Annotated in this window: 55 protein-coding genes and 1 tRNA gene (1 of these 56 running past the window's edge); 3 read left to right on the top strand and 53 right to left on the bottom strand. The window is 69.8% G+C overall.

Going from position 1 to position 57671, the window contains the following annotated elements; all coding sequences use genetic code 11:
- From AAF430_02040 to rfaE1, 5 genes are all read right to left on the bottom strand, one after another.
- Positions 1-1846, bottom strand: partial view of a bifunctional (p)ppGpp synthetase/guanosine-3',5'-bis(diphosphate) 3'-pyrophosphohydrolase gene (locus AAF430_02040; protein ID MEM7409000.1) — the 5' portion only. 296 nt of this gene lie to the left of the window's left edge; 1846 of the gene's 2142 nt are visible here — the first part of the coding sequence; the start codon lies at positions 1844-1846; its stop codon lies off the left edge, out of view.
- Between the two features lie 87 nt (positions 1847-1933).
- Positions 1934-2569, bottom strand: a complete 636-nt coding sequence (gene gmk, locus AAF430_02035; protein MEM7408999.1) for a guanylate kinase — start codon at positions 2567-2569, stop codon at positions 1934-1936.
- The gene (locus AAF430_02030) at positions 2566-2826 is read right to left on the bottom strand and encodes a DUF370 domain-containing protein (protein ID MEM7408998.1); all 261 of its coding nucleotides are present in this window, start codon (positions 2824-2826) and stop codon (positions 2566-2568) included. The genes gmk and AAF430_02030 overlap by 4 nt, the downstream gene beginning before the upstream one ends.
- Entirely contained in the window at positions 2819-3697 is an 879-nt protein-coding gene (locus AAF430_02025) for a YicC/YloC family endoribonuclease (GenBank protein MEM7408997.1), read from the bottom strand. The genes AAF430_02030 and AAF430_02025 overlap by 8 nt, the downstream gene beginning before the upstream one ends.
- Positions 3698-3705: 8 nt before the next feature.
- Positions 3706-4716 carry a D-glycero-beta-D-manno-heptose-7-phosphate kinase gene (rfaE1, locus tag AAF430_02020; GenBank protein ID MEM7408996.1) on the bottom strand — a complete coding sequence of 337 codons (1011 nt, stop codon included), beginning with the start codon at positions 4714-4716 and terminating at the stop codon, positions 3706-3708.
- A gap of 153 nt (positions 4717-4869) precedes the next feature.
- On the opposite strand from rfaE1, the gene AAF430_02015 reads away from it, so the two are divergent.
- Together AAF430_02015 and AAF430_02010 are read left to right on the top strand one after the other, a co-directional pair.
- A complete protein-coding gene (locus AAF430_02015) occupies positions 4870-5988 on the top strand; it encodes an LptF/LptG family permease (protein MEM7408995.1) in 1119 nt (372 codons plus the stop codon).
- Entirely contained in the window at positions 5988-6842 is an 855-nt protein-coding gene (locus AAF430_02010; protein ID MEM7408994.1) for a lipopolysaccharide kinase InaA family protein, read from the top strand. Before AAF430_02015 ends, AAF430_02010 begins: the two co-directional genes overlap by 1 nt.
- A 4-nt stretch (positions 6843-6846) precedes the next feature.
- Here the strand turns inward: AAF430_02010 and lpxK are convergent, their stop codons facing one another.
- The 17 genes from lpxK to AAF430_01925 all read right to left on the bottom strand — a co-directional run bounded on the left by lpxK (position 6847) and on the right by AAF430_01925 (position 28753).
- Entirely contained in the window at positions 6847-7902 is a 1056-nt protein-coding gene (lpxK, locus tag AAF430_02005; GenBank protein MEM7408993.1) for a tetraacyldisaccharide 4'-kinase, read from the bottom strand.
- Positions 7899-9152, bottom strand: a complete 1254-nt coding sequence (locus AAF430_02000; protein ID MEM7408992.1) for a glycosyltransferase N-terminal domain-containing protein — start codon at positions 9150-9152, stop codon at positions 7899-7901. Before AAF430_02000 ends, lpxK begins: the two co-directional genes overlap by 4 nt.
- Complete coding sequence (lpxB, locus tag AAF430_01995) at positions 9133-10296, bottom strand: lipid-A-disaccharide synthase (GenBank protein ID MEM7408991.1); 1164 nt, start codon at positions 10294-10296, stop codon at positions 9133-9135. The genes AAF430_02000 and lpxB overlap by 20 nt, the downstream gene beginning before the upstream one ends.
- On the bottom strand, positions 10293-11258 hold the full coding sequence (locus tag AAF430_01990) for a Gfo/Idh/MocA family oxidoreductase (GenBank protein MEM7408990.1): 966 nt from the start codon (positions 11256-11258) through the stop codon (positions 10293-10295). Before AAF430_01990 ends, lpxB begins: the two co-directional genes overlap by 4 nt.
- Positions 11255-12088 carry a UDP-2,3-diacylglucosamine diphosphatase LpxI gene (lpxI, locus tag AAF430_01985; protein MEM7408989.1) on the bottom strand — a complete coding sequence of 278 codons (834 nt, stop codon included), beginning with the start codon at positions 12086-12088 and terminating at the stop codon, positions 11255-11257. The genes AAF430_01990 and lpxI overlap by 4 nt, the downstream gene beginning before the upstream one ends.
- A gap of 4 nt (positions 12089-12092) precedes the next feature.
- Positions 12093-12869: an acyl-ACP--UDP-N-acetylglucosamine O-acyltransferase gene (lpxA, locus tag AAF430_01980; protein MEM7408988.1), complete on the bottom strand. Its 777-nt coding sequence runs from the start codon at positions 12867-12869 to the stop codon at positions 12093-12095.
- An 8-nt stretch (positions 12870-12877) separates the two neighbouring features.
- Positions 12878-13399: an OmpH family outer membrane protein gene (locus AAF430_01975; GenBank protein ID MEM7408987.1), complete on the bottom strand. Its 522-nt coding sequence runs from the start codon at positions 13397-13399 to the stop codon at positions 12878-12880.
- 128 nt (positions 13400-13527) lie between these two features.
- A complete protein-coding gene (gene bamA, locus AAF430_01970) occupies positions 13528-16830 on the bottom strand; it encodes an outer membrane protein assembly factor BamA (protein ID MEM7408986.1) in 3303 nt (1100 codons plus the stop codon).
- A 294-nt stretch (positions 16831-17124) separates the two neighbouring features.
- Positions 17125-17814: an ABC transporter ATP-binding protein gene (locus tag AAF430_01965; GenBank protein ID MEM7408985.1), complete on the bottom strand. Its 690-nt coding sequence runs from the start codon at positions 17812-17814 to the stop codon at positions 17125-17127.
- Positions 17807-19780 carry a lipoprotein-releasing ABC transporter permease subunit gene (locus AAF430_01960; protein MEM7408984.1) on the bottom strand — a complete coding sequence of 658 codons (1974 nt, stop codon included), beginning with the start codon at positions 19778-19780 and terminating at the stop codon, positions 17807-17809. The genes AAF430_01965 and AAF430_01960 overlap by 8 nt, the downstream gene beginning before the upstream one ends.
- 73 nt (positions 19781-19853) lie before the next feature.
- Positions 19854-21353 (bottom strand): lysine--tRNA ligase, encoded by a 1500-nt coding sequence (gene lysS, locus AAF430_01955; protein MEM7408983.1) that lies wholly within the window; start codon positions 21351-21353, stop codon positions 19854-19856.
- Positions 21350-22490 (bottom strand): peptide chain release factor 2 gene (gene prfB / locus AAF430_01950; protein MEM7408982.1). Its coding sequence is split into 2 segments (ribosomal slippage): positions 21350-22405 and positions 22407-22490, totalling 1140 coding nucleotides; the frame shifts between segments, so codons are not numbered across the junction. Before prfB ends, lysS begins: the two co-directional genes overlap by 4 nt.
- A gap of 105 nt (positions 22491-22595) precedes the next feature.
- A complete protein-coding gene (gene lnt / locus AAF430_01945; protein ID MEM7408981.1) occupies positions 22596-24203 on the bottom strand; it encodes an apolipoprotein N-acyltransferase in 1608 nt (535 codons plus the stop codon).
- Positions 24182-24616, bottom strand: a complete 435-nt coding sequence (gene ybeY, locus AAF430_01940) for an rRNA maturation RNase YbeY (protein MEM7408980.1) — start codon at positions 24614-24616, stop codon at positions 24182-24184. Before ybeY ends, lnt begins: the two co-directional genes overlap by 22 nt.
- Positions 24613-25518 carry a PhoH family protein gene (locus AAF430_01935; protein ID MEM7408979.1) on the bottom strand — a complete coding sequence of 302 codons (906 nt, stop codon included), beginning with the start codon at positions 25516-25518 and terminating at the stop codon, positions 24613-24615. The genes ybeY and AAF430_01935 overlap by 4 nt, the downstream gene beginning before the upstream one ends.
- Positions 25519-25661: 143 nt before the next feature.
- A complete protein-coding gene (locus tag AAF430_01930; protein MEM7408978.1) occupies positions 25662-26798 on the bottom strand; it encodes a DUF4388 domain-containing protein in 1137 nt (378 codons plus the stop codon).
- On the bottom strand, positions 26798-28753 hold the full coding sequence (locus AAF430_01925) for a hypothetical protein (protein MEM7408977.1): 1956 nt from the start codon (positions 28751-28753) through the stop codon (positions 26798-26800). The genes AAF430_01930 and AAF430_01925 overlap by 1 nt, the downstream gene beginning before the upstream one ends.
- 169 nt (positions 28754-28922) lie before the next feature.
- Here AAF430_01925 and rpsT point away from each other — a divergent pair, with 169 nt between their 5' ends.
- Positions 28923-29189, top strand: coding sequence for a 30S ribosomal protein S20 (rpsT, locus tag AAF430_01920; GenBank protein ID MEM7408976.1), 267 nt, complete (start codon positions 28923-28925; stop codon positions 29187-29189).
- A gap of 51 nt (positions 29190-29240) precedes the next feature.
- Here the strand turns inward: rpsT and holA are convergent, their stop codons facing one another.
- The 31 genes from holA to AAF430_01765 all read right to left on the bottom strand — a co-directional run bounded on the left by holA (position 29241) and on the right by AAF430_01765 (position 57628).
- Positions 29241-30206, bottom strand: coding sequence for a DNA polymerase III subunit delta (gene holA, locus AAF430_01915; protein ID MEM7408975.1), 966 nt, complete (start codon positions 30204-30206; stop codon positions 29241-29243).
- Positions 30203-30781, bottom strand: a complete 579-nt coding sequence (lptE, locus tag AAF430_01910) for an LPS assembly lipoprotein LptE (GenBank protein ID MEM7408974.1) — start codon at positions 30779-30781, stop codon at positions 30203-30205. Before lptE ends, holA begins: the two co-directional genes overlap by 4 nt.
- Before the next feature lie 42 nt (positions 30782-30823).
- A complete protein-coding gene (locus AAF430_01905; GenBank protein ID MEM7408973.1) occupies positions 30824-31198 on the bottom strand; it encodes a response regulator in 375 nt (124 codons plus the stop codon).
- A gap of 38 nt (positions 31199-31236) precedes the next feature.
- Positions 31237-32055, bottom strand: a complete 819-nt coding sequence (locus AAF430_01900) for a GAF domain-containing protein (protein ID MEM7408972.1) — start codon at positions 32053-32055, stop codon at positions 31237-31239.
- Entirely contained in the window at positions 32042-33148 is a 1107-nt protein-coding gene (cheB, locus tag AAF430_01895) for a chemotaxis-specific protein-glutamate methyltransferase CheB (protein ID MEM7408971.1), read from the bottom strand. The genes AAF430_01900 and cheB overlap by 14 nt, the downstream gene beginning before the upstream one ends.
- Positions 33145-34059 (bottom strand): CheR family methyltransferase, encoded by a 915-nt coding sequence (locus tag AAF430_01890; GenBank protein MEM7408970.1) that lies wholly within the window; start codon positions 34057-34059, stop codon positions 33145-33147. The genes cheB and AAF430_01890 overlap by 4 nt, the downstream gene beginning before the upstream one ends.
- Before the next feature lie 3 nt (positions 34060-34062).
- The gene (locus AAF430_01885) at positions 34063-36150 is read right to left on the bottom strand and encodes a HEAT repeat domain-containing protein (protein ID MEM7408969.1); all 2088 of its coding nucleotides are present in this window, start codon (positions 36148-36150) and stop codon (positions 34063-34065) included.
- Positions 36147-37289 (bottom strand): zinc-ribbon domain-containing protein, encoded by a 1143-nt coding sequence (locus tag AAF430_01880; GenBank protein MEM7408968.1) that lies wholly within the window; start codon positions 37287-37289, stop codon positions 36147-36149. The genes AAF430_01885 and AAF430_01880 overlap by 4 nt, the downstream gene beginning before the upstream one ends.
- Before the next feature lie 33 nt (positions 37290-37322).
- Positions 37323-39863, bottom strand: coding sequence for a methyl-accepting chemotaxis protein (locus tag AAF430_01875; GenBank protein ID MEM7408967.1), 2541 nt, complete (start codon positions 39861-39863; stop codon positions 37323-37325).
- Positions 39860-40366, bottom strand: coding sequence for a chemotaxis protein CheW (locus tag AAF430_01870; protein MEM7408966.1), 507 nt, complete (start codon positions 40364-40366; stop codon positions 39860-39862). Before AAF430_01870 ends, AAF430_01875 begins: the two co-directional genes overlap by 4 nt.
- A complete protein-coding gene (locus AAF430_01865) occupies positions 40359-40874 on the bottom strand; it encodes a chemotaxis protein CheW (GenBank protein MEM7408965.1) in 516 nt (171 codons plus the stop codon). Before AAF430_01865 ends, AAF430_01870 begins: the two co-directional genes overlap by 8 nt.
- Positions 40871-42916: a chemotaxis protein CheA gene (locus AAF430_01860; GenBank protein ID MEM7408964.1), complete on the bottom strand. Its 2046-nt coding sequence runs from the start codon at positions 42914-42916 to the stop codon at positions 40871-40873. Before AAF430_01860 ends, AAF430_01865 begins: the two co-directional genes overlap by 4 nt.
- 10 nt (positions 42917-42926) lie before the next feature.
- Positions 42927-43310 carry a response regulator gene (locus AAF430_01855; protein MEM7408963.1) on the bottom strand — a complete coding sequence of 128 codons (384 nt, stop codon included), beginning with the start codon at positions 43308-43310 and terminating at the stop codon, positions 42927-42929.
- A 185-nt stretch (positions 43311-43495) separates the two neighbouring features.
- Positions 43496-44770, bottom strand: coding sequence for a DUF4388 domain-containing protein (locus tag AAF430_01850; GenBank protein MEM7408962.1), 1275 nt, complete (start codon positions 44768-44770; stop codon positions 43496-43498).
- 51 nt (positions 44771-44821) lie between these two features.
- Entirely contained in the window at positions 44822-45442 is a 621-nt protein-coding gene (locus tag AAF430_01845; GenBank protein MEM7408961.1) for a M17 family peptidase N-terminal domain-containing protein, read from the bottom strand.
- 61 nt (positions 45443-45503) lie between these two features.
- Entirely contained in the window at positions 45504-45944 is a 441-nt protein-coding gene (gene nusB, locus AAF430_01840) for a transcription antitermination factor NusB (protein MEM7408960.1), read from the bottom strand.
- The gene (ribH, locus tag AAF430_01835; protein ID MEM7408959.1) at positions 45941-46426 is read right to left on the bottom strand and encodes a 6,7-dimethyl-8-ribityllumazine synthase; all 486 of its coding nucleotides are present in this window, start codon (positions 46424-46426) and stop codon (positions 45941-45943) included. Before ribH ends, nusB begins: the two co-directional genes overlap by 4 nt.
- On the bottom strand, positions 46423-47571 hold the full coding sequence (gene ribD / locus AAF430_01830; protein MEM7408958.1) for a bifunctional diaminohydroxyphosphoribosylaminopyrimidine deaminase/5-amino-6-(5-phosphoribosylamino)uracil reductase RibD: 1149 nt from the start codon (positions 47569-47571) through the stop codon (positions 46423-46425). Before ribD ends, ribH begins: the two co-directional genes overlap by 4 nt.
- Positions 47568-48035 (bottom strand): transcriptional regulator NrdR, encoded by a 468-nt coding sequence (gene nrdR, locus AAF430_01825; protein ID MEM7408957.1) that lies wholly within the window; start codon positions 48033-48035, stop codon positions 47568-47570. Before nrdR ends, ribD begins: the two co-directional genes overlap by 4 nt.
- Before the next feature lie 16 nt (positions 48036-48051).
- Positions 48052-49755 (bottom strand): ribose 5-phosphate isomerase B, encoded by a 1704-nt coding sequence (rpiB, locus tag AAF430_01820; GenBank protein MEM7408956.1) that lies wholly within the window; start codon positions 49753-49755, stop codon positions 48052-48054.
- 171 nt (positions 49756-49926) lie between these two features.
- Entirely contained in the window at positions 49927-51177 is a 1251-nt protein-coding gene (fabF, locus tag AAF430_01815; protein ID MEM7408955.1) for a beta-ketoacyl-ACP synthase II, read from the bottom strand.
- Positions 51174-51410: an acyl carrier protein gene (acpP, locus tag AAF430_01810; GenBank protein MEM7408954.1), complete on the bottom strand. Its 237-nt coding sequence runs from the start codon at positions 51408-51410 to the stop codon at positions 51174-51176. Before acpP ends, fabF begins: the two co-directional genes overlap by 4 nt.
- A 28-nt stretch (positions 51411-51438) precedes the next feature.
- Complete coding sequence (gene fabD / locus AAF430_01805; protein ID MEM7408953.1) at positions 51439-52383, bottom strand: ACP S-malonyltransferase; 945 nt, start codon at positions 52381-52383, stop codon at positions 51439-51441.
- A gap of 6 nt (positions 52384-52389) precedes the next feature.
- Complete coding sequence (rpmF, locus tag AAF430_01800; protein MEM7408952.1) at positions 52390-52572, bottom strand: 50S ribosomal protein L32; 183 nt, start codon at positions 52570-52572, stop codon at positions 52390-52392.
- On the bottom strand, positions 52573-53157 hold the full coding sequence (locus AAF430_01795; protein ID MEM7408951.1) for a DUF177 domain-containing protein: 585 nt from the start codon (positions 53155-53157) through the stop codon (positions 52573-52575).
- A 195-nt stretch (positions 53158-53352) separates the two neighbouring features.
- Positions 53353-53426 (bottom strand) — tRNA-Gln (locus AAF430_01790).
- A 60-nt stretch (positions 53427-53486) separates the two neighbouring features.
- Complete coding sequence (locus AAF430_01785; protein ID MEM7408950.1) at positions 53487-54371, bottom strand: prepilin peptidase; 885 nt, start codon at positions 54369-54371, stop codon at positions 53487-53489.
- Positions 54372-54396: 25 nt separating this feature from the next.
- A complete protein-coding gene (locus tag AAF430_01780) occupies positions 54397-55170 on the bottom strand; it encodes an ABC transporter permease subunit (protein ID MEM7408949.1) in 774 nt (257 codons plus the stop codon).
- On the bottom strand, positions 55167-56105 hold the full coding sequence (locus AAF430_01775; protein ID MEM7408948.1) for an ABC transporter ATP-binding protein: 939 nt from the start codon (positions 56103-56105) through the stop codon (positions 55167-55169). Before AAF430_01775 ends, AAF430_01780 begins: the two co-directional genes overlap by 4 nt.
- Entirely contained in the window at positions 56102-57040 is a 939-nt protein-coding gene (locus AAF430_01770) for a hypothetical protein (protein MEM7408947.1), read from the bottom strand. Before AAF430_01770 ends, AAF430_01775 begins: the two co-directional genes overlap by 4 nt.
- Positions 57041-57073: 33 nt before the next feature.
- A complete protein-coding gene (locus tag AAF430_01765; GenBank protein MEM7408946.1) occupies positions 57074-57628 on the bottom strand; it encodes a hypothetical protein in 555 nt (184 codons plus the stop codon).
- Between the last annotated feature and the right edge of the window lie 43 nt (positions 57629-57671).

The raw sequence follows: 57671 nt of genomic DNA, 5'->3' as shown, positions 1-57671 counted from the left end.
AGATGCGCGGGCAGTCGTTCAGGTGCACGGTGACGCCGCGACCGCGGGTGACGAAGCCGGTCACCTCGTCGCCGGGCAGCGGTGCGCAGCAGCCTCCGAAGCGCACCAGCACATCGGGTTGGCCGCCCACCTGGAGGCCCCGGGTGGGGTCCTTGCGACGGGCGCGCTTCGGCTTCGTCTTCGGCGTCGGAGTGACCGCCGGCGCTTCTTCGCCCGCGAGCGCGCGAACGATCTCCTTCGCGGCGATCCGGCCGTAGCCCACGGCCGCGATCAGGTCGTCGGCGGTGCCCCGCCCGTGGCGCCGGGCCACGTCGTCGAGCCCGTCCTGCTGGAGCAGCTTCGGCAGGGAGAGGCCGGACTTGCGCAGCTCGCGCTCGAGGATTTCGCCTCCGAGCTCGCGGCTGCGCTGCTTCTCCTCGGCCCGGATCGCGTGACGGATCCGCGTGCGCGCCTTCCCCGTGATCACGAACTCGAGCCAGTCCTTGCGGGGGCGCTGGTTCGGGCGGGTCACGATCTCGACCGTGTCGCCGTCGACGAGCTGATGGCGCAGGGAGACGAGCTTCCCGTTCACCTTCGCTCCCGAACAGCTGTCGCCTACCTCGCTGTGGATGGCGTACGCGAAGTCGACGGGCGTCGCGCCCACGGGGAGACCGATCACCTCGCCCCGCGGCGTGAACACGAACACCTCGTCGGGGAAGAGGTCGACCTTGATGGTCTCGATGAACTCGTTCGGATCCGAGAGATCCTGGTGGCGCTCGATCAGCTGGCGCAGCCAGGCGAACTTGCCGTCGTCCGAGTCGGCCGAGACCTGGCCGGACTTGTACTTCCAGTGCGCGGCGATCCCGAGCTCGGCGTCGCGGTGCATCTCGCGCGTGCGAATCTGCATCTCCATCCGCTCGCCGTAGGGGCCGATCACGGTGGTGTGGAGCGACTGGTACCCGTTCGCCTTCGGCAGGGCGACGTAGTCCTTGAAGCGTCCCGGCACCGGGCGCCACACCGAGTGGACGATCCCGAGGGCCGTGTAGACGTCGGCCGTCGTGCCATCGAGGATGATGCGGAAGGCGATCACGTCGTAGATGTCGTCGAGGCTGACCGCCTCGCGCTCCATCTTCGCGTGGATCGAGGCGAGCTCCTTGAGCCGACCCGTGACTTCGACGTCGAGGGCGGCGTCGCGCAAGCGCGCCGACAGAGCGCCGATCACCTCTTCGATGTAGCGGCTGCGCGCCTCGCGCTTCGAGCGCAAGCGCCGCTCCAGATCGCCAGCGGCCTGGGGCTCGAGGGTGCGGAAGGACAGATCCTCGAGCTCGGTCTTCATCCAGTTGATGCCGAGCCGGTGCGCGAGCGGCGCGTAGATATCGCGGGTCTCCTGGGCGATGCGCCGCGAGCGATCCTCGGACACATAGTGGAGCGTGCGCATGTTGTGGAGGCGATCGGCGAGCTTGATCAACAGGATGCGGATGTCCGTCGACATCGCGACGAGCATCTTGCGGAAGCTCTCGGCCTGGCGCTCGCGCGTCGACTTGAACTCGACGTGGGCGATCTTCGTGAGGCCCTCGACCAGGAACGCCACCCGATCGCCGAACAGTCGCCGCAACTCGTCGAGGGTGGTGAGCGTGTCCTCGATCGTGTCGTGGAGGAGCCCCGCCGCGACGGTCACCTCGTCCATCCGCAGGTCGACGAGGATCGACGCGACCTCGATCGGGTGGATCAGGTAGGGCTCACCCGACAGGCGCTCCTGCCCCTCGTGGACCTTCGCGGAGAACACGTAGGCCCGTTGGAGCAGGGACAGATCGCACGAGGGATCGTATTCGAGGATCCTGTCCGCGATGTCGTTGAAGCGCAGCAACCGCCGGAAAACCCCTTGGAGATCGAGTGGTTCCAAGGAAAGTACCGGATTATCCCGGCGGCCTCCCGCCGGCCGGCGGTGGCGGCCTCAGGCGTCCAGGAGGCGGCGTACGGCCGGCTCGGGCGCGTGGGCGGCCCGCAGCGCCGCAGTACGCCCGGCCCGCTCGGCCGTCAGGATCTCCAGCACGGTGTCGACGCAGGCACCGAGGTCGTCGTTGACGACCGCGTAGTCGAACCGGGGGCCGTCTTCGAGCTCCCGGCGTGCGAGTTCGAGACGCGAGGCGATCACCTCGGGCGCATCCGTGCCCCGGCCCTCGAGCCGCCTGCGCAACTCGGCCAGGCTCGGCGGAAGGAGGAAGATGAAGCGCGCATCCTCTCGCTTCTCGCGAACCTGGCTCGCCCCCTGGACCTCGATCTCCAGCAGCACGTCGTGGCCCTCACCCAGGGGCGCGTCGATCGAGGCCCAGCTCGTGCCGTAGCGATTGCCGTTGTACTCGGCCCACTCGAGGAACGCCCCCTCGGCGTCCATCGTGACGAAGCGGTCCGCGTCGACGAAGTGGTAGTCGTGGCCGTCCTGCTCGCCGTTGCGGATCGGACGGGTCGTGTGGGAGACCGAGAAGACGATGTCCGGGTCCTGCTCGACGACGCGCCGGCACACGGTGGTCTTGCCGGTACCCGACGGCGCGGCCACGACGACCGGAAATCCGACCCGGGCTGCGCTCAAGCCTCGACCCCCTCTTCGCTCTCGACCCGAGCCGCGATCGTCTCGGGGTTGATCGCCGAGAGGATCACGTGATCGCTGTCGGTCACGATGATCGAGCGCGTGCGTCGGCCCTGGGTCGAGTCGATCAGCTTCCCGCGGCGCGAGGCTTCGTCGCGCAGCCGCTTCATGGGGGCGGTCGAAGAGGAGACGATCGCCACGACGCGCGCCGACATCACGAGGTTGCCGTAGCCGATGTTGAGGAGCGCGCGGCTACTCAACGTTCAATACCTGCTCGCGCAGCCGCTCGAGCTCATTCTTGAGCTCGACGACGACATGGGCGATCGCGGCGTCGTTGCCCTTCGAGCCCACCGTGTTCGATTCGCGACCCAGCTCCTGGAGCAGGAACTCGAGGCGACGGCCGGTGGGCTTGCCGGGCGCGCCGGCGCTCAGGAAATCGCGGAACTGGGCGACGTGGCTCTGCAGCCGGACGATCTCTTCGCTGATGTCCATCCGGTCGGCCGCGATCACGATCTCCTGGTGGAGACGCGCCTCGTCGAGCAGGCCGGTGTCGTTCTCGAGCTGCCGGGCGCGCTTGCGCAGGCGCTCGCGCACCGCCTCCTGCACCTCGCCCGAGCGCTCCTCCAGCTCCGAGGCGAGGCGCTCCACGGTCTCGAGGCGCCCGCGCAGATCGCGCTCGAGCGCCGCGCCCTCCTTCGAACGCATCTCCCCGAGCATCTCGAGGGCGTCGTCGACGGCCGTGAGGGTGCGTTCGCCGAGCAGCTCGCCCGCGATCTGGGGCTCGACGAAGCGCGAAACGCCCGGGAGCGAGAGCAGACGCGCGGCATCGAGGTCAGCGGCGATCCCTTCGTTTTCGGACAGGGTCCTCGCCGCGGCCAGATACTCGCGGGCCGCGTCGAGATCGAGTTCGAGCTTCGGTAGCGGAGCGCCACCCTCGGGAGCCGCGACGGTCAAGTCGAACTTGCCGCGATCGAAGCGCTGCTGGACCCGCGCGCGGACGTCGGCCTCGAGCCAACCGAGCATGCGCGGCAAGCGCACGCGCACATCGAGGTGGCGGTGGTTGACCGAGCGCACCTCGAGTTCGAAGGACCAGGCATCGACGCTGTACCGGGCGTTCCCGAAGCCCGTCATGCTCTGGATCATCCGCGACCCCGGGCGGCTTCCAGGAAGGCCGGCAGTGCCGCCTTCAGCTCTTCGGCGCTTGCGGTGGCCGTCCCGACCTTGCCGACCACGATGCCGGAGGCCGCGTTCGCGAGGATCGCAGCCTCCACCAGGGTGCCGCCGGCGCGCAAGGCCAGGGCCAGCGCGGCGATGGACGTGTCGCCGGCGCCGCCGACATCGAAGACTTCGCGCGGTGCGGTCCGCACGTCGACCCCGTCGCCGTCGTCTTCGAAGAGCGACATCCCGTCCGGGCCGCGCGTCACCACGACCGCACCGCCGCCGATGCGCTTGCGGAGCTTCGCGACCGCGCGGGGCAGGTCACTGCGATCGCGGATCTCGAGACCGCTCAGGAGCTCGGCCTCGCGCAGATTCGGTTTGAGCATCGACGCGCCCTTGTAGGGCGTGAGGTCCGCCTTCGGGTCGACCACCACCGGCACGTCGGCGGCGCGAAACCGCTTCATGGCGCCCGACGCCAGACGGCGCGAGAGCACCCCTTTCCCATAGTCCTCGACGATCACCCCGTTGACGCGATCGGCGCGTTCCGCCACCCGCGCGAGCAGCTCACTGGCCACCGACGGGTCGGGCGGCTCGGCGGTCTCGCGGTCGAAGCGCACGATCTGCTGGGTCTGGGCGATCACCCGGCTCTTGCGGGTCGTGGGCCGGCCGGGCACCTGCACCAGTCCGTCCGGGTCGATGCCGAGATCCTTCACCAGCTCGAGGACCCGACGCCCTGCCGGGTCGTCGCCGATGATCGAGCAACACTCCACCGCGCCGCCCAGCGCCACCACGTTCCGGGCCGCGTTCGCGGCGCCCCCCAGCATGGTCGTCTCGTCGCTCACGTGGACCACGGGCACGGGCGCTTCCGGGCTGATGCGGTCGACGTCGCCCCAGATGTACTCGTCGAGCACCAGATCGCCGAGCACCAACAGGCGCACGTTGCGGAAGTCGTCGACGAGGCGTTCGAGGCGACGGAGATCGAGTCTGGGCAAACCACCCTCAGCCAGCAACCCGGGCGTCCGGGAACCAAGTCGGCGGACACCGCCGCCAGGAGACCGGTCGAGGAGTTTAGTGGATCGCGCTCGGAGCTGCTGAGACGCGCCCGGAGCCAGGGCGGAGTGCGTCGTGCCTGATACGCTCTCGCGATGCGGTGGCCGCGCACCCTCTCCTTCTACGTGGCGCGCGAGGTGGTGCAGTACACCCTGCTCGGCCTCGCGGCGATCACGATCATCATGGTCACGCGCAGCCTGGTGCGGGTGCTCGACGAGCTGATCGGCGCGGGCTTCCTGCTCGACGACCTGCTCACCGTGGTGAGCCTGCTGGGCACGATGCTCACCATCTACGCCCTGCCCGTCTCGTTCCTGCTGGGCGTCCTGCTGGCGATCGGGCGCATGGCCGCCGACGTCGAGATCACCGCGATGCGCGCCTGCGGCGTGGGTGTGCGGGGCCTGATGCTCCCGATCGGGTTGATGGGGGTGCTCCTGTCGCTCCTCACGTTCGAGCTGACGGTCAACGTCGAGCCCGCCGCTCGTCGCGAGATGTCTTCGGCCGTGCGCCGCATGCTGGTCCGGGGGGCCTCGGTGGAGGCCGGCCGTTTCAACACGGTCGGCAACCGCACGCTCTACGTCGACGAACGCGAGTCGGCGGGACGGCTGCGCGGCATCGTGATCTCGGACCGCACCGATCCCGAGCGGCCCTTCGTCGTATTCGCGGAAGCCGGCGAGATGAAGCTCGACGACGAGGCCGGCGAGCTCTCCCTGCTCCTGGAACGTGGAGACGTGCACGTCGACCTGCGCCAGGGCGCCGAGGATCGCTACCAGCAGGTGCGCTTCGAGAAACTCGAGTATCGGATCGACATGGCGGCGGCATTGGGGCCGTCCCCTACGCCGCGACCGCGCGAGATGAGCGTCGACGATCTGCGCGCGCTGATCGCCAAGATCGACGCCGGCGAAGACCCGGGACCGCTGCGCGAAGAGCCGCAGCACTACGCCACGAACCTCGCCCAGCGCTACGCGATGCCGGCAGCGCCGGCGCTCTTTGCCTGGGTCGGCGTGCCGCTGGCCATGGGGCGCAAACGCGGCGCACGCGCCTACGGCGTGATCGTGGGGGCGATCCTCGCCTTCGGCTACTACGCCCTGCATCAGTTCGCGGAGCTCCTCGCCACCGAGCAGGGACTGTCTCCCCACGGTGTCGCCTGGGTGCCGAACCTGCTCTTCGCCCTGCTGGGAGGCGTGCTGCTCTGGCGCACGCGGCGCCTCGGCTAGTGGCGTCCGCCGTGGAAGGTCGCCCGGGCTTCGAGCGCAGCCAGGAGCCGGATCAGATCTGGCAGGTGGACGCGCGCTTCGCCGCCGCGCTCCGCGAGCAGGGATGGCCCGCGCCCGACGCGGTCGCGCGCTGCTTCGGGTCCGTTGGATCCGGAGGCGAGGGCTCCGAGGGTCGCGGCGCCACCGCCATCCTCGCGCTGCCGGGCCACTCGGAGCGCCTCCACCTGCGCCCGGTGCGCCACGGCGGACTGCTGGGGCCGCTCTGGGCCGGCTGCATCCTCGGCTTCGAACGCCCGCTGTCCGAGCTGCGGGTCACCGAGACCCTGCGCGCCGCGGGTGCACCGGTGCCGCGCGCCGTGAGCGTCGTGGCCCATCGCCGCTTCGGGCCGCTCTGGGAAGCGATCTACGCGACGGAGCACGTGGAAGACGCCGCGGACGGGCTCGCCTGGCTCGCGCGCGCGCCATCCCGGCCGGCGCGAGTCGCCGGCGCCCGCGCGGTGGGCGCGGCGATTCGTCGTTTCCACGACGCGGGCGGTCAGCACCCCGACCTCCACATCAAGAATCTGCTGCTGCGCGGCACCGAGCCCGAGGTGTGGGTGATCGATCTCGACGGTGCACGCGCCGACGCCCCGCCGACGCCCCCGCGTCGCATGCAAGAGCTGATGCGCCTGGTGCGCTCGCTGCACAAGCGCGGCGTCGCCGAACAGATCGGCGTGCGCGGACTCGCCGCCGGCTTCAGCGCCTACTGCGGCGGCGATCGGGGCCTGCGCGGCGCCCTCTGGCGCTGCCTGCCCCGCGAACAGCGGCGGATGGCCCGACACGCATGGGCGTATCGAGGCGCCTCCGCCGCGTAGCGGGTTAGCGCAACCGCGCTTCGAGCCAGTCGAGGAACGCCCCCGGCGCGTCCACTTCGAGCTCGATCGACAGCACCGCGAGATCCAGCTGCGTCGCCCAGTCCGGACGCAGCTTCACCGCGTCCTTCTCCGTCGTGATCCAGCGCGGCGCCTCCGCCTCGAGGCCGGCAAGGTCCTCGCGACGAAACGCGTGGTGGTCGGGGAAGACCCGCTCGGCCACCACCTTCGCGCCCAGCGACTCGAGGGTGCGCCGCACGCCCCGGGGCTGGGCCACACCGACGAGCATGCCCACCTCGGCGTCGGCCAGGCTGGCCGGTGCGTCGAGCGCCGTCCCGTCGAGCTGGCGCAGCGCATCGGGGGCGCGTCGGGTCGCGAAGCGAAACGCGTCGGGGGCGAAGCGCGCGAGCCGCTGCTCGTCGGCTTCGGGAAGCGGACCGTCGACGACTCCGATCGCGTCCGCGCGACGCAGGGCGCCGGCGGGCTCGCGGAGCGGGCCTCGGGGCAGCACCCGACCGTTGCCGAACCCGAGCCCGCCGTCGAAGGAGACGATGTCGACGTCGCGCGCGAGGCGGTGATGCTGAAAGCCGTCGTCGAGCACGATCACTTCGGCATCGAAGGCCGAGAGCGCGCGTAGCCCGACGAGGCCGCGGTCGCGACCGACCAGGACGGGTACGCCCGGCGCCTTCGCGGCGAGGAGCATCGGCTCGTCGCCGACGCGTTCGGCGGTCCCGCGGACGAAGCGACCGTCCGAAACCACCTCCACGGCTTCCCCGCCGCGACGTCCGTAGCCTCGACTCGCCAACACCACCCGGCGGCCGCGCCGTCGCAGACCCGCCGCGAGCCACGCTGCCAGGGGCGTCTTCGCGGTTCCACCCACGACCAGGTTGCCGACGCTGACGACCTGCGCGGCCAGCTGCCGCCGCGAGAGCCAACCCGCCTCGTGCAGTCGACGATTCCAGGCGGCCCCGACGCCGTAGCCGAGGCTGAGCAACCCGAGCGGCGCCAACCAACAGCGCTGTGCGAAGGACTCCTCGCGCGACTCGAGCCAGCGAAACCTCACCTGCGTGACCCGGCATCGAGGCAGGCTTCGACGAGATCGGCCGCGCGCGCCCCGCTCCCCCGGTGCTCGGCGAGCATGCGTCGCGCCGCTGCGCCCCGGGCGGCCGCCTCTTCGGGCTCCGCGAGCGCGCGCTCCACGGCCGTCGCCAGCGCTTCCGGCGTGGCCACGCGCTCGGCGGCGCCTCCCGCTTCCAGGAGCTGCGCTGCCTGGAGCGTGTTCTCGACGTGGGGCCCGTAGACGACCGGCACGCCTGCCATCGCGGGCTCGAGCACGTTGTGCCCGCCGACCGGCGCCAGGGTTCCGCCGACGAAGGCGAGATGCGCGCGCGCATAGACGCCCGCGAGTTCTCCGAGCGTGTCGAGGATGCCGACCTCTCCGACGGCGAGGGGCGCACCGGCCTCGCTGCGTAGGCGCGGGATGCCACCGGCCTCGCGAACCAGGGACGTCACCTCGGGCACGCGGTCGGGGTAGCGCGGGGCGAGCAGCAGGGCCGACTCGTGACCCGCGCGCTCCCAGCGCCGCCGGGCCTCCAGGAGCGCCGTCTCTTCTCCGGGATGGGTGCTCCCGCCGACGACCAGAGGCGTCTTTCCGAGCCAGTGGTCGAGATCGGGACGCAGCGCCGCCGGCGTGTCCGGAGGGTCCAGCTTCAGGTCGCCCGTGACGCTCACCCGCTCCTCGGACGCGCCGAGCGCGATGAAGCGATCGCGATCTTCCGCACTGCGAGCGCCGATGGCCGCGATGCGCGCGAGCGTCCGCGCGAGGAACGCGCCGAGCTTCTGGTAGCGCGGGAACGATCGATCCGAGATACGCCCGGAAACGAGGACGACCGGGATGCCGGCGCGTTCGCATGCCGCGATCCAGCCGGGCCACAGCTCGGTCTCGACGAGCACGAGCGCGCTCGGTCTTGCCTGCCGCAGCGCCGCGTCCACGGCCCAGGGATGGTCGATCGGCGCGAGTCGGACGGGCCAGTCGGGGTGCATCTCGCGGCCGAGCGCGCGTCCGGTGAGACTCGTGGTCGAGAGGGTCAGTCCGTGTCCGCGCCCGGCGAGCGTCGCGACCAGGCCCGCGGCGGCGCGTACCTCCCCGATGCTGGCCGCATGGACCCAGAGGCCCTCGGCAGTCGCCGCCCCCGCACCGGCCCGCTCGCGCCAGCCGGTACGCCAGGCGGGCCGAGCGACCATCGCGGCGGCCGCGATGGGAGCACCCAGCAGAGCGGTGAGCGCCGCCGCGCTATGCCGGAAGACGCCCACCGAGCATCTCTCGGGCGAGCTCTGCGGCGCGACCCGCGGCACCTCCCTGGGCCAGGGTTTCTCGCACGACGGCGAGCCGCGAACGCTGGGCTTCGCCGGCCTCGGGTTCGAGCAGCGCCAGCACCGCGTCGGCGACGACCGCCGGCTCGGCCTCTTCCTGGAGAAACTCGGGGACGATCGCCTCGCGGGCGATCAGGTTCGGCATGGTCAATGTGTCCACCTGCACCAGGCGTCGCGCCAACCAGGCCGTCAGCGGATTCGTGCGCGCGGCCACGACGATCGGGCAATCGAGCAGGGTCGCCTCGAGGGTCGACGTGCCCGGTTTCAAGAGCGCTACGTCGGCGGCGCGAAACACGGCGTGCGAATCGCCGTCGACGATCTGCAGCTCGAGCAGCTGGGGCAGCTGCGCTTCGGCGATGCCCTCGGTCAGCGTGGCCTCATCGATCGATGCCGCGCGCGGCATCACGAAGCGGATGCGGGGGTCCCGCGCATGGAGCACCCGCGCGATCTCGAGGTGCAGGGGAAGCAGGCGTCGCATCTCGCTGCCGCGGCTGCCCGGGAGGAGCGCGACCACGCGCGCGTCTTCGGGAAGCCCGAGTCGCTGCCGCGCCGCCGCGCGATCGAGGGACGCGCTGACGTCGCGCAGACGCTCGACCAGCGGATGCCCCACATATTCGACGGGAACGGCAGTACCGGCGTAGACGTCGAGTTCGAACGGGAAGATCACCGCGAGCTGGTTCACCCACCGCGCGAGCTTCCGGATGCGCCCGGTGCGCCAGGCCCAGACCTGGGGAGAGACGTAGTAGAGCGTCGGGCAACCGCGACGCCGAGCGCGTCGCGCAAAGGGGATGTTGAAGCCCGAGGAATCGACCAGGACGACGAGGTCGGGCGAGGTCTCGCGCAGCGCCGCGTTCATCTTGCGCCAGGCTGACACGATGCGGTGCAGGTCGGGCAAGAGCTCGAAGAGCCCGCTCACCGCGACGTCGCGCTGGTGGACGACCAGCTCGACACCGGCCTTCTCCATTTCGACGCCGCCCAGCCCGACGAAGCGCGTTTCGGGCGCCAAGCGCCGCAGCTCTCGGACGAAGTCGCTGGCGTAGACGTCTCCCGACGCATCGCCGACCGACATCAGGACCGTGCTCATTCCAGTGCGTCGGTATCCGGCATGGCGTCGATCACCCGCAGCGCGGTGCGGAGCGCGCCTGCCGCCTGGGCGCCGCTGACGCCGCCGAGGTTCTCCCCGCGTCCCTCGCGCAATCCGCGCACGAAGACGTCGAGCTGGGTCGCGAGCGCATCCTCGGGATCGGTCTTCAGCTCCTGCATGTCGATCCGCTTGCCGCCCTCCCCGTCGGGCAGACGCCGAAACAGCATCGCCTTCTGCTCGAGGAAGTCGATCGAGAAGTAGGCCTCGCGCTGGAACAGGCGGAACTTCCGCAGCGGCGTCGCCGAGACGCGGCTGGCGGTGAGGTTCGCGACGCAGTGCCCCGGGAAGGTGAGGCGGGCGTTGGCGATGTCGATCTGCTCGGTGATCACGGGAACGCCCACCGCGTCGACTCCCTCGGGCTCGGCGCCGAGAAGCTGCTGCAGGATCTCGATGTCGTGGATCATCAGATCGCGCACGACGTCGACATCGGTCCCCCGCTCGGGAAACGGGCCGAGGCGGTGGATCTCGCCGAAGCGCGGTCGATCGATCTGCTCGCGCACGACGCGCATCGCGGCGTTGAACCATTCCTGGTGACCCACCTGGAGCACGCGATCCCGCTCGTCGGCCAACGCGACCAGCGCGTCGGCCTGCTCGAGGGTGGCCGCGATCGGCTTCTCGACGAGTACGTCGAGACCGGCATCGATCGCGTGTCGCGCGACCTCGTAGTGGGCGACCGCGGACACCGCGACGATCGCGGCATCGGCCTCGCGGAAGAGCGAGGCGGGGTCGGTGACTCCCTGCACGCCGAGCTCGCCACCAATGGCGCGGGCCCGCTCCGGGTCCTGGTCGGCGACCCCGAGCAGCGACACATCGCCGTGGCTGCGCGCCCGCTCGGAGACCTTCCGCGCATGATGGCCACCCATCACGCCCGCGCCGATCACGGCGAGGCGCAGGGCGCTCACGCGAACTCCGCGCCGTCGACCGCGACGATCGCGATGCCCTGGGCGTCGGCGTCGCGGGCCACGACATCGCGCTCGAGCACGACCGTGGAGCCGGCCTCGAAGGCCAGCACCGCGACGCCCGCCTCGGCGAGGGTCGCCACCGTGGCGGGGCCGATCGTGGGCACGTCGAAGCGCGGGTCCTGGGAGGGCTTCGCCACCTTCACGACGCAGGTCTTCTCGGCGATGGTGCCCGCGCGACGGATGGTCGCGTCGGTGCCTTCGATCGCTTCCACCGCCATCACGGCGCGGTCGCGCACGACGACCGTCTGGCCGATGTCGAGCTCCCCCATCGTCTTCGCGATCGGGAACCCGAAGCGGATGTCGTCCCACTGCGCTTCCGTGGGTTCGGTCTTCGTGAGCACGCCCTTCCCGACCAGCAGCTCGGGCGCATGAGCGTACTGAGGCAGGAGTTCGAGACCGAGCACCTTCAGGAAGTCGGCCAGCTTTCCGAGGATGGTGTCGTCCTTGCGGTCGGTCAGTTGGCCCATCAGGTCCGACGCCTGGGCGTCGAAGCGCAGCGCGTCGGGGTCCTGGAAGAGATCGCTCTTCGTGACCTTCCCGGCCATGACGACTTCGCGAACGCCGGCCGCCTTGAAGGCCTCGAGCCCCTTGCCGACCTCGCCGGGATAGATCCAGGTGACGTCGTCGGCGGCGTCTTCGATGCGCGGGTCGGTCTGGTCGCGCAGGGCGACGCAGACGACGCGCAAGCCGCTCTGCTGAGCGCCCCGCGCCGCCTCGAGCGGGAACACTCCCTGGCCTGCGATCAAACCGAGGACGGCGTCCGCGGACATCTCGCTAGCGGACGAAGCCGCGCTCGGCGGAGCGCAGGAACTTCAGCAGGTGGGCCACGTCGGCCGAGCCGTCGCATTCCGCTTCGACCCGGGTGGTAGCCTCTTCGAAGCGGAGCTTCGACTGGAAGAGGACGTGGAAGGCGTGCTTGATCGTCGCGATGCGATCCTTGTCGAAGCCGCGCCGCTCGAGGTTGATGGTGTTGACCCCGACGAAGCGGGCGCGGTCGCCAGCGACCTTCGAGAACGGCGGCACGTCCTTGCTGACCATCGAGTTCCCGGCGGTGAATGCCGACTCGCCGATGCGCACGAACTGGTGGACGCCGGACATGGCTCCCACCACCGCGAAATCCTCCACGACGATGTGGCCGCTGAAGCCGCTCATCCCGGCGAGCACGCAGTGGTTCCCGATCCGGCAGTCGTGGGCGATGTGGAAGCCGTTCTGGATCAGGTTGCGATCGCCGAGCGAAGTGATCCCACCGTGGTCGGGCAAGCCGACGTGGATGGACACGTACTCGCGGATCTCGTTCTCCTCGCCGATCTCGAGGGTGCCGGTGCGTCCGTCGAAGCCGAGCACCTGGGGCGTCAGGCCGAGGACGGCGAACGGGTGAACGCAGGTCCCAGCCCCGATCTTCGTGCGACCGGTGACGCACACCTGGGACGCGATCTCGACGCCAGGTCCGAGCTCGACCTCGCCACCGATCGTCGAGAGCGGACCCACCGTGACGTCATCGGCCAGCTTCGCGCCCGGGTCGACCACGGCCGTGGGATGAATGTTCGGCACGCCGGCCCTCAGCTCTTCTGGTTGTACTTCTCGATGATGAGGTCGGTGATGTCGAGCGCTTCACGCGTGTAGAGCAGGCCCGGCGAACCACGGCGCATGATCATGGTGAAGCCCGAATCCTTGCCGGCTTCCTCGATCACCTCGATCAGCTTCTTCGTGAGCGGCCCCTCGAGGCGCTTCTGGTCGACCTGGAGCTGGCCCTCGAGCTCCTTCATCCGATTCTGGATCTCGTTGCGCATCTCGGCCAGGTCGAGCTGCTTCTGGAAGAGCGCCTCGTCCGACAGCACGAACTTCTTCTGCTTGAGGTCCTCTTCGAGGCCCTGGTAGCGCTCGATCAGCGGTTGGATCTTGGACTCGGCCTCGCGCTGCTTGCGCGCAAACTCCTCGCGGGCGGCCTTGCCTTCCTTGGTCGAGCTGATGGCCTGGTCGATGTCGACGACGCCGACGCGCACCGCCTGATCCTGGGCGCCGGTGCCCCAGACCAGGATCATGGCCAGGGCGAGCAATACGACTGCTTTGGGAACCTGCATGGAATCCCCTCCAAACGTGGTGGTCCGCAGGCCCCCCGCCTGCCGGCACGCGAGCATATCGCGCCCTCGGTGGATGTGTTCCCCCGGGGACACTCGCCTGGGGGATCGGAAATGCCGGACCCGTGGAATCAGAAAGCCGAGCCGCCGATCGAGAACTCGAAGACGGGGGAGTCTTCCACAGAGAGGCCGTCCAGTGGGAAGCCGAGTACGACGGCCAAGGGGCCGAAGGGGGAGAACCACTGGACGCCCGCCCCGGTACCGTAGCGCCACTCGGTCACGTCCAACAGGTTCAGTTGACGCTCGTCGAAGGCGTTGCCCGCGTCGATGAAGACCACGCCCTGCAGACCCACGGTCTCGGAGATCGGGAAGCGGTACTCGAAGGTGCTGGCGATGAACTTGTTGCCGCCCACCACGTCGGTCTCGTCGAGGTCGTCGAAGTCGTCGATCTCGCGGTCGGTGATGCTGTTGCAGAGGCCGTCGCCATCGCCGAGGTTGATGATGGTGTCGTCTCGACACTCCCCCGGTACGGCGCCGTCGATCGCCGTATTCGTCGCGGTCACGCCCAGCGGCACCAGCGCGTTGCCCGCCACCCGGCGCAGGATCGCGCGGCGCGGCCCCACCGAGCGCTGACGGAAGCCGCGCAGCTGGAACTGGCCCAGACCGCCCAGGAAGTAGCGCTCGGTCAGCGGCAGGGTCAGGTCGTCGTCGATGTCCTGCAGGAAGCGGGTCTGACCGTTGCCACCGGCGACAGCACGCACATCGGCACCCCCTGGATCGGGATCGAACACCTCGAAGTCGCTCACGCGGTTGAAGGGGATCGCCCAGCCCGCGCGCGACGCCACCACGAAGGTCGAGCGATCGAACATCCAGTCGGGCGCGCCCAGGAAGTAAGCGCCGCGCGCTTCGAGGCGCGCGAAACGCGAGAAGCCGCCGAGCCCGCTGCCCTCGAGGCTCAGCGCGTACTGGTAGCCGTCGGTGGGGGCGAGGCGGTCGTTGCGGGTGTCCGCCACGACCGAGAGTCCGACCAGGCTGCTCGAGACCTGGTCCTGCAGCACTTCGCGCTGGATCACCGCGGCCGCGTTCACGTCGCGGTCGTCGATCAGCTCGCGCAGGTTGAAGCTGTAGCGGAGGAAGCCACGGGTGCGGGCGTCTTCGGTAAGGGCGTGGCCGAGCACGAAGTCGGCACCGATCTGGTCCTGCTCGAAGTCCTGGAAGTTGAAGCTCGTCCGCGAGAAGGTCGTGGAGAGGCTGAAGGTCGAGCCCAGGAAGTACGGGTCGGAGAGATTGACGAAGAAACGCTGGGACTGGCGGCCGATGTCCAGCGAGATGTTCGCGCCGTAGCCGCGCCCGAAGAGATTCGACTGGGCGAGCGAGCCGGTCACGACCAGACCATCCTGGGAGGAGAAGCCGGCGCCGAAGGAGAAGGACCCGGTCGGCCGCTCGACCACCGACACCTTCAGGTCGAGCTGGTCGGGCTCGTCGGTGGGCTCGATCTGGAAGTCGACTTCTTCGAAGTAGCCGAGCCCCTCCACGCGGCGCCGGGCGAGCTCGATCTTGCGCTGGGAGTAGAGCTCGCCCTCGACGATCGGCACCTCCCGGCGCACGACCGGGTCGACGGTGATCGAGTTGCCACCGACCTCGATGCGTCGGATGAAGTAGAGCGGCCCCTTCCGCACCTCGAACTGGACGTCGACCTCTTCCGTCGCCGCCGACAGGTTCGAAAGCGGCGTGATCTGGGCGAAGTAGAAGCCGCGATCCTGGTAGTGCTCGGTCAGCGACGCGATGTCGTCGTTCAAGAAACTGCGGTTGAAGACGTCGCCCCGCTTCAGCTTGAGCTTGTCGCGCAGCGACGCGATGTCGACGGTGGAATCGCCGACCACGTCGATCGCCCCGACCCGGAAGAGCTGACCCTCGTCGATCTCGACGCGAACGATCAGACCATCCCCATCGGCGACGACGCGGGGCTCTCCCACCCGGGCCTGGAGGTAGCCGGCGTCGCTGTAGCGGCGCTCGATGCCACGCAGATCCTGGAGGAAGAGCGGCTCCGAGTAGGTGCCCGTGTTGTCGAACCAGGACGTCGCCAGCGAATAGAACTTCCAGGTCTTCGTCTGGAAGCCCTCGGTGAGCGTGTCGTCGTCGAAGGCTTCGTTCCCCTCGAACTCGATCGCCTGGAGCTTCTGCTTCTCGCCCTCCTCGACGTCGAAGTGGATGCCCACCGCCGAGTCACCCAACCGTTCGATCTCGAAGGACACCGAAGCGAGGTAGTAACCCTGGGCCCGATACAGCGCTTCGATGCGCTGGCGGTTCTCGAAGAGCAGCGGGTAGTCGAGGGTCGCCCCGGTGGTCAGGGTCAGGGCGTCGCGGATGTCGTCGCCGTCGACGTTGTCGTTGCCGGCGATCGAGATCTGGCGAACGAGCGGGTTCTCCTCGACCTCGAAGATGAGGATGGGTCCCTCGTCGTTGCGATCGCTGAAGGCCCGGACGTCGCGGAAGAAGCCGAGCTTCTGGATCTCCTCGAGATCGCGGGCGACGCGGGTCTGATCGAGAGGGTCGCCCACCCGAGACGTGATGCGGTTGCGGATCGCGGCAGCCTCGATGCGCCGGTTTCCGCGCACCCGTACCGCCACCAGGCGCTCGCCGGACTCGGCTCGCTGGGCCGACGGATCGGCCAACACCACGTCGAAGCGCACCACGATCCCGTCCTCGACGCTCTCGGTGCTCGACTGGGCCGACACGATCAGGGCCGAGCTGCGCAGCTCGGCGAGGTCTGCGCGCACGACCAGCGGATCGAAGACGGCGCCGGGCTGGGTGCCGAGCCGGCCGAGCAGCTGCTGCTCGAACCCGGGTGCCCCGCGGATGTCGACGCCGACGACCCGCGCGGGGGGTGCGCCGACCACGCGATCGACGATCCGCTCGGCCACTTCCAACAGACGGGCCTGCAGGGCGCCCAGGTCGCGGGCGGTCACGACCTGGGTGGAACTCGCGAGTCCCGCGCGGGCCGGGGTCAGACGGACCGCCAGATCGATCGCGCCGTCGCTCACGAGCTGGGTGGCGCGCCCGGTGACCAGGTAGTCGGCCTCCCACTCGGCGCCGCGGCGGCGCAGGGCGGCGTCGCGGGTTTCGCCCGACTCGGGCACCGGCGGCTCCACGTCGATCGAGTCGTCCACGATCTCGACCCGGCCGTCCTCGGCGAGGATCGACACGAGTTCGCGGGTCAGGGCGCGGCTCGCGTCGGAACGATCGTCGGGACTGCGAAACAGGAACTGGAGAACCGCGATACGCGGCGCGTCTCCCTCGGCGGGCTGGGCCTCCGCGGGGGCGGCCAGCGCGCCGCAGACGAGACTCCACGCCAAGACCCGAACGGCCACGCGCGAGAGGGCACGGTGCAAGCCGGGCCGCGCCGAAGCGCGGCCGTGGCGAATCGATTGCACCCATCCCTCCGAGCTGCTGCGGCGAACTCCCGCCACCTGGATTGTTGCTTTGCCTTGCGCCACCGGCGTCGGCCCGAGGTCGAGGCGCAAGCGGCGGCGGGGACGACCTTCGAGCCTGCGCGCATCGAGTTCGGGACGAAACGGTGTCGAACGCCCGAGCGGTTCTGGGTCTGGGTCGATCCAGACGGCGGGACTCTAGTGATTCGGCCCCGCAGGTGACAAGACCCTTGCGTTTCCAGGAGCTTAGAACCCTGTCCCGGGAACCCGGAAAGAGCCCAGCGCGACCCGTGGGGGCTAGGCGAGCGTCGCTTCTTCGAGGTAGCCGTCGACCAGCTCGACCTGGCGCCCCAACCGAAGGGCGAGCTCGGGGCTGTGGGTCACCACCGCCAGCGCCGTCCCGTGTTCCCGGTTCATCTCGAGCAAGAGCTCGAGCACCTGGTCGGCGGTCTTCGGGTCGAGGTTGCCCGTGGGTTCGTCGGCCAGCAGCAGCCGCGGTTCGAGCACCAGCGCCCGCGCCACCGCCACCCGTTGGCGCTCGCCGCCCGACAGCTTCCCCACCGGGTGGTTCTCGCGGTGCCCCAGACCCACCTCGGAGAGCAGGCGCCGGGCCCGGTCACGCATCTCCTTCGCCGGACGGCCGCCGATCAGGCCCGGCATCATGACGTTCTCGCAGGCGTCGAACTCGGGCAGCAGGTGGTGGAACTGGAAGATGAAACCCAGCGACTCGTTGCGGAAGCGCGAGAGCTCGGAGGCATCGCGCGCGAAGAGATCCTCGCCATCGAAACGCACCGTGCCGCTAGTCGGACGATCGAGGGTGCCGAGCACGTGCAGCAGGGTGGACTTGCCGACCCCCGAGTTGCCCAGGATCGCCAGGCGCTCGCGCTCGTGCATGCGCAGGTTCACACCACGCAGCACTTCGATCGTCCCGTCGCCGGTGGCGAAGGAGCGCTTCAGGTCGCGGACCTCGAGCAACGGCTCACTCATATCGGAGCGACTCCACCGGATCGAGACGGGAGGCCTGGCGGCTCGGCAAGAGCGTGGCACCCAGGGCCAGCACCATCGCGACGCCCACGGCGAGGGCGATCTGCCCGGCGTCGAGTTCCGCGGGCAGCGTCGAGAACTGGTACACGCTGGCGGGCAGGGTATCGATGCCGATCACGCTCTCGATCGCCCGCTGGATGAACGCGATCCGCGCAGTGACAGCGATCCCCGCGATCACACCGAGCGCGGTACCGACCAGGCCGATCAGCGTGCCCTCGAGGGCAAAGATGCGCTCGATCGCGCTGTCCTCCGCGCCCATCGTCTTCAGGATCGCGATGTCGCTCGACTTCTCCATGATCATCATCACGAGGGTCGACACGATCGAGAAGGCCGCCACCACCATGATCATGGTGAGCAGGATGAACATCATCACCCGCTCGCTCTTCAGCGCCTGAAAGAAGGCCGGGAAGAACTCCTTCCAGTCGCGGGTGTAGAAGGGGAAACCCAGGTTGCGCTGCACCTGTTCGCCGACCGACCGCGAGCGATAGAAATCGGTGGTACGGGCTTCGATGCCGTCGACGACGTCCCCGACCCGACGGAAGTCCTGGGCCGCCGGCAGGTTCACGTAGGTGAACATCTCGTCGTACTGGAAGAAGCTCGACTCGAAGATGCCCGCGACCTGGAAGCGCTTGAGCCGGGGGGCCGGCCCGAGCGGTGTCTGGGGGCCGCCGAAGGGCGAGATGAGGAGCATCGACTCGCCGACGCGCAGCCCGAGCGATGCCGCGAGCTGGCTGCCGATCAGGATCGCCGGCTCGTCGCCGGTGTCGTTCTCGGGCAGCAGCCGATCCAGGCTGCCCTCCACGAGGTCCGATTCGAGGTCGGTCACGCCGCCCACACGCGCCGCGTCGACGCCGCGCACCCGCACGGCCACGATCTCGCCGGCCTCCCCGCGCACCATGCCCTCGGCATCGAGGAAGGGCGACGCGGCGGTCACGCCCTCGCTCCGGGAGACCGCCTCGACGATCGACGCGTAGTCGTCGATCGGCCCGAGGCCGCTCTGGACGGTGAAGTGGGCGCGATTGCCGATGATCTCGTCGCGCCAGGTGCGCTCGAAACCGTTCATCACCGACAGCACGACGATGATCAGCCAGACGCCCACGGCGATGCCGACGACGCAGATGCCGGTGATGATCGAGATGAAGGTCTGGCGCCGCTTCGCGAGCAGGTAGCGCACCGCGATGAACCACTCGGCGGTCTTGCGCGTGTCGATGATCCCGGCGATCGCGAGGGGCACCAGGCCCATCAGGGTGGCGCCGCCGAGCAGGCCGAAGAGCCCGGCACCCACCGCCGCGAGCTCGGTCGCCGGCTCGGAAACGGCCATCGCGAGCGGAATCCCCACGACGAGACTGGCGGCCAACACCCCGAACATGCGCTCGACGTCCGAGGCCATCGCGTCGGCGCGACGGCGTCGACGCCAACTCGCCCACAACGCGATCACCAGCGCCACGACGAACGGGGCGGCGGCGTAGCCGGGCTGACCCGAGCCACCGAGCACCAGGGCCGTCGCCACCCCCAGCACCACCAGAACGCCGACCAGGAGCCCGCGGGCGGGCAGGAAGCGCAGCAGGGCCGCGGCGATGCCGCTGAAGACGAGCACGCCGATCAGCGCCCGTCCGGTTCCGCGCAGGAACGCACCGAAGGAAGCGCCGTCCCCACTGCCCGACGCCTCGGGCGACTGCAGGTAGAGGCTGAAGCCGCCGAGGGCCAGCGCCCAGAACGCGATGCAGGCGATCCGCGTGGACCAGCGCCGCGAGGCGCGCGCAAAGCGCTCGAGGGCCACGACCGCCGAGCCCGTGAAGACCAGCGTCATCGCGTTGATCCCGAGGGCGATCGCAGCGATGAAGACGAGCGCGAGGGTCCCACCGGCGGCCGTCAACCAGGTCCAGAACCCGATCGCCCAGTCACCCATGTTGCACCCAATCACCCATGCCGGTCCCCATCACTCATGCGTGCGTCTCGTGAGCATCGATGCGTGTCGCCGCCTAGGCGTCCTCGCCGCCACCGTCGTCGGTGCGGGGACGCATGTGGGGGAAGGTGATCACCTCCCTCAGGTTGGGAGCATCGCACAGGATCATCACCAGGCGATCCACACCCATCCCGAGCCCACCGGTGGGCGGCAGGCCGATCTCGAGCGCCCGCAGGTAGTCCTCGTCCAGCGGATGGGCCTCTTCGTCACCGGCCTCGAGCGCGTCCCGGCCCGCCATCAGTCGCTCGCGCTGGTCGTCGGGGTCGTTGAGCTCGCTGAAGGCGTTGCCGATCTCCATCCCCGCCAGGAACGGCTCGAAGCGCTCGACCAGACGCGGGTCGTCCGGGTTGCGCTTCGCGAGGGGCGAGAGCTCGACCGGATAGTCGGTCACCAGGGTCGGCTGGATCAGGTTCGGCTCGACGTGATCGCTGAAGAGGTCGTCGACCAGCCGGCCCCAGTTCGGGGCGTCGTCCGCGTCCCACCCCTTGGACTTCACCGCCTCGGAGAGGCTGCCGAGGTCGGCGTGGGTGAGGATGTCGATGCCCGTCGCGTCGGCGATCGCGTCGCGCAGGGTCACCCGTCGCCACTCGCCTCCGAGGTCCAGCTTCTGTCCCTGGTACTCGATCTGGGTGGTGCCGTGCACGCGCTCGGCGATCTCCTGCACCAGCGACTGGGCGAGCTCCATCATGTCGGCGTAGTCGGTGTAGGCCGCGTAGCACTCCATCATGGTGAACTCGGGGTTGTGCTTGCGGGACACCCCTTCGTTGCGAAACACCCGGCCGATCTCGTAGACGCGATCCAGCCCGCCGACGACCAGCCGCTTCAGATACAGCTCGTCCGAGATGCGCAGGAAGAGTTCCTGATCGTAGGTGTTGTGGTGCGTGGTGAAGGGTCGCGCGGCGGCGCCGCCGTAGATCGGCTGGAGTACGGGCGTCTCGACCTCGAGATACCCCCGGCCGTCGAGGCTCGCGCGCATCGCGCTCACCACCTGACTGCGCTGCACGGCGATCCGGCGCGCATCCGTGTTCACCAGCAGATCGAGGTAGCGCTGTCGGAAGCGCGCCTCGACGTCGGACAGCCCGTGCCACTTCTCGGGCAGCGGGTTCAAGCCCTTCGCGGCGAGCTCGGCCTCGCGGATGTCGACGGTCAGCTCGTCGCTCTTGGTGCGCCACAGCGGACCGGAGACCCGCACGAAGTCACCGATGTCGAGCTTCTTGATGAACTGGAAGACCTCGGCGGGGAGTTCGGCCTTCTTCGCGCTGACCTGCAGCCGCTCGCCGTTCTCGAGGAGCGTCGCAAAGACCAGCTTCCCGAACACGCGGAGCGCGACCACGCGTCCCGCGATTCCGACGACGGGAGCGTCGGATTCGAGGGCGGCTGCGTCGAGGCCGTCGTACTGCTCGCGCACCCGCGCGATCGACTCGCGCGGCCCGACGCGCGGCGGATACGGGTCGACGCCCGCTTCGCGCAGCGCGGCCAGCTTCTGCCGTCGTGCTTCTCGCTCGCGCTCGCTCACGCCGACTCCGCCCCAGCGCCCGACTGCCAGAGCAGCGCGGCGCGAATGAATCGATCGAGATCGCCTTCCAGAACAGCCTCCACGTTTCCCATCTCGAGGTTGGTGCGGTGGTCCTTCACCCGCTGCTGGGGGTGCAGGGTGTAGGAGCGGATCTGACTGCCGAAGTCGATCTTCTCCTTCTCGCCCCGCAGCGCCGCCATCTTTTCCTCTTGCTCCCGGCGCGCGTGCTCATAGAGCCGCGCGCGCAACACCTTCAGCGCCGACGAACGGTTCTTGTGCTGGGACCGCTCGTTCTGACACTGCACCACGATGCCCGTCGGCAGGTGGGTGATCCGCACCGCCGAGTCGGTCTTGTTGACGTGCTGTCCGCCCGCGCCACCGGCGCGGTAGGTATCGATCCGCAGCTCGCCCTCGTCGATCTCGACCTCGATCGAATCGTCGATCTGCGGAAATACGCTGAGGCTGGCGAAGGCCGTGTGGCGTCGGGCCTGGGAGTCGAAGGGCGAGATGCGCACCAGCCGGTGAACGCCCTCCTCCGGGCGCAGGTAGCCGAAGGCGTAATCGCCCTCGGCGGTGAAGGTGACGCTGCGCACCCCGGCTTCGTCCCCGTCCTGGACGTCGAGGATCTCGGTCTTGTACTCGTTCTTCTCGCACCAGCGGAGATACATGCGCAGCAGCATCTCGGCCCAGTCGCAGGCATCGGTGCCGCCCGCGCCGGCGTTGATCGAGACGATCGCGCCGCCCCCGTCGTGCTCCCCACCCAGCAGGCGACGCAGTTCAGCGTCGTCGAGCTCGGACGCCGTGGCGTCGAGCTTCTCGCCCGCCTCGACCCGGGTCTCGTCGTCGTCGGCCTCGGCCGCCAGCTCGAGCAGGACTTCCACGTCGTCGAAGGCGGCGTTCAGGCCGTCGACGTGGGCGAGCTCCCGCTCGGCGTTGCGCTTCTCGCGCAACACCCGCTCTGCCCGCTCTCGATCGTTCCAAAGCTCCGGATCCGCCGACTCCCCTTCCAGGGAGACGACGCGCTCTCGCAAACTGGCGAGGTCAAAGATGCCCCCGGAGCTCGTCCCAGCGGGTCCGCAAGGCGCGGAGCCGCTCGCCGAGCTCGTGGTCGGTGGGCACGGGCTTGGGTTCGGTCATGGTTCTCCCAGACTCCCAGACTTCTCCGAGACTCTCAGAAAGCTGGAAGGCTCCCAGCAGAAAGGACTCCCAGAGGGAGGCGAGGCGGGGTGGCGGGAGCATTCCTCATTCGGCCGAGGACCGCACCTCTGTCTTGCCCCGGCGGAGCCCGAACGCGACCACACCGAGCGCAGCGAGCCACGCCGTGCCGACGAAGACGGGTCCGAAGGTCGTATAGAAGGTGGCTGCCGCCGGAGACGCGTGGAGCGGGACGTCGTGGACACGCCAGGCGCTCTCGAAGATCGGGGTGGGCTGGTGGACCCCGCCGCGGGCGTCCACGAAGGCCGAGACCCCGGTGTTCGCCGCGCGCCCCAACCACACGCCGGTCTCCACCGAGCGCAGCGCGGTGATCGCGAGGAACTGGTAGGGAGCACCGGTGCGTCCGTACCAGGCATCGTTGGTGATCCCGAGCAGGAGCTGGCTGCCGTCGCGCACGAATTCGCGCACCAGGCTCGGAAACAGCAGCTCGTAGCAGATGGGAACCCCGATCCGAACCGGTCGGCCGTCGGCCAGCTCGACCTCGATCGCGCGCGGGCGTTCCCCGGGCGTCACGCCCGTGGTGGCGATCCCGCGCGCCACGGCCGACAGAAACCGCCCGATCAAAGCCTGAAAGGGAACGTACTCGCCGAAAGGAACCAGGTGGGTCTTGTCGTAGCGGTCGATCCGCTGCCCCGTCGGGTCGAAGACGAAGGCACTGTCGTAGAAGCGGCTCGGCCTTCCGGTCTCGGAGAAGGCGAGGCCGACCGCGCCCACGACCAACACCGCGCGGGTCTCGCGCGCGAGCCGTGCGAGACGCTGCTCGAGGCGGGGATCGCTCTCCACCCCGCCCGGCACGGCCGTCTCGGGCCAGGCGATGATCGCCGCGCCCGCGGCGGCGGCCTGGCGGGTCAGGGATTCGTAGTCGGCCAGGGTCCGCTCGCGGAAGGCGGCGTCCCACTTGTCGCCCTGGTCGACGTTTCCCTGCACGACGCCCACGCGCACGACCTCGTCGCTCGGAGTGGGCCCCGGGGCGAACGCCGCCAGGCCATGGGCCGCCACCACACAAGCGAGCGCCGCCCAGGTGCCGCGGCCGGTCGCCCTGCCCGCCCGCCGTGCCTGCGCCCATTCGGCGGCGGCGAGCCCTCCGAGCGCCGTGACGAAGCTCAGGCCGTACACGCCCGTGAAGCTCGCCAGGCCGAGCAACCACGCGTTGCCGTGTTGGGCGTAGCCGAGGCTCGCCCAGGGAAACCCGGTGAGGACGAAGCTGCGGCCGTGTTCGAGCAGGGTCCACAGGAGCGCCAGCGTCCACGCGGACGCGAGCCCCCGCGCGCTGAGCCACGCGAAGCCCGCGCCGAAGGCGGCGCCGAACGCGGCGATGTACAGCGCCAGCCCGATCGGGGCCACGACACCGATCAGAGGATGAGCGTGCCCGTAGTGCACGGTCACGACGTAGATCCAGTGCAGGATCGCCGTGTAGCCCACCCAGAAGACGGCGCCGCCGGCGAGTGTGGCTGCTTTCAGCGGCAGGCCGCGCAGCACGAGGACGACGGCCACCGGCGCGAGCCACGCCAACCAGGGCCCGGCATCGACGACCGTGCCGAAGACGGGCTGAGGAAACGACGCAAACAAGAGCAGGGCCGCGACCGCGCCCCCCGCCAACCGCGCGCGCCGGGTCAGCCCTGCAGCATCCGCCACAGCCGTCGCTCCTCAGCACGCATCGCGCGCGCCTCTTCGTCTTCCTCGTGGTCGTGCCCCAAGAGGTGGAGGGTGCCGTGGATCAGCAGAAAGAGCACTTCGTCGTCCAGGCTGCGACGCCGCCGGCGTGCCTGTCGCTCAGCGGTTTCGAGGCTGACGATGACGTCTCCGAGCATGCTCCCACGCAGTTCGGTGTGGGCCCCCTCTAGGAGCGAGAACGACAGGACGTCGGTGGGGCCGTCCTTGCCGCGGTACTCGGTATTGAGCTCGGCGATCGCCGCGTCGTCGACGAGCGCGACCGACAGCTCGGCGTCGGCACAGTCCAGGGCCCGCAGGACCCGCTGGGCCTGACGGCGCAGGCGTCGTCGGTCGACGCGGGGGAGTCCGCGGCGCCCCTGCAGGCGCACGCTCATTCGGCGGAGTGGCCGCCCTCGCCCGAGCGCCGTCGTTCGGCACGGTCGTAGGCGCGCAGGATCGTCTGCACCAGCGGGTGTCGGACGACATCCCGATCGGTGAAGTGCATGAACCCGATACCGTCGACCCCTTCGAGCACGTCCATCGCCTCGATCAGCCCGCTGCGCTTGTCGCGCGGCAGGTCGACCTGGGTGACGTCGCCGGTCACGACCACCTTCGACTCGAAGCCGAGCCGCGTGAGGAACATCTTCATCTGCTCGGGGGTCGTGTTCTGCGCTTCGTCGAGAATGACGAACGCATCGTTCAGGGTCCGACCGCGCATGAACGCGAGCGGCGCGACCTCGATCGCCCCCCGCTCCATCAGCCGGGTCGACTTCTCGTAGTCCATCATGTCGCCAAGTGCGTCGTAGAGCGGACGGAGATAGGGGTTCACCTTCTCGGCCATCGTGCCGGGCAGGAAGCCCAGGCGCTCGCCGGCCTCGACGGCAGGACGCGTCAGCACGACCCGCGCAACCTCGTGACGGTTGAGTGCAGCGATCGCCATGGCCATCGCGAGATAGGTCTTGCCCGTGCCCGCCGGTCCGATCGAAAAGACGGCGTCGTGCTTGCGGATCAGGTCGACGTACTGGCGCTGGGCCAGCGTCTTCGCTCCGATCCGGCGCCGCGATCCGACGTCCCCGAGGACATCGTCGGTGGTCTCGGCGAGATCGACGTCGGGTTGTTGCGTCACCATACGCACTGCGTCCCGTACTTCGCGGGCCCCCACCTGGGACCCCGACTTGAGCACTCCGTAGAGATGCTCGAGCACCTTCCGCGCCAGTCCCACCTCGCCGACCGGCCCGACCAACCGTACCTCGTTCCCACGCGCTCCGGCGTGGATGCCGAACTCTTCCTCGAGCACGCGCAGGGTGCGATCGCCTTCGCCGTAGAGTGCCGCGGCGGTGGCGTTGTCGTCGAAGACCAGCGTCTGGCGGGTGTTGGGGTCGGTGCGGTTCAGAGGGATCCTCGGAAGGGCGCGCCGCGATTCAGCCCGTGGCGGCGCGCTCAGCGGTCGGGGCCCAGAAAGACCCAGCCTTCCGCTTGCTGTTGAGAATAGTAGGGACGGCCCCTGGGAGCTGCCAACGCGTCGCGGTCGAGAAGACCCGCCGCCTCCACGTCAGCGAGGGATTCGGGCCAATCGCCGTGATGGAAGCGGTACGCCTCGATGGCGTGGCGCGCGGCCCGTGTCGCGTAGGCGTCCTCGAGCTCCGCCAGGGTGGCCCGTGCAACGGGACCGCCGGGGGTCGGCTCGGGTGCGGCCATCGATTCGGCGGCGGTCCACCACACGACGCCGGCCAGGATGGCGAGCGGGATCGCGGCGGCGATGGCGCGGCGCGCCGCCGAGGGACGGCCGGTCGGCGTGGTCGACCGAGCGACGCGGCGCACGTGACGCACGCTCTCGGGGTGGAGCGGCCGAATCGCGTCCGCCTCGCGCAGCTCGGCAAGGCCGCGCATGCCGTCGAACGTGCCGAGCTGGGCCAGGTCGATCACGCGACGCGCGGAGAGCCGTCCGTCGACGCGCTGGAACACGCGCTCGGCGCGGGCGCGGGCCTCGGCGTCGTCACGACCGAGCTTCTCGAGGTAGCGCTCGAAGCGTCCCGAGCGTTGGAACACGGTCTCCTCGCTCGGCACCAGGTCGGCGAAGCTCTGCCACTCGTCGACCATGCGCAGACCGTCCATCAGGATCTGCTCGGCGCCGAGCAGCTGGGAGCGGTCGCGCGTGTGGGACACCTCTTGTGCGCGGAAGTCGAAGGTCCCCGTGCGCCAGCGCAGCACCTCGAAGATCGTGTCGCGGGTCACGAGCTCTTCGGCGCTCTCGATCTGGTCGTCGGGAAGCCACTCGCGCTCGCGCAACGTACTCGCCAGCGTCTGCGCCGAAGCGCGACAGGCCTGCACCGCCTCTTCCGCCCGATCGCGGGTGAGCAGACCGCAGCGGATGAGCCGGTCGGCCAGCGGGTCGAGTTCGCCCGCGCGGCCGCTGGCCGGCGCGGCCGAGACCACCATGCCTTCGTCGAACACGAGCTGCGCTCGCGTCGTCTCGGACTTCAGCTCGAGCACACCCGTCTTGCGCTGTTGCCCGATCAGCTGGAAGACATCGGCGATGCCGAAGTCGACGAGGTTTCCCGAGAGGCCGACGGACACTAGGCGCGCCTCCGACTGGCCAGCGAGGTCGCGACGACCAGGCCGTAGAGAAGGGTCGCGATCGCGGCGAGCCCGACGAACACCAGGGTCGCGGCGCTCCCGGCCACGAACGGATCCGGAACGATGCCCTCGCGCCAGATCAGTGCCGCGGCGGCCAGGGTGAAGAACAGGGCACCGAGCCAGGTGCGCAGCGGCTTCTCGGCGAGCAGTCCCGCGGCGCCGGGCACGACCACCGAGACGAGCGTCGAGAGCCGATCCATCCGGCGCTCGCGGTTGCGCAGAGCGTTGACACGCTCGAGCCGCAGGACGCGGTCCGTCTTCTCGGGCTGGTGGAACAGGCGGTGACAGCCCGAGCACATCTCACCGCGGCTCGAGTTGCAGCGCGGACACATGCGCCCGCCGCAGCGCGGACACCAGCGCGCGGGGTGGATCCGCGATCCGAACAGACTCCCACCGAGGATCACGACCAGCGCGACCCCGGCAAACAGGGTCCAGTCGCGGCCGAGGGCACCCGGGGCAAAGCGGGCGCGGAACTCGGAGGCGACGGTCTCCCCGGCGCCCGGACGCATCGCGCGCGACCAGAAGAGATCGTGGGTGAGCGGGTAGTCGACGACGAAGCCTTCGGTGTCGGTTCCCTGCAGCGCCGTCAGGCGGGCCACCAGGTCGCCACCGACGCGCTGCGCTTCGGCGATGGTGCGGTTCAGATCCTCGACCTGGAACGCCCGGCCGTAGGCCTGGGCCAGGTTGAACAGGACGACGGGCGACTGACCCAGCTCGGCGGCGCGCCCGTAGAACTCGAGCGCGCTCTCCATGTGACCCAGCTCGAGGCGGACGTTGGCGGCGTTGTTGAGCGCACCGACGTCGTTCGCCCCCGCGGCGAGCAGTTCCTGGTAGAGCTTGTCGGCCTCGCCGAGGTTTCCCGCGCGGCGGGCCAGCACGGCGAGTCCGCGCATCGCCATCGGATCCGATTCGACGGCCGCTTCGAGCCGAGCCCGATCGACCGGTGTCGCGAGGCCCTGCCCCACCGAGAAGGCCGCCCGGGCCACCGGGTCCTCGGGGAGCGCCGCCAGGGCGGCACCGGCCGCGCGAATCACCGGATACGCGCCGAGGCCGATCCCGACCACCGCCAGGAAGAGCGCCACGCGATGCGCGCGCTTGCCGTAGATCACCGCGATGCCCGCGAAGGCGAGTGCCAGGCCGAGGAGCCCCTCGCCCAGGGCGAGCGGCAGCAATAGGAGCGACGCCAGCGCCGCGGCGCAGCCGAAGCCGGGCATGTGGCTGGAGAAGAAGTGGCCGAGGTCGTGGGAGGCATGGGGCAGCGCGGCGATCCCCACGAGTCCGATTGCGAGCAGGCCGCCCATCACCAGGGCGAAGGCGAGGAAATAGAGCGCGGAGCCGCCGAACCAGAAGCTGGCCTCGAGGTGCCCGGCGATGGCCTGCACCGCCGAAACCAGCGAGCGCACGGCCGCCATCGGCGAATCGCCGCTGAGCCAGATCGCCTTCGCCAGCCGCATGTGGGCGGCGGGGAGATGGGGCGCCAGCTCGACCGCCGCCTGGGCGCGGTCGAGGTCGCTGCCGTCGACTTCGCCGGCGATCAGCACGCGGGCGGCCGGGTCGAGGTTCCAGGCACCGAGCTCGAACGAGGCCCGTCGGGTCTCCCGGACGCGCTCGTCGAGGTGGCTTCGCTCCGCCTGCCAGACGTCTTCGAGCAGCGAGCTCCAGTTCGGCTCGGCGGGCGCGGGCACCGCGGCCGCAGCGCGATCCCCCGTGGGGGCCTGGTCTGCCGGGACGGGGTCGCCAGGGGCCTCTCCGTGGAGCTCCGCAACCTCGGGCGGAGCCGCCAGGGGGGGGTCGGCGAGGGTCGCCTCCTGAGCCCCGCTGGCCAGGGCGAGCAGGCCCGTGGCGCAGAGCGCCCACGCGACGGCGATTCGGTTCGCCCGTCCGCGCCTCGTCATCCCTCTCCCCTCCCGATCGGCGTACGCATCCGCCGGCCGTATCGGCACCCCCGCGCCGGCGCTGAACCCCGGCAACCCCTGGAAAGCGTGGCGAGAATCCACCCCGCCCGGCCCTCGACACGGCTCCCGCGAGCCAGTACTTTTCCGCGCCTCCGAGAAAGGGCTCCCATTGGCCAACCACGCCTCCGCCAAGAAGCGCGCACGACAGGACCTCAAGCGACGCGCGCGCAACCGCCACATCCGCGGGCTCCTCAAGAGCGCCATCAAGCGCGCGCGCACCGCGGTCGGCGCTGGTGAGGGCGACGCGGCCCGCGATGCCGTCCGCCTGGCCGAGCGCGAGATCCGGCGCGCCGCCTCGAAGGGCGTGCTCTCGAAGAAGCAGGCGAGCCGAAAGGTCTCGCGCCTCGCGCGCAGCCTGCACGCCTCGTCTTCCTAGCGGCGCCACTCCGCGCCCCGACGGGCTTACGATCGCCGGTCTGCGAGAGCGCTAGACCGCGAGTGCGATCACCACGCGTTCGAGCGCCAGCTCCGGACGCAATGCACCGCTTCCCTTGAGCGCGAGGTCGGTCTCGTGAAGCGCACCTAGCGCGGAGCGCAGCCGGTTCGCGCCATACCGGCGCGCCTGGGTCGCGAGCTTCTTCCGCACGAACGGGGGGCCGGGCACCTCCGCCCCCGACGCCGTCCGCAGCAGACGGCGGAAGTGGGAGACCAGCGCGCCCAACACCACCGGCGGCGGTGCGCCGCTGCCGAGCAACCGGCCGAGCACGCGCAGCGCGTCGGCCGTGCGACCCTCGCCGATGGCGTCGGTGAGGTCCCAGACGGGCTCCTCGGTCGCGAGCACCGTCCCCGCCGACACGTGGGCCGCGGTCACCGCTTCGCCGGGCCCGGCAAGCAAGGCGAGCTTCGCGATCTCCTGTCGGAGCAGCAGCAGCTGGGGGCCCACGCGTTCGGCGAGCGCCTCGGCGACGCCGCGTTCGAGGGTCACCGACTGGCGTTTCGCCTCGGCCCGGGCGAACGCGGCGATTTCGCGGGCGCGCTTCGGCGCTTCGCAGCCCACCACCGCGTCCCCGAACGCCTTGACCCAGCGCGCCCGCTTGTCGGGCTTCGTGGATGCCACGACCAGCACGGCGTCGCTGGCATCGGCCTCCCCCACCCAATCTCCCACGGCTTCGAGCAACGCCTTGTTGCCACCGCGCTTCGCGTCGGGGTCGATGAGCGACACCAGGCGCCGCGGGGCGAACACGGGCAGCGTACGCAGCGCATCCACGAGCGGGCCCGGCGCAACGCTGGCGTCGAAGCGGTCGAAGTTGAACTCGGGATCGGCGTCCCCGAGGACCGCGGTGCGGAGCAGTCCCAGCGCGTCTTCGCGCAGCAGCGGTTCGTCGCCCGCCAGGAGGTAGGCCGAGCGCGGGCTGCCCGCGCCGAGTTCTTGCTCCAGGTCTTCCAGGTTCACGACGGATCTCCCGGGGGGCCGGGTTCCGGGGTGGCTGCGCTCACGGCCAGCTGATCGAGGAAGCGCGCCGCCAAGGTACGCGAAATGCGTCGCAACGCCTCGACCCGGTTCTTGCGTTGGGCTTCTGCGTCGGCGCTGGCCAGGAAGCGCTCGGTCTCGCGGAAACGCTGGGGGTCGAAGCGCAGCTCACGCCCGTCGGTCGCCGTCGCCGTCAGGTCGAGGCCGAGGGTGAGTTCGTACTCGAGGGTCAGGACGACCGGGGACAGGCTGGCGGCGGCCACGCGCAGGGGAAGCACCTGTCCCGCGACGACCCAGTCTGCGCCGTCGGGGTCCTCGGTGAGCCGCGCCCCGGGTCGACGCATCACCTCGCGGCGCAACGCATCGGCCACGACGAAGTGGAGACCGCCCTCCCCCGACGCGTTCCGTGGCGTCTCGATGGCGACCGCTCCGAGTTGGGGAGCGTCGGAAGCGCCTGCCCAGGTGTAGCCGCAACCGGTTCCGACGCTGAACAGAGCAACGCCAGACAGAGCGACGCGGGCCAGGGCCGCCCAGGCGATCGATGCAAACCGCGACACGCGGGGAACGTACCACCTCCCCTGCGCGCCCGGGACGCGGGGTCAGCGTGGTTTCAGCAGGTCTCGCACCACCGAGAGAACGCGGTTCGCCTGGATCGGTTTGCACAGGTACTCGTTCGCCCCGAGCTCCAGGGCGCGCTCGCGATCCTCGTTCGCACCTTCGGTCGTGATCACGACGATCGGAATCTGGGCCAATGACTCATCCCCTCGGATCAGCTGGATCAGCTTCAGGCCGTCCATCACTGGCATGTTGATGTCGATCAGTGCGATGTCGAAATCGTCGCTGGAGATCTTGCGCAGGCCGTCCATCCCGTCCTGGGCTTCGACGATCTCGACGTCCTTCATCCGTCGCAGCGCGAAGCACAAGAGCTGCCGCATAGTCGGGCTGTCTTCGACGATCAGAACTCGATAACTCATGGATTGTCCCCGTGGAGGAGTCGGCGTGGCGCGCTGGGTCAGCGCGCCAGAAGGTCGATGAATCCCTGGATCGTGCTGAGCTTTCGCTCGGACTGGGAGTAGAGGCGCGCGGCGAACAGCGCCGTCGCGGCGTGCCCGCCGAGCATGTTGAAGAGCTCGTGGTCGAGCGGGCTGAAGCCGTCCTTCTGGGACAGCAGTGCATAGACCGCGATGGCGCCGATCAGCTTGCCGTGGATCACGAGCGGTACGCAAACGACGGGCTTCTCGAGGTCCCCGGAGAAGTCGTTCTCCCAGCACTTCGCTTCACCATTCATCACCGCCTCGCCCAGCGGGCCCTCGCCCAGCTGCACGTGGGGGAAGGCCGAGACCTCCTCTCCCTCGGAGGCCACGGCCCTCAGGTGGGCGCTCTCCTCGTCGTAGAGGTAGACGGCGAACACCTCGGCGCCGATCAGGTTGATCACGATCTCCATGATGATCTTGACGACCTCATCGAGATCCAGGGTCGAGTGCAGCTGGTAGCTCGCAACGTAGAGGTTGGCGAGGTTGTTGTTCTCCTCTTCCACCTCCACGTAGCGCTGGGCGAACTGGTCGTTCTCTTCCTCGACCTGATCGAGACGCTCGCGCACGTCGGTGTATTCGGCCTCGAGCGTACTGATGCGCTCGACGAGCTCCTGACGCAGCTTCGCCCATTCCTCTGGATTCTGGGCCGCCATCTCCTGGCGGTCCGCGAATCGCATCAGCCGCTCGCGCAGCCGCTTGTTCTCTTCGAGCAGCTCGCGCGTGAACGCAGCTCCTCGATTGAAGAGGGCGAGGAACTCCTCGGCCCGCGAAAACAGATTCTGGTCACTCTCTCTCATCAGCGCCCCCTGCTGGCACGAATGGTTGCGTCGGCGACGAAACGCGGGTGGCGGCCCCCAGGCCGTTCCCGCCCAGACTCGCGGCGATGTCGGGGAGCGGAAGCACCGCCTCCACCACGCCCTCACGGATCGCCTGTCGCGGCATGCCGAAGATCACGGCCGTTTCTTCCGATTCCGCGATCACTCGACCGCCGTTCTCGGCGACCGACGCGGCACCGCGCCGCCCGTCGTCGCCCATCCCGGTGAGCACGACCCCCAAGAGGTCGCGCCCGAAGCTCTTTGCCGCAGTCTCGAAGAGCCGGTCGACCGACGGCGTGTACTTGTCCGACAGCCCCGGCTCCGACAGTCGTGTGCGCGGACCGTAGGCTCCGGACTCGATCTCGAGATGACACCCGCCCGGGGCGATCAGCACGGTGCCCGGCGCAAGCGGCTCCCCGTCGGACGCCTCCCGCGCCTCCATTACCGTCAGGCGGTTCAACCGCTCTGCGAACCCTTGGGTGAAACCCTTCGGCATGTGCTGCGCCACCAGGAACGTGGTTTCGGGCTGCGAAGTGAACGAGCCGAAGATCTCCATCAGGGCAGCGGGCCCACCGGTGGAGGACCCGATCGCGACCACGCCGGGCAGGCGCAGCGGGTCCGGCGGCCGCGCGCGAAAACGCGCCGTTTGAGAGCGATCGCGGACCCGGTCGATGCGCAGATCGCGAATCGAGTGCACCTTCCGAATCAGCTCGCGCTCGATCGAAGCGAGCACCGGAGCAGCGCGCGGTGTCGGCTTGGTGATGAAGTCGACGGCGCCGAGCTCGAGGGCCTTCCAGACGTCGTCCTCGCGCATCCGACCGCTGATCACCAGCACCGGAGTCGGCTGACGGCTCATGACGAGCCGCAGGAAGGTGAAGCCGTTCATCTTCGGCATCTCGAGATCGAGGGTGATCAGGTCCGGCGATAGCGCGAACGTCTTCTGAAGCGCCTCCTCGCCGTCGCGCGCCACGCCCACCACCTCGACGAGAGGCGACACCGAGAGCATGCGCGAGATCGCCTGACGGCTGAACGCCGAGTCGTCGATCACCAGCACGCGAATCGGATCGCGCGTCACGACGACTCCTCCACTTCGCGGATCGCTTCGCGCGCCGCGAGATGCCACGGGTCGGGCAGCGAGAGGCCCGGTGCCGGACGCCGGTACACGAGGTCCTGGCGCAGCGAACGCAGCTCGAGGGAGGTGGAGAGATTGATCAGGGATTCGGAGTGGCCGAGCAGCAGATGGCCACCGGGCCGGAGCTTCTCCTCGAAGGTCTGGATGACCTGGGTCTTCCCGGCCTTGTCGAAGTAGATGATGACGTTGCGGCAGAGGATCACGTCCATCGCGCCGAGCAGCGCCACCTTCGAGCCGTCCATCAGGTTGAGATGGATGAAGTCGACGGACCGGCGGATCTCGTCGGCGACCTGCCACTGCCCTTCTTTCTCGACGAAGTAGCGCTCGCGGAGGGAATCCTCGGTCTCGCGGAACGAATTCTCGCGGTAGAGGCCGGCACGCGCCCGCTGCATCATGCGACGCGAGATGTCGGAGGCGTAGACGCGAAGCTCGCCGCCGAGATCGACGCCTGCTTCCTTTGCGAGCATGACGATGCTGTAGGGCTCTTCACCGCTCGAGCATCCCGCCGACCACACACAGACTGGCCCGCCGCCCTGTTCACGCCGGGAGGCGAGCGCCTCCGGCAGGATCTCGCGGACCAGCGCGTTCAGCTGACCTCGCTCACGGAAGAAGTAGGTCTCGTTCGTCGTGAGTTCGTCGATCAGGCGCGAGAGCTCGCCGTCGCGGCGCGAATCGTGCGAGATCTCGTGGTGGTAGGCCGCGAAGGAAGAGACCGCCAGATCGCGCATGCGGCGCGCAACGCGGTTCTCGAGGAGGAGTCGGGTGTCCGGCCCGAAGTGGAGACCGCAATGGGACTGCACCAGCCGTGCGAACAGCCGGTACTCCCCGTCGGTCATCTTGGGTCGGGCGTCCATCGTTCAGCTCTCCAGCCTTTCGAGGGCCGAGAGAATCGTTGCGCGCACGAAGTCGTCCTGCTCCGTCTCCAGGCGTCGCAGGATCGCGGGAACGGCTCGCTGCACACGGTGCAGCGCGAGCACTTCGATCACCTCGGCGCGCACCGACCAGTCGCGGTGACCCACCAGGGGAAGGATCGACATCAGCTGGTCGGGTTCACCGCGACGGCCCAGACAGCGCACCGCTTCGCGCACGACGTCGGGCTCGGCACGGTTGAGCAGGGGTGCCACGTAGGCCACGACCTCGCCGCCGATCTCCCCCACCGCCTCGATCACCGCGAGGGCGACCAGCGCGTCGTCTTCGGTCGCGCGGTGGAGCGCACCGAGTGCCAAGGCGCGCACGGCGGGACTCGGATCCGACGCGAACCGGGCACCGATGGCGCGAATCGCGGTCGCGCGGACCCGCGGGTCCTCGTCGAGCACCAGCCGCTGCAGATCGTCGAGCACCTCGTCACCCGCGCAATGACCCAGGGTTTCGGCGGCGGCGACCCGCACGGTCGCCGATTCGTCGGCGAGGGCGAGGCGCAACGCCTCGGGAACGCCGTCGGCCTGCAGCCGCGGAATCGCCTCGACCGCTGCGTGCCGCACGCCCTCGTCCGGGTCCTTCAGCAGCACGGACACCCACTGCGCATCCGCCGGGCTCGCGATGTGCGCGAAGACACTGGCGACCGCGAGCCGCGTCTCGGCTTCGGCGCCCTCCCAGAGCATTCCCAGACGCTCGATCGCCTGGGGTGCGATGTCCTCGTTCGTTTCGGCCAGAGAGATGATGGCGGCGGCGATCGCGCCGCGTTCCCCTTCGTCGAGATCGGCGTCGTCTTCGCAGAGCGGCAGGCGTCGGACCAGCGGAGCCAACGCCTCCTCGAAGCCCAGCCCGCCGAGCGCCCGCGCGGCCTCGGTTCGGACCGGCGCACTCGTGTCTTCGAGGGCGTCGATGAGACAGGTCATCGCCGCGGGTCCGCCCGTACGACCGAACACCCGGCACGCATCCTGGCGACGCTCGGCGTCCAGGTAGCCCCAGGCGGCCGAGATCTCGTCTTCGGCCTCGGTCCCCATCGAAGCCAGGGTGGCGACCGCCACCTGAGCGAGGGCCTCCTCGGCACACGCCGCGAGGATCGGCACCACCGACTCGCGGCGTGCCGCGAGCCCCAGGAACTGGATCAAGCCGAGCTGGGTCCCGAGATCGGTCTCGCCGAGGCGACTCACGGTCTCGAGCACCATCTCGGGAGAGGCGTCGGCGATCGTGCGGATGCGTCGCACGACGGGCGAGACCCCCGAAGCATCGTGACGTGCGGCCACTCGGACGAGGCCCCGCATCGCGGCCTCACGCGCCGAGCGTCGACCACTCGAGAGTCCCTTGAGGAGCGCGTCTTCCGCACCCGGATCATCCTCGGCCCGACCGAGCAGTGCGAGGCTCGGCGGTCCGAGCAGGGGATCCGCGAGCAGCGAAGACAATTCGTCAGCGAGCAGCGGCGCCTCCAGTCCGTCGAGGGCGTGCAGGGCGGAGAAGCGAACCAGCGCCTCCTGGGAGCCGTCGGTGGCCGTTTCGCGCAGTGCCGAGCAAGCCGCCGGGCCTCCGATGGCGCCGAGCGCGTCCGCGGCCGCGGCCCGGACGTTCGTGTCCTCGTCCATCAGCCGCGCCATGATCGCGCCCATCGCGTCGGCATCGCCGATCCCCGCCAGGGTGTCGACCACGAACTTCCGGACGTCGGCGTCATCGATCGTGCTGGCCTCGACCAACGCGGGGATCGCCCGCGAGCCGAGTGCGATCAGCGCCTCGACCGCCGCGTTGCGACGGCCCGAGTTGTCCCCGTCCGAGAGCGCGTCGACCAGTCCGCGCACCACCCGGTCCTGATCGCGCTGGGCCACGATCCGACCGACCGCGGCCTTCCGCACGCGCCAGTCCGAGTCGCCGAGCCGATCCAGGAGACACTGAATGGCCTCCTCGAGCGACAGGGCCTCGATGCGCTCCACGGCGAGGCGGCGAACCTCGTCGTCCGGGCTCTCGAGATCCCGCAGGACGCTTTCGCGATCGCGTTCGTCGTAGGAGATCATTCCGGCATCCCCCGCGATCGCGCGACCCGCACCAGCTCGCGCTGGAGGAACTCGCGGGGATCGCAGATGTTCGTGTCGACGCGCTGGGAAAAGAGCGCGTAGCCCTCTTCGAGCTCGGAACTCAGGGCGGCGACGACGTTGCCGTCGGCGAGGGCCGCCTCGAAGGTCTCCTGGTTGTAGAGGATCACGTCCGAGACGATGATGCGTGCGAGGCGCAGCCCCTTCTGCACTTCGGGGTGCTCTTCCTCTGCGTCGCCACCCGGCGCGTCGGCGACGGCGGACTCGGTCGTGGGCGCGGGCGCCACGGGCGCGGGAGTCTCGGGCGGAGGCGGCGGAGCGGGCGTGTCGACGAGCCCGTCGAGACCGCTATCGAGATCGCCTCCGGTCAGCTCGGGCCCGCCCGTCGGCTCGGGCGCCCCGGGGAGGTCGAGCGCGGGAGCACCAGGCGATGAGGCCGGCGCCTCCGACGGAGGAGGCGTCGGGGCCTCGAAGCTCGGCTGCGGCGGCGCAGCCGGGACCTGCGGCTCCGAAGGTGCGGGGGGCAGCGAGGGCTGCGACGTTCGCAGCTCCAGCCCGAAGCGGTGCAGGAGGGTCTCCAGGCGCTCGGTCAGCTCGTGTCGCTCGAGGTAGGCGTCGGCTCCGTAGAGATCCTGTGCGGGACGGCGATACCGCTCGGTGTCGTGGATCGCGCCGACCAGCACCACCGGGATCGAGCGCAGCTGGGAATTGCGCTTCATCAGCTCACAGATCTGGAAGCCGAACATCTTCGGCAGCGCAGCGTCGAGAACGACCGCAGCCGGCAACACGCGCTGGATCTGCAGGACCGCATCGACCCCGTCGTGAACGACCACGGGCTGCAGGCCGAAGGCCTCGATGTGCTCGCCCAGGGACTTCCCCGCTTCGGGATCGGGATGCGCCACCACCACCACGCGGCTCCCGTCCATGCCTTCGCTCGTCGGGGGACTCGGCGCGGGAGACGAGGCCACCGCGGGCGTCTCGTCGACACTCGGCGTCGCCTGGGGAGGTCGAACACGGAAGACGGTCTCGCAGCGCGAACAGCGAAGCCGCGCCCCCTCGGGCCGGAGCTTCGCGGTATCGATCCGGTAGCGCGCTCCGCAGCTCGGACACCCAGCAATCATCGAACGATCCTCCTGGCACCCACCGGCGCCTGCCTACAGTCGGAACCGGCGCACTTCCGCACGCAGCTCTTCTGCTCGCGTCAACAATTCCCGCGCGACGCCTTCGACGAGGCGATTGGCTTCCTGTCGCGTCCCGCGGCGTCCCTGCAGCTGCTCGAGGAACGCGGCGGCCTCGGCACACGCCTCGGACTGCTCCTGCAGCGCCACGTGGATCTCCTCGACCGCGCCGCGCACCCCTTCGATGCTCTCGCGAATGCGGCCGGAGCCCCGCGCCTGTTCCTCGGTCGTGCCGCGCACCTGCGACGCCACCTCGCGCATCGTGACCGACCCTTCGAAGACCACGATATTGCCGCGGTCCTGCTCTGCGGCGGCATGGCGGATCTCGTCGACGCCACCGCGCACGCGTTCCATCAGGCCGACGACGTGACCCGCGGCCTTCGCCTGCTCGCGCAGCGACGCCACGATGCCACCGATGCGGGTTCCGCTCTCGCGGGAAGCCTCGGTGATCTCTTCGAGCGCGAGACCGGCCTCGGCCGAGAGCTCCACACCGCTCGCCACCGACGCGCTGCCCTGGGCGATCGCAGCCGTCGCCTTCTGGGACTCGTCCTGAACCGAGCGGATCAGTCCGCCGATCTCCTTCGTGCTCGCGAGCACCCGCTCGGCGAGATCCTTGATCTCGTCGGCGACCACGCTGAAGGCGCGCCCGTGCTCCCCCGCCTGGGCGGCGATGATGGCGGCGTTGAGCGCGAGCAGATTGGTCTCGTCGGCGACGTCGTCGATCACGTCGACGATCGCGCCGATCTCCTCGGTGCGACCGTGGAGGTTGCGGATCACGCCTTCCACGGTTTCCGTGGCATCGCGGATGGCTTCCATGCCCTGGATCGTCTCGTTCACCTTCAAGCGACCCGCTTCCGAACGCTCGACCACCGTGCCCGAGAGCCGTGCCGCCTCTTCCGCCGAGGTGTCGACTTCGCGCAGCGAACTGGCCATCTCTTCCATCGAAGCCGAGGTCTCCTCGGCAGCGGACGCGAGCGATTCGGTGTTCTCCGAGACCTGCTTCACCGAGCGGACCATCTCTTCGATCGAGATAGAGACCTCGTCCACCTTCGAGGAGAGGACACTCGCCGTCTCGTTGAGTTCGTGGCCCGACGCGCCGAGCTCGAGAATCGAGCTGCTCGATTCCTCGACGCTCTCGTTGAGGCGCTGACTCGAGCTCGCGATGTCGGCGACCTGAGCGTTGATCTGTTCCATGCTCGCCGCGGCCCGCTCGGTCGCACTCTCGCGCTCACCCGACGCCTCGGCCAGGGCCTCGCACACCGGTCCCAGCGAGCCCGCCTGGGACTCGAGACCGTCCGCCGAGGACGCCAGCCGCTGCAGCGTCTGTCGCAGGCTTTCCGTCATGCCGTCGAACGCCCGGGAGAGCTCGCCGAGTTCATCCTCGGAGTCGAAGCTCCCAGCCGGCCCGAGGTCGCCGTCCGCCAGCCGCTCGGCGCGCTCGCGCAGCAGCGCGGCCGGCGCGGAGATGTCCCGCGCGAGGTAGTACGCGACGAGCATCGCGAATCCGAGGGCTCCGGCCAGCAGCAGGAGCAGGCTCGAACCACGGGCGGTGTGGTCTGCGTAGAGTCCAGCCGCCGGTACCGAAGCGATCCAGACCTGACCGTTCGGGAAGGTCCGCCACGAGAACACGGTGCGGCCCGGAATCGTGCGGCTGTTGCCCTCGCGCACCCCAGCGTCGATCTGGCGCTCCAGCTCGTCGCGGCCGGCCCCTTGGAGCTGCGTGAACGCTTCGACGGGCTGGAGTGTCACCGGGACGGGCATCACCGGGTCGGTGAGGCGCGCCCGGAACCCGGCCAGCGCATCTTCGCTCGTGGGTGCGCTCGCGAGGATCTCTGCAGTCCAGCTGTGTGCGTGGCGTTCCAGCGCGTCGGTGCTGCGGTGATGGGCGATCAGCACCGCGAAGAGCACCGGCATCGCGCCGACACCCGTGACGCCGACGAGCAGCTTCGAGCGCATCGGAATCCGGGGCGCCAGGCGGGAGCGCTCCTCGGGCGCGCCGATCTCCTCGGCCAGGGCGCCGCGGACCCGATCGAAGACGGCGTCGCGAACCAGGAAATGGGTCAGGACAGCGGCGACGAAGCTCGCCGTCGCGCCTGCCACGATGACGACCTGCCAAGCCCAGGCGCTCCACAGGGAACCGAAGAACAGCGCCATGCCGACGGACACGGCCAGGGTCGATCCGAGCCAGACGAGGCCGCTGACGACGCCGACCTTCGGAGGCAGCGCGATCAGCTGGGTGTAGGCGCGTTCGGTGCGTTCGCGGTGGGGCTCCGGGCCGTCGAGCCAGGCCATCACCGGCGCAGCCGCGCCGCGCATCAGTGTCCAGTGGAGCGGAGACGCGACGACCGCGTTGATCCCCAACAGGATCGCGAAGCCGCGCCACATCGCAGGCGTCAGGTCGAGGAGGGTCGCGATCGAAGCGATCACGATCACCAGGGACGGAACCGCCAGCAGCGCGGAGCGCCGCACGATATGAACGAGGAAGCTGGCGCCCCGGGGAAGTTCGGCCGTGCTCATGCGGCGTCCTCCCGTTTGCTCGTCGGGGAACGGTCATCGAGAGCGGACCGGTGGATGCTCTCGAGCAGGCTCTCCAGACACAGCACGATGATCGGTGCCTCGCCGGACCGGCGGATCACGCCGCGCGCTGCGCCGTAGCCGAGCTGGCCGACGAGCGGCGGAGGATCCTCGAGGCGGTCGAGGCCCACGGTCTGCATTCCCGTCGCGGCGTCCACCGCCAGTCCGACGGCGAGCCCGTCGATCTCGGCGACCAGGATCCGCGAGCTCGGCGACGGAGTGAGCGCCTCGAGTCCCAGTGCCCGCCCGAGGTCCACGACCGGCAGCACCGCGTCCCGGATGTCGACGATGCCCTCGATCAGGCGGGGGGCCCGCGGCAATCGCGTCGGAACGCTGTAGTGGATGATCTGGCGCAGCTCGGTGACTTCCACCGCGAACTGGCCATCGGCCAGGCGGAAGGTCGCGAGGGTCAGCGCCTCGTCCAGGAAGCGAGCGGGCTCAGCCATCGGTCGCCTCCAGGATCCGGCCCAGATCGAGGACCGAGACGTAGCCATTGTCGTGGGCGCAGAGCGACTCGACGAGGTCGCCGCTGTCCCCGGCGACGGGGGGCCGCAACGCATCCTCGGAGACGCGGATCACGTCGCGGACGGCATCGATGCACACGCCCGCCTGATCTCCCGCTTCGTCGTGCACGACGATGATGCGGGACGCTTTCGTGTCGGGACCTCGCGGAAGCCCGAGTCGCTCGCGCAGGTCGATCACCTGAAGGATCTCGCCGCGCAGCGAGATCACGCCGCGCACCGAACGTGCGACCCGCGGCAGGGGCGTGATGGTGCGCAAGCGGACGATCTCCCGTACGACCGGAACGGGCAGTGCGTAGGGCGCCCCCGCCACGTCGAAGCGCAACAGCTGGAGCAAGCCGGCCTCTTCCGGGGCGTCCGCATCGCGCGCGGCGGCGGCGCGAGCGAGCACGTCCCAGCGGGCCTCCGTCGAAGACGAGAGCGATTCGCTCATGCGGCCTCCCGGCGTCGCGGCCCGTCATCGAGCAGCGCGGAAACGTCCAGGACGAGGACGGGATCCTGATCGCCGACTTCCGTGGCTCCGGCGATACCGTGGATGTGGGCCACCGGTCCCTGGATCGGCTTGATCACCGTGTCCTGCTGCCCCTCGACGCGATCCACCACGAGGCCCACGCGCTGATCGCCGACGCCCGCGACGACCACGAAGGATTCCTGCGGGTCGCAGTGGACGGGGATGCCGTAGACGTCCGACAACCAGCAGAGCCGCAGCGGATCACCGCGCAGGTGCAGGAAGCGATTGTGCTCCGAGACCTGGATCGCCGCGGGATCGAGCGACAGGGTCTCGAGCACGCTGCTGAGCGGAATCGCGAAACGCTGTTCCCCGATCCCCACGACCAGAGACGGCACGATCGCGAGGGTGATCGGAAGCGTGAGCGTGATCGTCGTGCCCCGGCCGAGCTCCGAGTCGATCTCGATCGCCCCCCCGAGCTCGGTGAGATTCGCCCGGACGACGTCCATGCCGACGCCGCGACCGCTCGTCTCCGTGACTTCTTCCGAGGTCGAGAGCCCGGGCGCGAAGATCAGCTCGAGGGCTTCGCGCTCTCCGAGCTCATCCGTCGCAGTGACGAGTTCGCGCTCGATCGCCTTGGCGCGCAGCGCCTCGCGATCGATCCCCTGCCCGTCGTCGGCCACCGCGATCACGACGTGACTTCCGCGTTGGAAGGCCTCGATCGAGACCTGCCCCCGCTCGGGCTTGCCGGCCCCCGTCCGCGCCTCGGACGGCTCGATGCCGTGATCGAGCGCGTTGCGGAGCACGTGCATGAGCGGATCGACCAGTCCCTCGACGATCAGCTTGTCGAGCTCGGTCTCGGCTCCGCGGATCTCGAGATCGACAGGTTTCTGCAAGTCCTGGGAAAGCCGGCGAACGACCCGGTGGAGCTTGTCGAAGATCTGCCGCAGCGGGACCATGCGCGCATCGAGGACGGCGGACTGCATCTGCCGGACCTTGCGGTCGAGACTCTTCTGGGCCTTCGCAAAGTCGCCCACCAGGCGCCGGTCGTCCGCGGTGATCTCGAGCCGACGCACCAGCTCTCCGATCGAACGACGCGAGATCACGAGTTCACCGACCAGGTTCATCAACTCGTCGAGCTTGCGAATGTCGACCCGGACCGTTTCTCCGAGCGACTGGAGCGATTCGACGTTCGGCCCTGGAGCCTGTGGCACCGGCTGCGTCTTCGTCTCGGACACGGGGGGCGATGCCCCAGTGGCGCCACGCACCGGCTCGAGGGTTGCGTCCAGCTCGCCGAGCGCCGCGGTGAGGGCGTCCTGCGCCGCTTCGGTCGCGACCAGCAGGGAGAAGCGGATCTGTCCCTCGGGCACGTCCCCGGCTGCGGGAAGCGTGGAGATGACTTCGCCCTCGCTGCGCATCGCGTCGGTGAGCGCCGTGAGACCTGCCTCGAACTCCATCATGTCGAAGAGCGCGCTCGCCAGGAACAGGCCGCGACCGCGCCGCAGGTTCTCCTCGAGCCGATGCTCCTCGTATTCGGTCAACGACCGCAGGATCGCCGGATCGATGCCGAGCGAGGTCACTTCGGCGCGGCTCCGCGCAGGGGCCACGATCGCCTCGGCGATGCGTGTCTCGAGAACCGCCGCCGGCGCGGCGGCTTCCGCGAGTGCCGATTCGTTGCCCACCGCATCGAGCACCGCGGCGAAGACGGCGACGCACTCGTCGATCAGCACCACGACGTCACCCGTCAGCGCCGCACGTCCCAGGCGCAGTGCGTCGAGCAGGTCTTCGAGGCGATGTGCGAGGTTCTCGATCTCGCCCCGGCGGAACATGCCCGCGAGCGCCTTCAGCGAATGCGCCGCGCGAAACAGCGCGTTCACCAGCTCGGGATCCACCTCGGCGTCGCTGCCGAGACTCTCGGACAGATCAGCGACGCCGCCCCGGAGCACCTCGAGGATCTCCTCGGCCTCGGACACGAACTCGCGTTCGGCCTTGGTCCGTCGTCGCGTGCGGGTGGTGCGCTTCGGCATCGTCGCCGTCCTATCGCTCCGAGGCTCCGGCCAGCAGATCGCAGACGAGGTTCTCGAGCTCGTCCGGCTCGAAGGGCTTCACGAGGTACGCGTTCGCCCCGAGCTCCAGGCCGCGTTGACGATCGCGCTCGGACCCCTCGGTCGACACGATGATCAGCGGAATCTCGCGATACGCCGGGTTCGACTTGACGAACGACACCAGCTCGAGCCCGTTGATGTCGGGCATGTTGATGTCGGTCACGATCAGGTCCACGGGCTCGCGCGGAAGCTGCCGCAACGCTTCGAAGCCGTTCGCCGCTTCGATGATCTTCGTGGGTTCGCCCGTCGCCTCGAGTGAAGCCGACAAGAGCGACCGCATCGTCGGCGAGTCTTCGACGATCAGGATTCGCCGCATACCACCCTCCCGAGCCCGGAATGCGCGTACCGGGCCAGCGGGAGATATCGGCGGTAACGAGCCAGTTCTTGAGCCGGGGAGCGCACTTGGCGCCGCTCCCTACGGGCGCCGTGCGCGTCCCCGGTTGCCGTGGGATCGGAAGACGAACGCCCAGGACGGAATCGCTAGGACGAGCGCCTAGCGGCTCAGCTGGGTCGGCGCTCTCCAGCCACCCAGGGCTCGAGATTCGCGCGCAGCGCCTGGGCCTGCCCTTCGTAGAGATGCCAGCGATCGGGATCCGCGGACGGGGACGAAGGCCGGAAGACGGCAGCGTGCACGCCCGGCGGGAGCGGTGCCTCGATGCCTTCGGGTCGCAGCGCCAGGATCGGCATCCGCGGAGCGAGCCCGCGCATGCGCTGCACCAGGAGCTCGACGTCGCGCTGCTCCTTGGCGGTCGGATCCGACATCACGAGCATCGGGGTCTTGCCCCGCACCAGGTACTGCCGGATCCGCTCCACGGCGAGGTCCCGCTGCTGGAAGATGTGCACCTGCTGGAAGGATTCCTCGACCGAGGCCTTGAGCCACTCGAGGCTCGACAGGTCCGGATCGACGGCGACCAGGATGCGGATCCGCTCGGCCGGCGGGGCCTGGGACTCGGCGCTGGCGCTCGGAGCGGCGACGGCCTGCGCGGCTTCGGGCGCCTCGGCCGATTCGGGGGACGCGACGGATTCGACAGATTCGACGGCCACCGGTACCGGCGTCGCCTCGGCGGGCGTGCACTCCACGGGAACGTCGCTGCCGCGCAGGTCCTCGACCGTGTCGTCCAAGGGATCGGCATTCTGGGCCGACGCCATCGCGAGCTCGTCGATCGGATCGCCGGCGACCGGGTCTTCGTCGGCTTCCAGCGCAGCGATCGGTTCTTCGCCGCTAAACATCATGTCGTCGCCCAGATCCATCTCGTCGCCGAGCTCGGCCTCCCCTTCATCCGCGCGCGTCGTCTCGTCTCCGAGGCGCGTCGCTTCCATGGCGAGATACTGGGTGTTCAGTCCGGCGGGCAGGAGCAGCGCGCTGTCATCGTCCCCGAAATCGTCGCGGATCTCGAAGCTGAACTCGCCGGTGCGCCAGGTGAACATCCGCATCGCCGAGCGCTCGACGTGCTCGCGTCGCACGGCGTTCAGCTGGTCCTCGGCGAGCTGGCACTCCTGCTCGAGCGCCACGTCGAGCACCAGACCTTCCTTCTCCGCGCGCTCGCGCGCGCAATCGAAGCCGATGCCGTCGACGAGGCCCTGCTCGATCAGAAGCGCGCGCAGCGTCTCGGGCGCTCCCTTGATCTGTGCGCCCTGCACCAGGCCGTCCCGCAACAGGATGCGGCCCTCGCCGCGGTCACAGCGCAGGAACAACGCTCCCGACTTCCGGGAAAGACTCACGATCTGGAGGATGTCCACGAGGCCCAGGTCCTCGAGGCTGCCGACGAGACTCATCACGCTCCTGGCGGCTGCACGTCGAGGCCCGGAGCCGGGCGAAGCGAACCGCTAGCGAGTGAATCGGTCGGCTGACGCGTGACTTGACCGCGCGTCCGGCGCTCCGGCGCGGCTTCGCAGGGAACTCCCCGGGGGGATGCGTCCTTCGGGCAGGGGCTGGATCTCGAGCTGGGGGAAACGGCCGCGGCGGGCGGTGCGGTCCAACCAAGCGTTCCCGGAGATCTGATCGGCCCCTTCGAGGCAGATCCAGAGCTCGCTCGCTGTCTCCTCGGACAGGACGGCGGCCAGCTCTTGGAGCCGCTCGGCGACCGCCTCGCGGCATTCCGGCAGGGCCAGGGCGATGCGACGCGCTCCCAGCCGCTGGCTGCGGCCCAGGGCGTCCTTCGCCCAGGCGGTCCAGGCGGCGCTGTCGGCCAGGGCACGCCGGGTGCCCACCCCCAGACCCATCACCCGGGGCGCGCGGAGCCCGCCGCCACCCGGGATCAGGACCGCCTCGCCCGCTTCGCCGGACAGGGTGCCGTCCGCGAACAGCCGGGAGAGGTGCCCGCACAATCGCCAGTCGACGCGGCCCGCAGCGGCCCGTAGCGGGCGCTCGTCGGAGAACAGCGGGATGACCACGAGGTCGCCGCGTACGCGCTCGATCGAGGTGGAGGCCACCGCCAGGAGCGTCATGCGTGTCGGCCTCCCTGGCGCGGCCGCTGCCACGCCCCACCTCTCCGCAACCGTCGAACGCTCACGCCATGGCCTCCTCTTCGCCCGAACGATTGCGGGCAACCGCGTCCAAGACCCCGTTCACGAAGGCCGGCGAGCGATCGCCGCCGAAGTCTCTCGCGAGCTCGACCGCCTCGTTGAGGATGACCTGCGCCGGAGTATCGGTGCTTCGTAGTTCGTGTACCGCCAGGCGCAGAAGGTTGCGATCGACTGCGGCCATGCGCTCGATGCGCCAGTTGCGTGTGTGTTGCGCAATGGTGGCATCGATCGCCTCGCGGTCCTCCTCGATCCCACGGACGAGCTCCTTCGCGAACGCGAGCGCTCCCGGGTGCAGGTCGAAATGTGCCGCGACGCCGTCGAAGGCCTCGGAGAGACACGCACTGCGCCCGAGATCTGCGGCGTAGAGCACCTGCAGCGCGAGCCGCCGCGACTGGCGACGCGTGGCGGAGCGTGCGGCGCTCATACCGGTCCCTCGGGACCGGCTGCGAGTTCGGGAAGCAGCCGCGCCATCTCGATCGCGGCCAGGGCCGCCTCGTGTCCCTTGTTCCCGTAGGCCCCACCGGCGCGATCGAGCGCCTGCTCGAGATCGTCGGTGGTGAGGACGCCGAAGGCGACCGGCACGCCGGTGTCGCGCATGACCTCCCGGACGCCATCGGTCACGCCCTCGCAGACGAACTCGAAATGGGGCGTCCCGCCTCGGATCACCACGCCCAGCGTGATGACCGCGTCGTAGCGGCCGGTGGTCGCGAGCGCGCGGGCCGCCTGGGGAAGCTCGAACGCGCCGGGCACCCACGCCACGTGCACGTCGTCGCTCTCGACGCCGCGGCGGCGCAATTCGTCGGTGCAGCCCTCGAGGAGACGCACGCAGACCAGATGATTGAAGCGCGACACGACCACCGCGAAGCGGAGGCCCGCGGCATCGACGCGGGTGGCGAAGCGCTTCATCGCGAAGCCCCCACAGCAGGCCGCGCCACCCAGTGCAGGTCGTCGCCCACGCGTCGCACCCGGGTCACTTCGAGCCGCGGTGCATCGGCCAGGCGCGAGAGCCCGAGGGGTCCGAGCGCGGGTCGACCGTCGCTGCCCAGCAGAGCGGGCGCCGCAAACCAATGCAGCTCGTCCACCCAGCCACCGCGCAGCAGGCTCGCCGCGATGCCGCCACCACCTTCCACCAGGATCTCCGTGATTCCTTCTCGCGCGAGCCGCTTCAAACCGGCGCCGAGGTCGAGGGAGGTTCGCCCCCGACCGCGACCGCGCGCGACTTCGAGTACGCGCGCCCCGGCTGCCTCGAGCGCCCGCCGGCGACTCGCCGCAGGGCCCGTGCCGCAGAGTACCCAGGCCGACGCCGGCTCGCTGCGAACCAGGCGCGCGTCGGGGGAAAGGCGCAGGCGCGTATCCGCGACGACGCGCACCGGCCGGTGCACCACCCGCCCGGCGCGGCGTGCGGTGAGCTCCGGATCGTCTGCGAGCGCCGTCTCGACGCCGACCAGGACCGCGTCGCTCCGAGCGCGCAGCGCGTGTCCCTTTGCGCGTGCGGGTTCCCCGGTGATCCACTGGGATTCGCCGCTCGCGGTGGCGATGCGGCCGTCGAGGGTCGCGGCCAGCTTCACCACCACGAAGGGTCGGCCGCGCTCGACGACCGAGAGGAAGCCGCGGTGCTGCTCACGACAGGCGTCCTCGAGGACGCCCTCCACGACCTCGAGACCGCGGCGGCGCAGCTGCCGCGTCCCTCGGCCATCGACCCGAGGGTGGGGATCGCGGTGGCCGACGACTACCCGGCCCACGCCGCTCTCGAGGACCCGATCGACACAGGGCGGCGTGCGCCCCTCGAAACTGCAGGGCTCCAGGGTCACGGCCAGGCTGGCGCCGCGCAGCGCCCGCGCGCCGTGACGCTGCTGGGCGCGGTCCAACGCCATGACCTCGGCGTGGGCGCCCCCGACCGGACGCGTACAACCGCGCGCCAGGATCTTCGCACCGCGATAGACGACGGCGCCGACCGGCGGATTGGGGAAGGTGCGGCCGCGGGCGGGTCGCGCGGCGCGCAACGCCTGGCGCATGGCGGCGACGTCGTGTTGCGTCGGGCTGGCGCTCATTCGCGCGCGCGTCGCAGTTCTTCGAGCTGGCGAAAGAACTCGGCGTAGTCGTCGGCGGTCTCGAAGTTGTGGAACACCGAGGCGAAGCGGGCCGCGGCGAGGCTGTCCATCGCGACCAGCTCGTCGAGCACGCGGTCGCCGATCACGCGCGTGGAGACCTCTTTCTCCCCGAGCTCCTGGGCTGCCCGCTCGACCCGATCGACCAGACGCTCGAGCGCGTCGGAGCTCACCGGCCGCTTCTCGCAGGCCTTCTGCACGGCGACGACGATCTTCTCGCGCCAGAAATCCTCGCGGCGCTCGTCGCGCTTCACGACCTTCGGGAACACCTCTTCGACGCGCTCGCGCGTCGTGAAGCGACGGCCGCATTCACCGCACTCGCGACGGCGGCGAATTTCACTGCCGTCGCGACCGAGGCGAGAGTCGATCACCCGGTTCGTCGAATCGGCGCAGTAGGGACAACGCACGCGGTCCGGGCCCCGCTCAGTCGCTCCAATGACCGGCGTAGAGCGGGAAGCGCCGACACAGCGCCTCCACCTCGCCGCGCACCTCTTCGAGGACGGCGGCGTCCTCGGCATGGTTCAGCGCGCGGGCGATCAAGCCGGCCACCTGGGTCATCTCCGCTTCGCGCATGCCCCGGGTAGTGGCCGCGGGCGTGCCGATCCGCACTCCCGAGGTCACCGCGGGCTTGCGCGGGTCGAAGGGCACCATGTTCTTGTTCGCCGTGATGCCGGCCCGCTCGAGTGCGGCTTCGGCCGCCTTGCCGGTCACGTCACGGTCGACGAGGGAGAGCAGGAAGAGGTGCGTATCGGTCCCACCCGACACCACCCGGAAGCCCGCGTCGACCACGCCCTCGGCGAGGGCCTTCGCGTTCGCGAGCACCGCGCTGCAGTAGTCGCGGAACTCGGGCTTCGCCGCCTCGCGGAAGGCCACCGCCTTCGCCGCGATCACGTGCATCAGCGGTCCGCCCTGCCCGCCCGGGAAGACGGCGCTGTTCACCTTCTTCGCCCAGTCGGCGTCGCACAGGATCAAGCCGCCGCGCGGGCCGCGCAGGGTCTTGTGGGTCGTCGTGGTGACGAGGTGCGCCTTCCCCACCGGGCTGGGGTGCACCCCGGTCGCCACGAGCCCGGCGATGTGGGCGATGTCGGCGAACAGGACGGCACCCACTTCGTCGGCGATCTCGCGGAAGGCGTCGAAGTCGACGACCCGCGAGTAGGCCGTGGTCCCGCACTGGATCATCCGCGGACGGTGCTCACGGGCGAGCGCGCGCAGGGCGTCGTAGTCGATCTGCTCGGTGTCTTCCCGAACACCGTAGGGAACGATGTTGTAGAGCTTCCCCGAGAAGTTGACCGGACTGCCGTGGGTGAGGTGACCACCGTGGTCGAGGTTCATCGCGAGGACCGTGTCGCCCACCTCGCAGACCGCGCGGTAGACCGCTTCGTTCGCCTGGGAGCCCGCGTGGGGTTGGACGTTGGCGTGCTCGGCACCGAACAGCGCTTTCGCCCGCTCGATCGCGAGGTTCTCGATCTCGTCGACCACTTCGCAGCCGCCGTAGTAGCGACGCCCGGGATAGCCTTCGGCGTACTTGTTCGTGCAGACCGAGCCCACGGCCTCGAGCACCGCCTCGGACACGAAGTTCTCCGACGCGATCAGCTCCAGGTTGAGCGCCTGGCGCTTTGCCTCGCGGCGGATGCAATCCGCGATGTCCGGATCCTCGGCCTCGAGGTTCCGGTAGGAGCCCGCCCCCGAAGACACGGTGTCGATCTTCTCGACGCGGCGCTGATGCCGCCCACCCTCGAAGGGCGTCTCGAGCCAGGCCTGGACGATCGGCCAGGCGCTGTCGGCGTCGAGTCGATCGGCAGGCAGCGCGATGATGTTCGCGTCGTTGTGCTCGCGCGACATGTGCGCCGCTTCGACATCCTGCACCCACGCAGCGCGCACCCCGGGGAACCGGTTCGCCGTGTAGGAGACGCCGAGGCCGCTTCCGCAGATCACGATGCCGCGCGGCGTCTCGCCTCGCGAACCGGCGCGCGCCGCCGCTGCTGCGTGATCCGGGTAGTCCACCGAGTCATCGCCGTGGGTTCCGAAATCCTGGACGGGATGGCCCAGGCCCTCCAACCGCTCGCGCAGATCCGCCTTGAGCTTGGTACCGCGGTGGTCGCTCGCGATGGCAATGGCATCGCCCATGGGAAGTCGCCTCCTCGCCGCTGTAGGGGCTGCGCGCCCCGGGCGGACCGGATGGGGGTTGGCGTCGGTGGGGGGATCATCGACGGAGGATGGGGGGGAGCGCGGAGTGTGCCACAACCCTAGGCGGCCGGCCCCGGGCTGCAGGCTGCGCGCGTGCTGCCGGGGCGGCGGCTAGGGGCGGCCGAAGATCAGGGCCGCGTTCGTGCCCCCGAAGCCGAAGGAGTTCGAGAGCACCACCGAGAGCTTCGCCTCCATGGCCTGGTTCGCGACGTGGAGGAGTTCGCAGGCCGGGTCGGGCTGATCGAGGTTGATCGTAGGCGGAATCAGGCCGGTCTCGAGGCTGCGCACGCAGAGGGCGGCCTCGACGGCCCCCGCGGCGCCGAGCAGGTGGCCGGTCATCGACTTCGTCGCCGACACGGGCAGCTGGTCTGCGTGGCTGCCGAACACGGCGCGGATCGCTCGCGCCTCGGTCGGGTCGCCCGCCGGGGTGCTGGTGGCGTGCGCGTTCAGGTAGCCGACGTCGTTCGGCTGGAGGTCGGCGTCCTCGAGGGCCAGGCGCATGCAGCGCTGGGCGCCCTCGGCGTCCTCGGTGGGTTGGGCGATGTTTGCCGCATCGGCGGTCCCGGCGTAGCCGAGCACTCGCGCCAGGATCGGTGCACCGCGCGCGCGCGCTTGCTGCTCGGCCTCGAGCACCAGCACCGCGGCACCCTCGCCCATCACGAACCCGTCGCGATCGGCGTCGAAGGGGCGGCTGGCGAGCTGGGGGGCGTCATTGCGGGTGGAGAGCGCGCGCATGGCCGCGAACCCGGACACGCCGATGCGCGTCACCGGCGCCTCGGTGCCACCTGCCAGCATGGCGTCTGCATCGCCGCGCTCGATCGCGCGCGCGGCTTCCCCGATCGCGTGGGAGCCCGTAGCACAGGCGCTGACGTGACAGAGATTCAGGCCCTGGATCCCATGGCGAATGGCGATGTAGCCGCTCGTCATGTTGCAGATCGTCATCGGAATCATGAACGGCTGGACGCGACGCGGCCCGGACGTGACGAGCGCCTCGACGCCGCGCTCGATCGTCTCGAGCCCTCCGATCCCCGAGCCCACCGCCACACCGACGCGCGTGCGGTTGCTGTCGTCGATCTGGAGCTTCGACCCCTGCAGCGCCTCACGCGTCGCGCCGAGGGCGAGCACGATCGTTCGATCCAGCCGACGCGCCTCCTTCGCGGGCACGTCCGACAAGTCGATCTCGCCGGGCACCTCGCCAGCGAAGTGCACCGGGTACTCCGACGAATCGAAGCGGGTGATCGCGCGAATGCCGCTCTCGCCAGCCGCAGCGGCGGACCAGGTCGTGTCCAGGGTCGCCCCGAGCGGACTCGCGCAACCGACGCCGGTGACGACGACGCTGCGACGCGCAGAGGCGGCGGTCACGCTCCGAGCTTCTCCTTGAGGTAGGCCGTCGCGTCTCCGATCGTCTGGATCCGCTCGGCGTCCTCGTCCGGGATCTCGATGTCGAACTCCTCTTCCATCGCCATCACGAGCTCGACGATGTCCAGAGAGTCCGCGCCCAGATCGTCGATGAACGACGCTTCCGGCTTGATCTCTTCCTGGGTCACACCGAGTTGTTCCACGATCAACTCGGAGACTCGCTGCTCCAGCGCCATTCCGTCCCTCCCTCCGTCGCCGTATCCGTTAGCGCCCTTCGGCGACGAACGAAAGCGCGGCGTCGATCTGCTCGGCAGCTCCGACCGCGCTCCGTTTCAGGCCCCGCTCGATCCGCGCCACGAGTCCTGTCAGGACCCGGCCCGGACCGACCTCCAGGACCTGGGTCACCCCCGCCCCCGAGAGGAAACCAATCATTTCCGTGAAGCGCACGGGGGCCGTCACCTGCTCTTCCAAGAGGGAGGGGAAGCGCCTGGCGTCTTCGCAGGCGATCGCCTCGACATTGGTCACGAGGGGCGCCGCCGGGGCGTGGAAGCGGACCCGGGCGAGTTCGAGCGCCAGTTTCTCGGCCGCCGGACGCATCAGTGCGCAGTGGAAGGGCGCGGAAACCTCGAGGGGCACCGCCCGCTTCGCGCCCTCGCTCAGGGCGCGACTGCAGGCGATCTCGACCGCCGCGGCATCGCCCGAGATGACGGTCTGGGCGGGGCCGTTGAAGTTTGCCGGCGCGACGACGCGACTCGACTGGGCGGCGGCGCCGGTGCAGACATCGGCCACCGCCTCGGGGGCGAGGCCGAGCACGGCCGCCATGGCGCCCTTCCCTTCCGGCACCGCTTCCTGCATGAAGCGGCCGCGGGCGTGGACCAGCCGGACGGCGTCCTCGAAGTCGAGGGCGCCGGCGGCCACCAGGGCCGTGTACTCGCCGAGGCTGTGGCCGGCGAAGAACGAAGGTCGCAGCTCGCCGCGCGCTTCCAACGCGCGCAGGAGCGCGACACTGGTCGTCAGGATGGCCGGCTGCTGGATCTCGGTGCGAACGAGCTCCTCTTCCGGCCCTTCGAAACAGAGGCCCGAGAGGGAGAAGCCCAGCGCGGCGTCAGCGGCCTCGAATACGGCGCGCGCCTCGGGCGACGCCTCGTACGCGTCCCGACCCATGCCGACGGCCTGTGATCCCTGCCCCGGGAAGAGCAGCGCCAGCACCGAGGGTTAGTCCTCGTCGGTCTGGACGACTTCGCGTCCGCGGTAGGTGCCGCAAGCCATGCAGACGCGGTGCGGCCGCTTCGGCTCACCACAGTTCTGGCAGTTGCTGAGCGGCGCCGCCGTGAGCGCGAGATGGGATCGGCGCTTGTCGCGGCGCGCCTTCGACGTGCGTCGCTTCGGAACGGCCATCTATTGGACTCCTTCCCTCGAGCCGCCCCGCAGCGAAGCGAGCACGGCGAACGGTGAATTCGGTGGGGTGTCGTCGCAACCGCAGGCAGCCTGGTTGCGATCGGCACCGCAGTGCGAACAAAGTCCGGCGCAGTCTTCCTTGCACAACGGCTGGACGGGCAACGCCAGAGAAATCACTTCGAGACACACCGCATCCAGCTGGATCTCGGTGCCCCGATACCACCCCAACTCGAGTTCGTCGGCGAGGCACAAGCCATCGCGGGCCAGCGCTTCCACGGCTTCGGGCTCCGTGGGGACGCGGCTGCCGGCGGGTTCGAGGAGGAGTCGGAACGGCTCTCGAAGGGCGTGACGATAGCGCGCAAGGCAGCGTCCGCATTCGAGTTCCAGGGCTCCCTCGATCTGGCCCTCGAGCACCAGATCATCCCCATGGCGGCCGCGATACGCCTCGCCGCGGACGGCGAAGGGAACGGCCAGGGTCCGCGGAAGGCTCTCCTGCGCCTGCATTCGGGCGGACCACCAAGCATCCCCCGCTTCGAAGACGAAGGGGCTCGGTTCCGAGGTCAGGCGTTCGACGGCGAGCTGCATGGGCCTGCTGGGGGAGGGAAAAAACGCAGCGCGCGCGGAGAGATCCGCCACTTCCGCTGCGTGGTCGCCCCCTCGAACCGGAGTAGCAGAGGGCCCTGAACCGATCAAGGAAGCGATGCCCCACGGGGCACGGAAGGGCCAGGGCCGACGTCCAGGTCGCGTCGGGTGGCTGGGAGGGCGCGAGGTCGGCGCCGGTGGATCCCCGGGGAGGATTCGAACCTCCATTAACAGGTTCAGAGCCTGCTGTCCTGCCGTTAGACGACCGGGGAACGTCGGAGCCGCGGGAACCTACCGCGTGGCGATGCTCTTCGACAACTCCGCGCGCGCGCTCAACCGATTCTCGGGAAGGCGCCGAAGGATTCCGGCGCGAGGAGCGCGAGCAGCGCACCCAACGCGATCGCGGGCGCGAATCCGAACGGGGTGTCCGCGCGACGCCAGAGCACCATGCCGACCACGCCGATCACGAGTCCGGCGGCGGAGGCGGCGATGATGGTCTGGAGCACGCCCCAGGGCCCGAGCACCGCACCGATCATCGCGAGCAACTTGACGTCGCCGAAGCCGAGACCTGGAAACCAGGTCCAGTAATCGAGCGAGTTCGGTTTCGGGAAGTCCTCGTCCGGGTCGGGCCAGTGGGGGAAGCGGCGGCCGAAGCCACTACACACCCGCGCGTGCACGAACGCGACGATCCAGAGCAGCCCGCCACCGAGCAGGGCGCCGATCGCCGACCGCACGAAGGCGCTGCCGAAGGCCTCGCCCGAGAACCAGGCGACGCCCGGCGCGACGACGAGCGCCAGAGCCAGGCCGCCGAGAGAGATCTCGTCGGGAATGATCTGGTGGTCGAAGTCGATGAAGGCCGTGGCCACCAATGCAGCAGCGAAAGCGCAGCCCAGCACGGTCATCGGATCGACGCCGTAGCGCCAAGCCACCAGCGCGAAGACGACCCCGGTGAGGAGTTCCACGCCCGGGTAGCGGAGCGAGATCGGCGCGGCGCAACCGCGACACCGCCCTCGCAGCCAGAGGTACGACAGCAGAGGGATGTTGTCGTACCAGCGCACCGGCGTCTCGCAGCGAGGACAGTGCGACGGCGGGTTCACGATCGACTCGCCGCGGGGCAACCGATGGATCACCACGTTCAGGAACGATCCGATCAGGAGCCCGAACGCCAGTGCCACGATCACCGCGACACCGCGGGGAACCCCGAGGGCCACTTCCATGAGCGCCGAGACTAGCAAGGTGGCTCTAGCGGAGGTCGCGACGTTCGAAGATCGCGACCGCCGCCATCAGCACCACCACCGCGTAGGCCGTGCCGTAGAGCATCGGCAGCGTCCAGTCCGCCGTCGTGAGCGGCAGTAGGTGAGCCGCCTCCGAGGCCACGTTGAAGCTCTCGAGGTCGGGCAGGACGCGATGCAGGAGCCAGGTCGTCGACTCGACCATCGGGAGTCCGGAGCTCGCACCGATGTCGCGCAGATCGCGGGTCAGGTGACCGACCACCCAGATGCCGGAGGTGAAGAAAGCGGCCAGGACGGGCGTCGTGAACGCGGAGAAGAGCGTCGCCACGGCCACCACGAGCGCGAGCTCGAAGCCGGTCAGCACGAAGAAAGCCGCGTGGGATGCGCCCAGCGGAGCTCCTGTCGACAGCGAGACGACGACGAAAGCAGCGCCCATGATCGCGACCTGGATCCACAGCGTCACCACCAGGCCGGCCCACTTCCCGAGCAGGAAGTCGCCGCGCGACAGGGGCTTCGAGAGAATCGTGTAGACCGTCCGGCGATCGACCTCTCTGTGGATCAGGTTGATCCCGACCAGGATCGCGATCGCGACGCCGAAGAATCGCACGGCACCCATGCCCACGTCCTGGAGGATGCGATGCCCTTCGACGTAGGAGAGGCTCGACAGGATCGCGCCCGCGCTGATCAGCAGCACCGCGAAGAAGACCAGCCCGTAGAGCAGCTTGCTGCGCACCGACTCGCGGACGGTGTTCGCGGCGATGGCGGCGATGCACCCGACGTTCATGACCGGCTCTCCTCGACGGCATGCAGGAAGATGTGCTCGAGCGAGGCGCGGTGGGGCGCCACGGAAATCACCTGGGCCTCGACCGAGAGCAGCGCGCCGAGCAGGCGATCGACGTCCTTCTCGTGCACCCGGACCTCGATGCGATCGCCCACCGGTCGCAGCGCGGCACCGAAGCCCTCTTCGAGCATGGCGCCCGCGTCGGCCGGCAGCGAGCTGACCAGCACGTCGGTCTGACGCTCGCCGGCCAGCGCGAACTCCTGGATCGCGCCTTCGTAGCGAATGCGCCCCCCGACGATGATCGCCACGCGATCACACACCATCTCCACGTCGTGGAGGATGTGGGTGTTCATGAACACCGTCTTGCCCTGCTCCCGGAGCCGCAGGACGAGGTCGCGAATGTCCTTGCGCCCGATCGGATCGAGCCCGCTCATCGGCTCGTCGAGGAAGACGACGTCCGGATCGTGCACCAGCGCCTGGGCGATCCCGACGCGCTGCTGCATGCCCTTCGAGTAGGTGCGAATGCGCGCGTCGGCCGCGTGGGAGAGTCCCACCTGCTCGAGCAGGGCCTCGATGCGCAGCGCGCGCTCCCGGCGCGGGACGCCACAGAGCTTCGCGTAGAAGTCGAGGGTCTCGCGCGCCGTGAGGTAGTCGTAGAAGTAGGGGTTCTCGGGGAGGAACCCGACGTGACGTCGGAAGGCGGTCTCGGACACGTCGTGGCCGAGCACGCGAGCACGACCACTCGTCGCGCGGATCAGCCCCATCAACACCTTGAGGGTGGTGGTCTTCCCGGCCCCATTGGGGCCGACGAAGCCGAAGATCTCGCCTTCGCGAACGCGGAACGAGATGTCGTGGAGCACGCGCTTGCGGCGCAGGCCGAAGCCCGGGCGCACGTCCTTCGTGACCTTCTCGACGCTGACGATCTCGCGCCGACTCATGTCTGGGTGGCCTCCTCGGGGATGGCGTGCTCGTCTTCGCGCCACTTGCGACGGCGGCGTTCGTCCTGCATGTGGACGTGGACCCGGTAGCGGGTGCCGTAGAACGAGGACACGATCTCTCCCGTCTCTGCGAACTCCCAGGCGAAGCCCTCGAAGTGGGGATGCGCGGGCGGCATCACCCGGATCACCCGCAGCGGGCCCGCCCACAGCTCGTCGGGTCGTTCGATGTCGCGGCCGTGGCGTTCACGGAACGCCTGACGCGCCTGGTCCAGGATCCGCGCGCGCCGCTCGGTCTCGATCTCGTCGAAGGCCTTCAGGTACTCGGCGCGCTCGAACTCGTCCTCGGTCTCGCGAATCAGCTGCTGCAGGAAGATCGCCGCCGTATCGAGGCTGTCCGCGGCAGCGCGAAGGCGCGTCACGAAGGCGCCGAGATAGGCGGGCGCTTCCGGGAAGTGCAGCGCAGACTCGAGCACGTCGGCCGCGCGCTGATTGTCCTCGAGATAGAAGAAGTGGTTGTATCCGAGGTAGAAGCGGTTGCGCCAATCGGTCGGGTGGTAGGCGATCCCCTTCTCGAGGATCGCATTCGCCTGGCGCACCTCATCGACGCTGCCCGTCAGCCAGAGCGCCGCGAACCGGTACGGGTGATCCACCCAGGGATCGAGGGTGGTCACCAGCTCGACCAGCTCGTGAACCTGGGCGTTGCGGTCGGGATCGGACTCGACGCCGCCGACGGTCTGGACCGCCTGGATCCAGTAGTAGTCGGCGATCACCGGCTCGAAGCCGAGCGCGAGCAGCTGGGCCTTCTCGGGGTCCGGGACCCGGATCCGACCCTGCTCCGCCGCCGAAGCCGTGTCCATCTGCGCGTGCAGGAGGGCCGTGACCGCGATGGCTGCCACCGCGAGCCCGGCTCGAACGGCTCCCTTCGATCCGATCACGCCTTCCCCCAAAGGCCGGTTCGGCTTCCGGAACTAGAAGTCGTCCGTCGTTCCTTGAACGGCGACCTCGTCGTAAACCTGGCTGCCGTCGCGGAGCGGCGGGGGGTAGTTGAAGAGGGCGCTGGTGCACTCGCCGAGGGGGTTGCCCACGGCGTCGTACTTCGGGTGGACGTACATCACGGCCGAGACGCCCGTGTCGCCGTCGACGTCCCCATGGGCCGTCGCGGTGAAGCAGAGCGGGCAAGGCGAACCACCGACGTTGCAACCCGCGGCCACGTCGTAGCTGTAATAGACCTGGCCTTCGGCCTTCCAACCGACCGTGTCGAAGAAGCCGGAAGTCGCGCCGTCCCAGGACATCTTGCCGGTGCCGAGGCCTCCGTAGGGGCCCGGGTCGGGCAGCGAGGTCACGCCGGCCACGGTGAACATGTTCGGATACACGCCGGTCTCGGCGCCGTAAGCCTTGTAGGCGCGCGCCAGGCTCGCGAGGTTTGCGTAGGCCTCGCTGCGGCGGCTGCGCGCCTGGTAGCGGACGAAGTTCGGGATCGCGATGGCCGCCAGCACGCCGATCAAGCCGACCGTGATCATCAGCTCGACGAGCGTGAAGCCGCGCTGACCTTGGCGTCGCTTCGGG

It is taken from the genome of Myxococcota bacterium (assembly GCA_039030075.1).
Taxonomy (GTDB): Bacteria; Myxococcota_A; UBA9160; order UBA9160; family SMWR01; genus JAHEJV01.
The sequence above is the reverse complement of the archived record's forward strand: the minus strand, read 5'-3'. Positions and strand labels throughout refer to the sequence as shown.

Excerpts from the sequence above, each read along its gene's own strand:
- AAF430_02025 (MEM7408997.1), bottom strand. The coding sequence starts at position 3,697 with ATGACGGGCTTCGGGAACGCCCGGTACAGCGTCGATGCCTGGTCCTTC.
- AAF430_02015 (MEM7408995.1), top strand. The coding sequence starts at position 4,870 with ATGCGGTGGCCGCGCACCCTCTCCTTCTACGTGGCGCGCGAGGTGGTG.
- lpxB (MEM7408991.1), bottom strand. The coding sequence starts at position 10,296 with ATGAGCACGGTCCTGATGTCGGTCGGCGATGCGTCGGGAGACGTCTAC.
- lpxI (MEM7408989.1), bottom strand. The coding sequence starts at position 12,088 with ATGTCCGCGGACGCCGTCCTCGGTTTGATCGCAGGCCAGGGAGTGTTC.
- AAF430_01975 (MEM7408987.1), bottom strand. The coding sequence starts at position 13,399 with ATGCAGGTTCCCAAAGCAGTCGTATTGCTCGCCCTGGCCATGATCCTG.
- AAF430_01965 (MEM7408985.1), bottom strand. The coding sequence starts at position 17,814 with ATGAGTGAGCCGTTGCTCGAGGTCCGCGACCTGAAGCGCTCCTTCGCC.
- AAF430_01960 (MEM7408984.1), bottom strand. The coding sequence starts at position 19,780 with ATGGGTGACTGGGCGATCGGGTTCTGGACCTGGTTGACGGCCGCCGGT.
- ybeY (MEM7408980.1), bottom strand. The coding sequence starts at position 24,616 with ATGAGCGTGCGCCTGCAGGGGCGCCGCGGACTCCCCCGCGTCGACCGA.
- AAF430_01925 (MEM7408977.1), bottom strand. The coding sequence starts at position 28,753 with ATGACGAGGCGCGGACGGGCGAACCGAATCGCCGTCGCGTGGGCGCTC.
- AAF430_01905 (MEM7408973.1), bottom strand. The coding sequence starts at position 31,198 with ATGAGTTATCGAGTTCTGATCGTCGAAGACAGCCCGACTATGCGGCAG.
- AAF430_01900 (MEM7408972.1), bottom strand. The coding sequence starts at position 32,055 with ATGAGAGAGAGTGACCAGAATCTGTTTTCGCGGGCCGAGGAGTTCCTC.
- AAF430_01890 (MEM7408970.1), bottom strand. The coding sequence starts at position 34,059 with ATGGACGCCCGACCCAAGATGACCGACGGGGAGTACCGGCTGTTCGCA.
- AAF430_01885 (MEM7408969.1), bottom strand. The coding sequence starts at position 36,150 with ATGATCTCCTACGACGAACGCGATCGCGAAAGCGTCCTGCGGGATCTC.
- AAF430_01880 (MEM7408968.1), bottom strand. The coding sequence starts at position 37,289 with ATGATTGCTGGGTGTCCGAGCTGCGGAGCGCGCTACCGGATCGATACC.
- AAF430_01875 (MEM7408967.1), bottom strand. The coding sequence starts at position 39,863 with ATGAGCACGGCCGAACTTCCCCGGGGCGCCAGCTTCCTCGTTCATATC.
- AAF430_01870 (MEM7408966.1), bottom strand. The coding sequence starts at position 40,366 with ATGGCTGAGCCCGCTCGCTTCCTGGACGAGGCGCTGACCCTCGCGACC.
- AAF430_01865 (MEM7408965.1), bottom strand. The coding sequence starts at position 40,874 with ATGAGCGAATCGCTCTCGTCTTCGACGGAGGCCCGCTGGGACGTGCTC.
- AAF430_01860 (MEM7408964.1), bottom strand. The coding sequence starts at position 42,916 with ATGCCGAAGCGCACCACCCGCACGCGACGACGGACCAAGGCCGAACGC.
- AAF430_01855 (MEM7408963.1), bottom strand. The coding sequence starts at position 43,310 with ATGCGGCGAATCCTGATCGTCGAAGACTCGCCGACGATGCGGTCGCTC.
- AAF430_01850 (MEM7408962.1), bottom strand. The coding sequence starts at position 44,770 with ATGAGTCTCGTCGGCAGCCTCGAGGACCTGGGCCTCGTGGACATCCTC.
- AAF430_01845 (MEM7408961.1), bottom strand. The coding sequence starts at position 45,442 with ATGACGCTCCTGGCGGTGGCCTCCACCTCGATCGAGCGCGTACGCGGC.
- nusB (MEM7408960.1), bottom strand. The coding sequence starts at position 45,944 with ATGAGCGCCGCACGCTCCGCCACGCGTCGCCAGTCGCGGCGGCTCGCG.
- ribH (MEM7408959.1), bottom strand. The coding sequence starts at position 46,426 with ATGAAGCGCTTCGCCACCCGCGTCGATGCCGCGGGCCTCCGCTTCGCG.
- ribD (MEM7408958.1), bottom strand. The coding sequence starts at position 47,571 with ATGAGCGCCAGCCCGACGCAACACGACGTCGCCGCCATGCGCCAGGCG.
- rpiB (MEM7408956.1), bottom strand. The coding sequence starts at position 49,755 with ATGGGCGATGCCATTGCCATCGCGAGCGACCACCGCGGTACCAAGCTC.
- acpP (MEM7408954.1), bottom strand. The coding sequence starts at position 51,410 with ATGGCGCTGGAGCAGCGAGTCTCCGAGTTGATCGTGGAACAACTCGGT.
- rpmF (MEM7408952.1), bottom strand. The coding sequence starts at position 52,572 with ATGGCCGTTCCGAAGCGACGCACGTCGAAGGCGCGCCGCGACAAGCGC.
- AAF430_01795 (MEM7408951.1), bottom strand. The coding sequence starts at position 53,157 with ATGCAGCTCGCCGTCGAACGCCTGACCTCGGAACCGAGCCCCTTCGTC.
- AAF430_01785 (MEM7408950.1), bottom strand. The coding sequence starts at position 54,371 with ATGGAAGTGGCCCTCGGGGTTCCCCGCGGTGTCGCGGTGATCGTGGCA.
- AAF430_01780 (MEM7408949.1), bottom strand. The coding sequence starts at position 55,170 with ATGAACGTCGGGTGCATCGCCGCCATCGCCGCGAACACCGTCCGCGAG.
- AAF430_01775 (MEM7408948.1), bottom strand. The coding sequence starts at position 56,105 with ATGAGTCGGCGCGAGATCGTCAGCGTCGAGAAGGTCACGAAGGACGTG.